This window comes from Neotamlana sargassicola, from assembly GCF_020523965.1.
GTDB classification, from domain to species: Bacteria; Bacteroidota; Bacteroidia; order Flavobacteriales; family Flavobacteriaceae; genus Neotamlana; species Neotamlana sargassicola.
This window is the reverse complement of sequence record NZ_JAJAPX010000001.1, coordinates 230,686-288,356: the sequence shown is the minus strand read 5'-3', so window position 1 is coordinate 288,356 and position 57,671 is coordinate 230,686. Positions and strand designations below refer to the sequence as shown.

Annotated in this window: 40 protein-coding genes and 1 tRNA gene (2 of these 41 only partly in view); 29 read left to right on the top strand and 12 right to left on the bottom strand. The window is 34.7% G+C overall.

The genetic code is table 11. The features are described from left to right. Both LG651_RS01185 and LG651_RS01180 read left to right on the top strand, forming a co-directional pair. A protein-coding gene (locus LG651_RS01185; RefSeq protein ID WP_226694336.1) for an ABC-F family ATP-binding cassette domain-containing protein crosses the window boundary here: on the top strand, positions 1–1,030 show its 3' portion. 602 nt of this gene lie to the left of the window's left edge; the window shows 1,030 of its 1,632 coding nt (coding positions 603–1,632); its start codon lies off the left edge, out of view; it ends in the stop codon at positions 1,028–1,030. A gap of 96 nt (positions 1,031–1,126) precedes the next feature. Continuing rightward, positions 1,127–3,076 carry a YgiQ family radical SAM protein gene (locus LG651_RS01180; RefSeq protein WP_226694335.1) on the top strand — a complete coding sequence of 650 codons (1,950 nt, stop codon included), beginning with the start codon at positions 1,127–1,129 and terminating at the stop codon, positions 3,074–3,076. A 904-nt stretch (positions 3,077–3,980) separates the two neighbouring features. Here LG651_RS01180 and LG651_RS01175 read toward each other — a convergent pair. Both LG651_RS01175 and LG651_RS01170 read right to left on the bottom strand, forming a co-directional pair. After that, positions 3,981–4,199, bottom strand: coding sequence for a hypothetical protein (locus tag LG651_RS01175; protein ID WP_226694334.1), 219 nt, complete (start codon positions 4,197–4,199; stop codon positions 3,981–3,983). Positions 4,200–4,209: 10 nt separating this feature from the next. Then, the gene (locus LG651_RS01170; protein WP_226694333.1) at positions 4,210–4,701 is read right to left on the bottom strand and encodes a DinB family protein; all 492 of its coding nucleotides are present in this window, start codon (positions 4,699–4,701) and stop codon (positions 4,210–4,212) included. Between the two features lie 230 nt (positions 4,702–4,931). On the opposite strand from LG651_RS01170, the gene LG651_RS01165 reads away from it, so the two are divergent. Next, entirely contained in the window at positions 4,932–5,888 is a 957-nt protein-coding gene (locus LG651_RS01165; protein WP_226694332.1) for a helix-turn-helix transcriptional regulator, read from the top strand. A 142-nt stretch (positions 5,889–6,030) separates the two neighbouring features. Continuing rightward, on the top strand, positions 6,031–6,591 hold the full coding sequence (locus LG651_RS01160; protein WP_226694331.1) for a type 1 glutamine amidotransferase domain-containing protein: 561 nt from the start codon (positions 6,031–6,033) through the stop codon (positions 6,589–6,591). Between the two features lie 50 nt (positions 6,592–6,641). On the opposite strand, the gene LG651_RS01155 is transcribed toward LG651_RS01160, so the two are convergent. The 6 genes from LG651_RS01155 to polA all read right to left on the bottom strand — a co-directional run bounded on the left by LG651_RS01155 (position 6,642) and on the right by polA (position 15,933). Next, positions 6,642–7,595 (bottom strand): bile acid:sodium symporter family protein, encoded by a 954-nt coding sequence (locus LG651_RS01155; RefSeq protein ID WP_226694330.1) that lies wholly within the window; start codon positions 7,593–7,595, stop codon positions 6,642–6,644. Positions 7,596–7,678: 83 nt separating this feature from the next. Further along, complete coding sequence (locus tag LG651_RS01150) at positions 7,679–8,539, bottom strand: N-acetylmuramoyl-L-alanine amidase (protein ID WP_226694329.1); 861 nt, start codon at positions 8,537–8,539, stop codon at positions 7,679–7,681. Positions 8,540–8,608: 69 nt separating this feature from the next. After that, on the bottom strand, positions 8,609–11,557 hold the full coding sequence (locus LG651_RS01145) for a DUF3427 domain-containing protein (protein WP_226694328.1): 2,949 nt from the start codon (positions 11,555–11,557) through the stop codon (positions 8,609–8,611). A gap of 181 nt (positions 11,558–11,738) precedes the next feature. Further along, positions 11,739–12,125, bottom strand: a complete 387-nt coding sequence (locus tag LG651_RS01140; RefSeq protein WP_226694327.1) for a (deoxy)nucleoside triphosphate pyrophosphohydrolase — start codon at positions 12,123–12,125, stop codon at positions 11,739–11,741. Between the two features lie 11 nt (positions 12,126–12,136). After that, complete coding sequence (locus LG651_RS01135; RefSeq protein ID WP_226694326.1) at positions 12,137–13,060, bottom strand: DUF4421 family protein; 924 nt, start codon at positions 13,058–13,060, stop codon at positions 12,137–12,139. Between the two features lie 14 nt (positions 13,061–13,074). After that, a complete protein-coding gene (gene polA, locus LG651_RS01130) occupies positions 13,075–15,933 on the bottom strand; it encodes a DNA polymerase I (RefSeq protein ID WP_226694325.1) in 2,859 nt (952 codons plus the stop codon). 101 nt (positions 15,934–16,034) lie between these two features. Here polA and LG651_RS01125 point away from each other — a divergent pair, with 101 nt between their 5' ends. The 4 genes from LG651_RS01125 (at position 16,035) to LG651_RS01110 (ending at position 19,667) form a co-directional block, all read left to right on the top strand. After that, the gene (locus LG651_RS01125) at positions 16,035–17,435 is read left to right on the top strand and encodes an aldehyde dehydrogenase family protein (protein ID WP_226694324.1); all 1,401 of its coding nucleotides are present in this window, start codon (positions 16,035–16,037) and stop codon (positions 17,433–17,435) included. Positions 17,436–17,516: 81 nt separating this feature from the next. Next, entirely contained in the window at positions 17,517–18,743 is a 1,227-nt protein-coding gene (locus LG651_RS01120; protein ID WP_226694323.1) for a metallophosphoesterase, read from the top strand. Between the two features lie 44 nt (positions 18,744–18,787). After that, the gene (locus tag LG651_RS01115) at positions 18,788–19,087 is read left to right on the top strand and encodes a thioredoxin family protein (protein WP_226694322.1); all 300 of its coding nucleotides are present in this window, start codon (positions 18,788–18,790) and stop codon (positions 19,085–19,087) included. A gap of 112 nt (positions 19,088–19,199) precedes the next feature. Next, positions 19,200–19,667, top strand: a complete 468-nt coding sequence (locus tag LG651_RS01110; RefSeq protein WP_226694321.1) for a type II secretion system protein GspG — start codon at positions 19,200–19,202, stop codon at positions 19,665–19,667. 33 nt (positions 19,668–19,700) lie between these two features. Here LG651_RS01110 and LG651_RS01105 read toward each other — a convergent pair whose 3' ends face one another. Both LG651_RS01105 and LG651_RS01100 read right to left on the bottom strand, forming a co-directional pair. After that, a complete protein-coding gene (locus LG651_RS01105) occupies positions 19,701–20,351 on the bottom strand; it encodes a polysaccharide deacetylase family protein (RefSeq protein WP_226694320.1) in 651 nt (216 codons plus the stop codon). Positions 20,352–20,357: 6 nt separating this feature from the next. Further along, on the bottom strand, positions 20,358–23,744 hold the full coding sequence (locus tag LG651_RS01100; protein ID WP_226694319.1) for a glycosyltransferase family 117 protein: 3,387 nt from the start codon (positions 23,742–23,744) through the stop codon (positions 20,358–20,360). Positions 23,745–23,893: 149 nt separating this feature from the next. On the opposite strand from LG651_RS01100, the gene LG651_RS01095 reads away from it, so the two are divergent. The 4 genes from LG651_RS01095 (at position 23,894) to infB (ending at position 28,680) form a co-directional block, all read left to right on the top strand. Continuing rightward, positions 23,894–23,966 (top strand) — tRNA-Gln (locus LG651_RS01095). Between the two features lie 209 nt (positions 23,967–24,175). Then, positions 24,176–24,637 (top strand): ribosome assembly cofactor RimP, encoded by a 462-nt coding sequence (gene rimP / locus LG651_RS01090; RefSeq protein WP_226694318.1) that lies wholly within the window; start codon positions 24,176–24,178, stop codon positions 24,635–24,637. A 7-nt stretch (positions 24,638–24,644) separates the two neighbouring features. Continuing rightward, complete coding sequence (nusA, locus tag LG651_RS01085; protein WP_226694317.1) at positions 24,645–25,877, top strand: transcription termination factor NusA; 1,233 nt, start codon at positions 24,645–24,647, stop codon at positions 25,875–25,877. Positions 25,878–25,908: 31 nt separating this feature from the next. After that, complete coding sequence (gene infB / locus LG651_RS01080) at positions 25,909–28,680, top strand: translation initiation factor IF-2 (protein WP_226694316.1); 2,772 nt, start codon at positions 25,909–25,911, stop codon at positions 28,678–28,680. 325 nt (positions 28,681–29,005) lie between these two features. On the opposite strand, the gene LG651_RS01075 is transcribed toward infB, so the two are convergent. Then, positions 29,006–29,398 carry an SPOR domain-containing protein gene (locus LG651_RS01075; RefSeq protein WP_226694315.1) on the bottom strand — a complete coding sequence of 131 codons (393 nt, stop codon included), beginning with the start codon at positions 29,396–29,398 and terminating at the stop codon, positions 29,006–29,008. Positions 29,399–29,608: 210 nt separating this feature from the next. On the opposite strand from LG651_RS01075, the gene LG651_RS01070 reads away from it, so the two are divergent. The 13 genes from LG651_RS01070 (at position 29,609) to queG (ending at position 51,316) form a co-directional block, all read left to right on the top strand. Further along, on the top strand, positions 29,609–30,904 hold the full coding sequence (locus LG651_RS01070; RefSeq protein ID WP_226694314.1) for a c-type cytochrome: 1,296 nt from the start codon (positions 29,609–29,611) through the stop codon (positions 30,902–30,904). 28 nt (positions 30,905–30,932) lie between these two features. After that, positions 30,933–34,199, top strand: a complete 3,267-nt coding sequence (locus tag LG651_RS01065; protein WP_226694313.1) for a TAT-variant-translocated molybdopterin oxidoreductase — start codon at positions 30,933–30,935, stop codon at positions 34,197–34,199. Positions 34,200–34,228: 29 nt separating this feature from the next. After that, positions 34,229–35,968 (top strand): NrfD/PsrC family molybdoenzyme membrane anchor subunit, encoded by a 1,740-nt coding sequence (gene nrfD / locus LG651_RS01060; protein ID WP_226694312.1) that lies wholly within the window; start codon positions 34,229–34,231, stop codon positions 35,966–35,968. A gap of 9 nt (positions 35,969–35,977) precedes the next feature. Next, complete coding sequence (locus LG651_RS01055) at positions 35,978–36,508, top strand: DUF3341 domain-containing protein (RefSeq protein WP_044632937.1); 531 nt, start codon at positions 35,978–35,980, stop codon at positions 36,506–36,508. Between the two features lie 7 nt (positions 36,509–36,515). Continuing rightward, entirely contained in the window at positions 36,516–37,067 is a 552-nt protein-coding gene (locus LG651_RS01050) for a c-type cytochrome (RefSeq protein ID WP_226694311.1), read from the top strand. Positions 37,068–37,080: 13 nt separating this feature from the next. Beyond that, on the top strand, positions 37,081–38,457 hold the full coding sequence (locus LG651_RS01045) for a quinol:cytochrome C oxidoreductase (protein ID WP_226694310.1): 1,377 nt from the start codon (positions 37,081–37,083) through the stop codon (positions 38,455–38,457). A 29-nt stretch (positions 38,458–38,486) separates the two neighbouring features. Then, on the top strand, positions 38,487–39,554 hold the full coding sequence (locus LG651_RS01040; protein WP_226694309.1) for a cytochrome c oxidase subunit II: 1,068 nt from the start codon (positions 38,487–38,489) through the stop codon (positions 39,552–39,554). Positions 39,555–39,581: 27 nt separating this feature from the next. Beyond that, positions 39,582–41,366, top strand: coding sequence for a cytochrome c oxidase subunit I (locus LG651_RS01035; protein WP_226694308.1), 1,785 nt, complete (start codon positions 39,582–39,584; stop codon positions 41,364–41,366). A gap of 210 nt (positions 41,367–41,576) precedes the next feature. Next, the gene (locus tag LG651_RS01030; RefSeq protein WP_226694307.1) at positions 41,577–46,256 is read left to right on the top strand and encodes a gliding motility-associated C-terminal domain-containing protein; all 4,680 of its coding nucleotides are present in this window, start codon (positions 41,577–41,579) and stop codon (positions 46,254–46,256) included. A gap of 27 nt (positions 46,257–46,283) precedes the next feature. Then, positions 46,284–47,240, top strand: coding sequence for a PorP/SprF family type IX secretion system membrane protein (locus tag LG651_RS01025; protein ID WP_226694306.1), 957 nt, complete (start codon positions 46,284–46,286; stop codon positions 47,238–47,240). 18 nt (positions 47,241–47,258) lie between these two features. Continuing rightward, a complete protein-coding gene (locus tag LG651_RS01020; RefSeq protein WP_226694305.1) occupies positions 47,259–49,142 on the top strand; it encodes an OmpA family protein in 1,884 nt (627 codons plus the stop codon). Positions 49,143–49,327: 185 nt separating this feature from the next. Next, positions 49,328–50,350: a Holliday junction branch migration DNA helicase RuvB gene (gene ruvB, locus LG651_RS01015; protein ID WP_226694304.1), complete on the top strand. Its 1,023-nt coding sequence runs from the start codon at positions 49,328–49,330 to the stop codon at positions 50,348–50,350. Between the two features lie 42 nt (positions 50,351–50,392). Next, entirely contained in the window at positions 50,393–51,316 is a 924-nt protein-coding gene (gene queG, locus LG651_RS01010; protein WP_226694303.1) for a tRNA epoxyqueuosine(34) reductase QueG, read from the top strand. Positions 51,317–51,620: 304 nt separating this feature from the next. Here queG and LG651_RS01005 read toward each other — a convergent pair whose 3' ends face one another. Continuing rightward, positions 51,621–52,646: a LacI family DNA-binding transcriptional regulator gene (locus LG651_RS01005; protein WP_226694302.1), complete on the bottom strand. Its 1,026-nt coding sequence runs from the start codon at positions 52,644–52,646 to the stop codon at positions 51,621–51,623. A 174-nt stretch (positions 52,647–52,820) separates the two neighbouring features. Between LG651_RS01005 and LG651_RS01000 the strand changes: the two genes are divergently transcribed. The 4 genes from LG651_RS01000 to LG651_RS00985 form a co-directional block, all read left to right on the top strand. Continuing rightward, positions 52,821–55,445: a TonB-dependent receptor gene (locus tag LG651_RS01000; protein ID WP_226694301.1), complete on the top strand. Its 2,625-nt coding sequence runs from the start codon at positions 52,821–52,823 to the stop codon at positions 55,443–55,445. 94 nt (positions 55,446–55,539) lie between these two features. Continuing rightward, positions 55,540–55,908, top strand: coding sequence for a glutaredoxin family protein (locus LG651_RS00995; RefSeq protein ID WP_226694300.1), 369 nt, complete (start codon positions 55,540–55,542; stop codon positions 55,906–55,908). Continuing rightward, a complete protein-coding gene (locus tag LG651_RS00990) occupies positions 55,905–57,200 on the top strand; it encodes an MFS transporter (protein ID WP_226694299.1) in 1,296 nt (431 codons plus the stop codon). The genes LG651_RS00995 and LG651_RS00990 overlap by 4 nt, the downstream gene beginning before the upstream one ends. Before the next feature lie 36 nt (positions 57,201–57,236). Beyond that, on the top strand, positions 57,237–57,671 hold the 5' end (the start) of the coding sequence (locus LG651_RS00985; RefSeq protein WP_226694298.1) for a carbohydrate kinase family protein. The gene runs 498 nt beyond the window's last position; the window shows 435 of its 933 coding nt (coding positions 1–435); it begins with the start codon at positions 57,237–57,239; its stop codon lies off the right edge, out of view.

Below are 57,671 nucleotides of genomic sequence, written 5' to 3'. Positions count from 1 at the left end.
GCTAGAAGATTTTTTAGTGAATAAGGCTAAAGCAGTGGTCGTGATTTCGCACGATAGAGCGTTTGTAGATAACATTACAAACCGAACTATTGAAGTAACAATGGGGCGTATTTACGATTACAAAGCAAATTACACCCATTATTTGCAGCTTCGAGAAGACAGAAGAGCGCATCAAATAAAAGCCTACCAAGAGCAACAAAAGTTTATTGCCGATAACCAAGCGTTTATTGAGCGTTTTAAAGGCACCTATTCTAAAACCAATCAGGTGGCATCTCGAGAACGTATGCTAGAAAAACTTGAAATTATTGAAATTGATGAGATTGACACATCGGCGTTAAAGCTGCGTTTTCCGAAAACGCAACGTTCGGGCGATTATCCTGTAACGGTAAAAGATGTATCTAAATCGTTCGATGATCATGTGGTGTTTAAAAATGCAAACATGTCGATTGCTCGTGGCGAAAAAGTGTGTTTTGTTGGTAGAAATGGTGAAGGAAAATCTACGATGATAAAAGCCATTATGGGACAAATTGATGTAGAAGGCACTTGCGCACTTGGTCATAATGTTCAAGTGGGTTATTTTGCGCAAAACCAAGCCGCACTTTTAGATGAAGACTTGACTATTTTTCAAACGGTTGATGAAGTTGCAAAAGGCGATATTCGTACGCAAATAAAAAATATTCTGGGTCGTTTTATGTTTAAAGGCGACGATATCGATAAAAAAGTTGCTGTGCTTTCTGGTGGTGAAAAAACCAGGTTAGCCATGGTGAAGTTATTATTAGAACCTGTAAACCTATTAATTTTGGATGAGCCAACCAATCATCTCGATTTAAAATCGAAAGATGTTTTAAAAGAGGCTTTAAAAGAGTTTGATGGTACTTTAATTTTAGTATCTCACGACCGTGATTTTCTTCAAGGCTTATCAAAAAAAGTGTTCGAATTTAAAAATCAACGGGTTATTGAACATTTTGAAACTATTGATGATTTTCTAGAGCGTAACCGAATAGAAAACATTAAAGCACTCGATTTATAATTTTTCACTAAAATATACTTCTATTGTGTTGCATTTGTGTGGTTTAACAGGTGTGTTTGCAATTAAGTAGTAATTTCTATTTACCTTTGTGCCGTTATGCAAGAAGAATTAAGACTTTCTAGTTGGTTACCTACCACAAACAAAGAGGTGAAAATTCGCGGATGGGAAGAACTCGACGTTATCCTGTTTAGCGGTGATGCTTATGTAGACCATCCAACCTTTGGTCCAGCAGTAATCGGACGTTTGTTAGAGAGTTTCGGACTAAAAGTCGCTATCGTGCCACAACCTAACGTTAACGATAATCTTCAGGATTTTGTCAAGTTGGGTAAACCACGTTTATTCTTCGGTGTTACAGGAGGTTGTATGGATCCTATGATTAGCAACTATAACGCTAATAAAAAACGTCGCGATAAAGATGCCTACACACCAAATGGTGAAATAGGTTTTAGACCAGATTATGCATCTACGGTTTATAGTAAAATTTTAAAAGAAAAATGGCCAGATACACCGGTTTTAATTGGAGGTATTGAAGGCTCTTTACGTCGTGTAACACATTACGATTATTGGAGCGACCAATTAATGCCAACCATTTTAGAAACCTCTAAAGCCGATATGTTGGTGTACGGAATGGGCGAACAACCACTTCGTGAAATTGTCCGTTTACTAGAGCGTGGTGTACCTTTCAATAGCATTAATACTGTTAATCAAACAGCGATTCTTATTAATGATGAAAACGATATTCCTAAAAATAAAAATTGGGAAGATGTTGAAATCGCTTCACACGAAACCTGTTTAAAAGATAAAAAGGCTTACGCATCTAACTTTAAAGTAATAGAGCAAGAGTCCAATAAATTAGCTGCAAGACGTATTTTTCAAAAGGTAGGTAATAAGATGCTGATGATAAATCCGCCTTATCCTACAATGACGGAAGCCGAAATTGATGCCTCTTTCGATTTGCCTTACACGCGTTTACCACACCCAAAATACAATAAGCGTGGACCAATTCCTGCTTACGAGATGATAAAAACGTCTATAAATATTCATCGTGGATGTTTTGGTGGCTGTAGTTTTTGTACCATTTCGGCACACCAAGGAAAATTTATAGCGAGTCGAAGTAAAGAATCTATTTTAAATGAAGTTGATAAAGTGGCGAATATGCCCGATTTTAAAGGCTATTTATCTGATATTGGTGGGCCAAGTGCAAACATGTACCAAATGAAAGGTAAAGTACAATCTATTTGCGATAAATGTGTTGCACCAAGTTGTATTTCGCCAGTAATTTGTAGCAATTTAGATACGTCTCATAAACCGTTAACCGAATTATATCAAGCGGTTGATAGTCATCCGAAGGTGAAAAAATCGTTTATCGGTTCTGGAATTAGACACGATATGTTGGTGCCAGAATTCAATAAAAATGCCGACCCAAAAGAGTTAGACGATTACACAGAAGAAGTGATGACAAAGCACGTTTCTGGTCGACTAAAAGTAGCGCCAGAACATACCAGTGACCCAGTTTTAAAATTAATGCGTAAACCGTCTTTTAGTTACTTCCATAAGTTTAAGGAGCGTTTCGATAAAATCAATATCAAGAATAAACTGAACTTACAGTTAATTCCGTATTTCATTTCAAATCATCCTGCTTGCGAAGTTGAAGATATGGCTAATCTTGCTGCCGAAACTAAAAATATGGGCTTTCAGTTAGAGCAAGTGCAAGGTTTTACGCCAACACCAATGACCGTGGCTACGGTAATTTACTATAGTGGTTATCATCCGTACACACTTCAAAAAGTAAATACACCAAAAACTAGAAAAGAAAAAGACGAACAACATCGTTTTTTCTTTTGGTATAAAGATGAAAACAAAACTTGGATTAAAAACAAGCTTAATAAATTAGGGCGCCAAGATTTACTTGATGTTTTACTTCCTAAAAAGGAAGAAAAATGGCGTAAAAATAAGCCAGGTAAAACCAAAAACACCTTTAATGATGCTGTACCTTTTAATCAACGAAAAAATAAGGTGAAGTATAAGAAGAAGCGTAGAAAGTAAATTTCAAGATTAATTATATTTCTAATTGCTTTATTGTTGTTGCTTTAAATTGGAATTTATAAAATTTAAACTAACAGTTTTCTTCCTAAATAGGACAGATCAAGGGAGATGTAAAGTTTAAGTACACACCCCTGATTCCCCTCTTTATAGAGGGGACACTCAAGCCTTTTATTTTAGGCTTAGTGTATAATTATTAGAATACGCCTTTATATTAAAGTATATATTTTTTTCTGAGCGCTATCAAAATAAAATTAAGCTAACAGTTTCCCTCATAAAAAAGAGGAATTAAAGGAGGTGTAAAGTTTAAGAACACACCCCTGATTCCCCTCTTTTTAGAGGGGACACCCCAGCCTTTAATTTAAGGCTTAGTGTATAATTATTAGAATACACCTTCATATTAAAGTATATATTTTTTCCTTATTGCTATCAAAATAAAATTAAGTTACAGTTTCCTTCCTAAATAGGAGGGATTAAAGGAGGTGTAAAGTTTAAGAACACACCCCTGAATCCCTCTTTTTAGAGGGGACACTCAAGCCTTTTATTTTAGTCTTAGTGTATAATTATTAGAATACGCCTTAATATTAAAGTACATATTTTTCTGAGTGCTATCAAAATAAAATTAAGCTAACAGTTTCCCTCATAAAAAAGAGGAATTAAAGGAGGTGTAAAGTTTAAGTACACACCCCTGATTCCCCTCTTTTTAGAGGGGACACTCCAACCCTATAATTTAAGGCTTGGTGTATAATTATTAGAATACGCCTTCATATTAAAGTATATGTTTTTTCTGAGTGCTATCAAAATAAAATTAAGCTAACAGTTTCCCTCCTAAAAAGGAGGGATTAAGGGAGGTGTATGAGCTAAAAATCATTTTAAATCTAAATTTTAATAAATGGTTAGTTCGCTTTCAAACCAATTCTTCACAATAAAAACCAAAGCTTTTAAATAGTTGTAAAATGGAATTGGGAGCGACGGTTTTTGTTTCAACTCGAAATATATTGTCACAATCTTCCAAGTCGAAATTCCAGTAATCATTTTTAGCAATTAAAGTGTTTAATACAGGTTTTAACTGTTTAATTTCACCTTTTGATGTTATAGATGTTTTAAAAACTAAAACAGAATTCATAAGATTAATTTTAGCGTTCGTAAAAGAAAGGTGGTTCAATATTTAAAGCACGCAAGTACACATAGGCTTGTCCGCGATGATGAATTTCATTATCAATAAAATAAAAAATGGATGACCATACGGTGCCTTCAAATTGCCCAAAACTTTTAATGCTATCTTGAAATTGTTCTGGTTTAATTTGAGCCCAATACGTGTTAATGTCCTCGGTAGATTTATCCCATAATTCTAAAATTTTAGCTTTTTTATTGCCGTGTTCTATGTTTTCAATTAATTGAGCGGTTTTTCCGGTGGCAATTTCTTTGGTTCCGGGAGCAGCAATTCCTAAAAGTTCCATAACCATTTCGGCAAAGGTGCGCATACCTCCAATGGAATAATTAAAGAAATTGTCTTCTGGAAAAGCTTCAATAACACGCCGTGTTAAACTACGGTGTCCTTGCCAATGTGCTAATAATTGTTCTGGTGTAATAATGGATGAAAATGTGTTGTTTACGATGGTTTCCATGATTGTAAATTTTATTGTTTTTGTTATTTGAAATCAAAAGTAAATTGGCTTGGTGACAGCTTTATGTCAGTAGTGGGAAAATAAATTTTCAAAACTTTACTGCTGACAATCACCTGTCATACACCGCCTATATTTTTGCTTGTTACAACTAATGAAATACTATGTTGAAGGATAAATTACATACAAACTTCAACCTGAAAACCTATCTTTGGGATATATGTTACAGCATTATGAGTTTAGACACGGTAAAACGGTTTGATAGAATTGTGGCCATACTTATTCAATTACAATCCAAACGTATTGTAAAAGCCCAGGAGTTGGCCGATAGATTTCAAGTAAGTTTACGCACTATTTATCGCGATATTCGTACGCTTGAAGCTTCGGGAGTGCCAATAGTTAGCGAAGCAGGTGTTGGTTATTCAATAATGGAAGGCTACCGTTTACCGCCTGTTATGTTTACGCGTGAGGAAGCAGGAAGCTTTGTGGCGGCCGAAAAGCTAATGCAAAAGTATGTCGATAAATCGTTAGGTAATTATTACGAATCGGCGATGCTTAAATTAAAATCGGTGCTTCGAGGTAGAGAAAAAGATTGGATTTCGGCATTAGAATCGCAAATAATTGTCGATCCTTCGCATAAATTATTTAACGACGATTTACCAAATGCACTAGAGGTTTTGTTTGAAAGTATTGCAGAAAAGCGTCAAGTCTATTTGAAATATCAGGCTTTAAATAATGAAACGCCAACCGAACGCTATGTCGAGCCTGTTGGCATTTATCAAGAAAGCGGGTTCTGGTATGTTTTAGCATTTTGTCATCTTCGAAATGACTACCGACAATTTCGAACCGATAGAATGCAAGGTATTAAAGCTACACAACAAAGTTTTACAAGAGAACATGTTTCTTTAGACGACTACCGAAGCAAATCGGATAATGTAGAAAAAACTAAAGTGGTTATTCAGGTAGATAAAACGGTGGTGCGGTTTATAAATAACAGCAAATGGCAACATGGTTTTGTGTCGGAAAAAATAAAAGGAAATTTTGTTGAAATGACATTTTTAACCCCTTATGTAGAACATAGCTTTTTACGCTGGTTCGTTGTGTTTTCCGATTATGCTAAAATTATAGAACCCTTAAACTTAAAGACTAAATTAAAAGATGTTTTAGAGAAAGCGATTTCTAATTTATAATAAAAATTGATGTTTGACTCTTTTAATTTTTAATTAACAAATCCTGTTAAGTCTAGGTTAATCCGTTCGTAATATTTGGTTTCGGGGAATATATCCATTAGTTTGAATGGAGAAATATTAACCCTAAAAATCACAAATGAAAATGGAAAATTTAGAGAAAAAAACCGTTGCAATTTTAGCAACCAACGGATTTGAAGAAAGTGAATTAAGTGAACCTAAAAAAGCCCTTGAAGAAGCCGGTGCCGATGTGCATATCGTGTCTTTAGAATCTGGCGAAATTAAAGGTTGGAAAAATGGTAATTGGAGTAATTCTTATAAAGTAGATAAAACTTTAGATGAAGTTTCGCAAAGCAACTACAATGCGTTAATGTTACCGGGCGGACTTATTAACCCTGATTTATTAAGACGAAACGATAAAGCCATTGGTTTTGTAAAATCGTTTTTTGAAAACAAAAAACCAGTTGCAGCAATTTGTCATGCTCCATGGTTGTTGGCTGAAGCCGATGTTTTAAAAGGACGTAAAGTAACCTCGTTTAGTTCTATTAAAACAGATATTGAAAACGCAGGTGCTCATTGGGTAAATCAAGAAGTGGTTGTAGACGAAGGTTTAGTAACCAGTCGTTCTCCAGAAGATTTACCAGCATTTAATAAAAAATTAGTAGAAGAGGTTTACGAAGGTAAGCACGAAATGCAAACTGCATAATATTAATTAAACACTCAAATAAAAAAGCAGGAATTTAGTTCCTGCTTTTTTTATATTTTATTTTTTGCTTTTTTGGCGGCAATAACGCTTATGGTTAAAATTTGAAAAGCGTGAAATAACATTACCGGAAGTAAAATAATGCCTAAAAACGATGCGTTTTGAAACAGTATTTTAGAGAACACGGTACCGTGAACTAAAGATTTTTTTGTTCCGCAAAATTGGGCAGTAATTTTATCTTCTTCATTAAATTGAAGTTGCTTGCTAATAAAACCAATTAAGAAGTAAATTGTAAAAAATAGTAGAACAGCTATTATAAATACACTAGCCAACATTGGTAAGCCTAAACCATTAAAAATGCCATCGGAAAAGGATTTTGAAAAACTTTTATAGATAATAAGTAGTATAACGCTTTTATCGAACAGTGTTAAGTAGTTTTTGTGTTTTATGGCAAAGCTTCCTAAAAACCTGTGCAGAAATAGCCCTAAAATTACTGGTGCTAAGATTTCTAAAAATAAGTTTTTATAAACAGCAACTAAACTGTAATCAGGCGTATTAGAGTTTAGAAATAATCCCATCCAAATGGGTGTAACTAAAACCCCAATTAATCCCGAAATACTAGCGTTAAAAATAGCAGCGGTTATATTGCCTTTGGCGATAGAAACCATAACCACAGACGACGAAACGGTTGATGGTAAAGCGGCTAAAAATAAAAAACCTAACCACAATGTTTTATTGGTTTCATTAACCCAAGGGTAAAAACACAAAACAATTAAAGGGAAAATTAAAAATGTTGTAGCCTGAACTAAAAGATGTAATTTCCAGTTTTTTAAACCAGCCTTTATTTTTTCTGGACTCAATTTAAGTCCGTAAAAAAAGAAAATTAACGAAACACCTATGCTTCCAATAGTGTTTAATGGCAAATCCTTTCCAGCATTAGGAAAAAAATAAGCAAATAAAACCACAATTATTATGGCAATAACAAATTTATCAATCTTAAAATTCATAAAAATTAAGCTTCAGTTATATTCTTAATTAAAGTAAGCGCAAAGCAATAATTATTTTAATTAAATCAGCTTTAATTTAATATTTATTTAAGCGTTAAAATTTCATCTTCAAGTAAAATCAATATTTTTTTATCCTTTTCGGAAAGCGTTTTCGATACATCACTCGGGTTAAAATGAAGCTTAAACGAATAAATAGCGTTTTCAAGATTACTAATATTGTAGCCAATAAATTTTAATGCTTTTTTAGGATTGAAGGCGCTGTCGATAACTACTGAGTCTAGTTTGGTTTCGTCGTACCAAATGCCATAACCACTTTCGGCAAGGGTTTTCCAAGGGAATAAAGCGCTTGGGTCTACTTTACGCCCTGGAGCAATATCGGCATGACCAATTATGTTTTGTTTTGGTATTTTATACTTTTCGGTTAGGTTTTTTAGTAGCCAAGTTAAATTGTTTATTTGTGCGTACGAAAACGGTTCTTCGCCATCATTATCTAATTCAATACCAATAGAAACGCTGTTTAAATCGGTTACATTTCCCCAGGTAGAATTTCCAGCGTGCCAACCGCGAAGTAAATCGTTAAGCATTTGGGTAATGGTGCCATCATCGCAAATTACATAATGCGAACTAACTTGTGTACGTTGTAAAGCAAAAGTTCGGTAGGTTTGTTCACAGCTTTCTTGGTCGGTGTGATGAATTATTATAAAATTAGGCTTCCGTAAACTAAAGTTTTGCGATTCTATAACATTAAAAGCTTGGGTGTTTATAGAATCCGGCTGAATATATCTTAAGCTTTTACCTAAAGTTTTGGCTTGCTTTTTATATGCTTTTTTAGATTCTTGGTATATGTTTTTGGAGCAGCTTAAAATGAGTAAAAGCACTAATGTTATTAATAAGAAAATTAACTTTTTGATGTAATAACTTGCTATAAAAGTTTTGTGTTTCAAGATGAATGTTTTTATAAATATATGTTTTTGAATGATTAATTATTCTGGTGTTTTATGAATTTATTTGCACTATCCTACAGAAAGTTTTGCAGCATCTTTCCAAAGATAGTTTGGCATAGGCTCGTTTAATTCCCAATTTATACTCATGGGTTTTGAACCATAATAGTCTTTTAAATTCCCTTCACCTATGAAAACGTAACCTTTTGTGTTTCCAAATTCATCTTTTGCTTTTTCACGAACAAAAAGTAAGATTCGTTTATTTTCTTCTTGGTGTTTTATATAGGACAGTCCTTTTCCTTTATCGGGTCTTGCAGAGTTTTGCGTTTGCCAATGAAATAGTAATTCATTTACTGCGTAATCATCATACATCGTAGTTGGCGAAAAGTTCTCTTCAGATTTTATAAGGTTGATAAAAAGTAATTCGGTATTTAAGTCTTTATTCAATGCAGTTCCTTCGCGATTAGATGATTTTTTGCTAAAACTACTAAATTTAAATGCAGCTAAAATTTGGTCTCTTGTGTAGCGATTATGTAATTTTAAAGGTTGTTTGTAAGGAAGTTTAATTGGTAGCTCTTTAAAGTCTATTTTATTTATTAAAAACTCTAAAACTTCCTTTATTTCTTCAACTAAAATGGGGTTAGTTCCTATTTGATGTATGCTTTTTTCTAAAGAATCAAAACCACCTTCTTTCTGCCAAACATCATAATGCAACATTAAAAGCATAGTTTTTTCATTGTCATTTAAATTTGAAATGCTTACCATAAAATTCTGTTTTGCAATTTTTAAAATGAAAGAGAAATAGCTTAATGAATTTGTTGACAACCATTTGTTTGAAATGGCTGAAACAATATCTTTTTCGTTTTTCGAATTAAAATTTTCTATTTTTCCTGCTAATTGACATAAACGTTTCCAACTTCCTCTTTTATAAATATATTGAATTGCAATATTATAAAATGTGCTAAAGTTTCCTATTGTTAATGGTAAATGTGTTTCGTTTTGAAATTGTTGTATTCTTTGAATTAGTTTGGTTTTATTTAATGATGTTACAGCTGTTATATTTTTAAGAATTGTTTCTTTTGTCTTTTTTTCTAAAATGATAGAGCAGCCTAAAGGAAGATGAGGAAAATCGTCTTCAACTTCTTTTTTTACAGTAGTATTTGTTTTACCAATTAATGCTCTAAACTTGTGCTCAAAATTATATTCTGGTTTAGAATTACCAACAAAATCTAAAACGGTTAAGCAGTCTTTATCTTCATGAAGTCTCAATCCTCTTCCAAGTTGTTGTAAAAATATGGTTAAACTTTCTGTTGGTCTTAAAAAAAGTACAGTGTCAATTTCAGGAATGTCAATTCCTTCGTTAAACATATCAATAACAAACAGATAATTGATTTCTCTTTTTTCTAACTTTATTCTAATTAAATCTCTTTCTTTGCTATTGTTGCTGGTTAAATAATCGGCTTTAAATCCGGCGAGGCAAAATTTTTCTGCCATATATTTAGCGTGTTCCATGGAAACACAATAACCTAATGCTCTTACTTCACGACTGTCTTTAGTATATTTTTCGAGTGCGTTAATTATTTCACTAACTCTTCTATCGTTTTCAGTGTATAAATTTGTTAATTCACTAGCAACATATTTTCCTCTAGACCATGTAATATTCGTTAAGTCAACACTGTCGGTTATTCCAAAATATTGAAATGGGCAGAGTAACTTTCTATTCATTGCTTCTGGCAATCTTATTTCTGCTGCAATCCTATTATCAAAATCTTCAAGGATATTTTCCCCGTCCATTCTTTCAGGTGTTGCTGTAAGACCAAGTAAAATTTTCGGTTGAAAATAGTCTATTAATTTTCGGTAACTATTCGCTTTTTGATGGTGACATTCATCTATGATAATGAAATCGTAAAAATCCGGATTTAGGTTGTAGTTTTTATATTGATTTTTAACAGATTGTACGGAAGCAAATACGATTTCAAAATTATTTGGAACTAAACCATCAACCCATAATTCGCCAATATTATTATTCTTTAAGATACTTTGAAAAGTAGATAATGATTTTTGTAATATTTCTTTTCTATGAGCCAGAAATAACAACTTTGCAGAAGAATTGTTTTGTCTAAAACGTTTGTAGTCGAATGCTGAAATAACTGTTTTACCTGTGCCTGTTGCGGCTACAACCAGGTTTCTATAGTGATTGTGTGTTTCTCTTTCAACTTCTAACTTTTCTAAAATTTCGTTTTGATAAGGAAAAGGTTTTATGTCAAAAAATGTTGTGTTTATTTCTTGCGGTTTGCTAAACTTACTATACTTGAGTGCACTTTGTAGTTTTTCTTTATGTATAGCATCATCAAAAATTTCAAAATCTTCACTGTGCCAATAGGCATCAAATGTTTTTTGGAATTTATTAATAACGTGATTTACTTCTTTAGTTGTAATTTTTAAGTTCCATTCTAGTCCATCTGTTAATGCAGATCGGGAAAAATTTGAAGATCCAATATATGCAGTATGAAACTCTGAATTTCGATAAAACAAATAAGCTTTAGCGTGTAACCTTTCGTTACTTGTATTGTACGATATTTTTACTTGAGTATTGGGAAGTTTTGATAATAACTGCACCGCCTTATAGTCAGTTGCACCAACATACGTTGTGGTTATAACTTTGAGTTTTCCCCCTCGTTCTGTAAATTCTCGAAGTTCTTTTTCAAGAATTATAATTCCTTTAAATTTTATAAATGAAACTAATAGGTTAATTTGATCTGCGGATAAAATTTCTTTTTTTAGTTCACTTTCCAAGGATAAACCAGAATTCCCACCAGTAAACAACTCGCTATGTGTTAGTCTTGTGTAGGGTGTTATTTCTTTTAGCCTTAAATCTAAATCAGTGTAACTTGAATCTAATTTACTGAATACAGCTTTCAGAATTTTGCCTTCTGCATCAATTAAATCGCAATCGAAATCTTGCTTGTTTATTTCGTCTTTTAATAGTTTTAAAATTTTATTGGCAATCTCAATTTGCAATTCAGGCTTTCCTTTAATGAGTTGGAAAGCATTGTTACAAGCTATTGCTAAATGTGTCGAAAGAACTCTAGAAGCTTCTTCTTTATCAATTTTATTTTTTTTATATAAAATTTTTCATCATCAAGAAGATTTAATTTTTCATTTATAAGTTGTGTAATTAATGCTTCGTAAATTCCTTGATTCATAATGATAAAAATTCTTTTAAAATTGGAATATCGGCTTCAGCCCAATCCAAATCTAATAATTCTTCTTTTTTTGCTAAAACATAGTTAGCATGTTCTTTAAGTATTAAACTTCCGGAATTGTATTTAGCAATAAAAGGAATTAATTTAATTTTAAAATCGGGGTATTCATGTGTTACCGGTGTTAATCGCTGCGTAACATGTATTTCAATATTAAGCTCTTCTTTAATTTCGCGTTTAATACAATCAATTTCTGATTCGTTAGGTTCTATTTTTCCACCTGCAAATTCCCATTTTAATGGTAGCTTCATTTTTTCGCTTCTTTGAAAAGCAAAAACTTTCTCATTTTTTAAAATGATAGCGCAAGTAACTAAAATAGTTTTCATTTTAATCTTATTTACAACCCAAACTCACGCTCAATCGATTCTACGGTGCGTTGTAAAAATTTCGGGGCATTAAAACGATAAGCAAAATAGAGTTGTGCATGGTTTCTATCGTTAATTGTACTTCTTGTAGAGCGGTAGTTTATGTTGTTGCTCTCAAAAGTAAAAGTAGCACCGGCAGCAACACGCTCGTTGGTAAACCCAAATTGTAATCTAAAATTAAATCCGCGGGTAAAATAGGTTTCTTTATTAGTATCGTCTTTCGAGAATCGCATACCAAATTTAGGACTAATAGCGGGTGTTACAAACCAATTTTGGTCTACACACCAGGTGTAATAATAGGCGGGCGATAATGTGAAATCGGAATTATGCTGAACCACTTTATCGCCATCAATAAAATCTGAAATACGATTGTATCTGTAAGTAAAACTTGGAATAAAACTACCTGAACTTTCTCGTTGCCATTCATTAAGCTGAAACAAATGTTTATACGAAAAACGGTCGTTTAATAAATAGCCAGCAGAAAACCTATAGCTTGTAGATTTAAGGTCTGGAAAATCTCTATCTGGATTTTGGAAATCGATGTTTTGAGCATAGAACCCTTTAATTCTGCTAAAATCTGCACCTAAAACCCATTTGCTTAAAAACAGATTAAGTTTGGCTTCTAAAAATTTTGATTTTCTATCGCTTTGCGGTGGCGAAAACCCAAAGCCTAAACCTAAAAATTTATAATTTGCCGATAGTTTTGTTCTTAAATCGTTGGTGGCTTCAATGGTGTAGCGCTCGTTATTTATGTCTTCATTTACCGATAAAATTTCTGTTTGGCGGTTTATAGAAACTTTGGTAATTAAATAGTCGTTTAATTTTACAATATCTTGGGCGTTGGCTTTAGTAAAAAAAAGCAAAGACATTATAAAACAAGCGCTGTAGGTTTTCATAAATGGTTTTATGTTTAGTGAGCCTCTAACCAGTTGTTTCCAGTATCTAATTCAACGTCTAAAGGAACAGCTAATTTATAAGCGTTTTCCATTTCGGTTTTTATTAGGTTTGAAACTTCTTCTAGTTCTGGTTTATAAACGTCGAAAACCAATTCATCGTGTACTTGTAACAGCATTTTAGTTTTATAGTTACCAGCTTCTAATTTATTGTAAATAGCAATCATAGCTAGTTTAATAATGTCGGCGGCACTACCTTGTATTGGTGCGTTAACAGCATTACGTTCTGCAGCGCCACGAACCACACCGTTTCTGGAATTTATATCTTTTAAATAACGGCGACGACCTAAAACGGTTTGTACATAACCATGATCTCTTGCAAAATCTACCTGTTTGCTTATGTAGTTTTTTAACTTTGGGTAGGTTTCGTAATAGGTATCAATTAATTCTTTGGCTTCGCTACGCGATAAATCGGTTTGGTTACTTAAACCAAAAGCTGAAACGCCATAAATAATACCGAAGTTTACGGTTTTTGCGTTGCTACGTTGTTCGCGAGTAACATCTTCAATAGGTACATTAAACACTTTTGCAGCGGTTGAAGCGTGAATATCTTCACCATTTTTAAAAGCTTCAATCATGGTTTCTTCTTCGCTTAAAGCGGCAATAATGCGCAATTCTATTTGGCTATAATCGGCAGCAAGAAGCGTGTAATCTTCGCTTCGCGGAATAAAAGCCTTTCTTACTTGGCGACCGCGTTCGGTACGAATAGGAATGTTTTGTAAGTTGGGGTTGTTACTACTTAAACGACCAGTAGCGGCGACAGTTTGCATATAATCGGTATGTACGCGACCTGTAGCTTCTTCAACTTGTAGTGGTAAAGCATCAACATACGTGCTTTTTAGTTTGCTTAAACCTCTAAAATCGATGATGTTTCTAATAATTTCGTGGTCTTTGGCCAAATAACTTAAAACATCTTCGGCTGTAGAATATTGACCCGTTTTGGTTTTTTTAGGCTTGTCAACCAATTTCATTTTTTCAAATAAAATAATGCCTAATTGTTTTGGTGATGCAATATTAAACTCTTCTCCGGCTGCTTCGTAAATACTTTTTTCAAGTGAAGCGATATCGTTGTTAAGTTGTTCGGCTAATGATGCTAAAAAGTCTTTATCTAAATTAATACCTTCTAATTCCATAGCTGCTAAAACACGCAATAGCGGAATTTCAATATCATCGAACAACGTTTGTGTGTTGGCTTCGCCTAATTCGTTTTGAAAATGTTCTTTTAATTGAAGGGTAATGTCGGCATCTTCAACAGCATATTCGGTTTGTTTTTCTAAAGGAACATCGCGCATGGATAACTGATTTTTCCCTTTTTTACCAATAAGCTCTGTTATAGAAATTGGTGTATAATTCAAATAGGTTTCTGCCAACACATCCATATTATGGCGCATATCTGGGTTAATTAAGTAATGCGCTAACATGGTGTCGAACAATTTGCCTTTAACAGATATGTTGTATTTAGCTAAAACTTTAATATCGTATTTTAAATTCTGACCAATTTTTTCGATGGTTTCACTTTCAAAAAACGGACGCAATTGCTCGATAAGTTCTTGTGCTTCGGTTTTATCTTCTGGAAAAGGTAAGTAAAAGCCTTTACCAACTTCCCAGGAAAATGCAATGCCAACCAATTCCGCAGTTAACGGATTTAAACCCGTAGTTTCGGTATCGAAACACACCGAGGTTTGGTTCATTAAATTTTTAATAAACAGCTTTGTTGCCATTCCAGAAGCTATGCTTTGGTAAAAATGACTTGTGTTGTCGGCAGTTTTTCGGGTGTGAGATTCCGAACTCGTTTCGGTATCAGTGCTATTAACATCGCCACCAAACAAGGAAAATTGACCAGCTCCTGCAGTTGAGGTTGTTTTTTTAGACTTCTCGACTGCGCTCGAAGTGACATTTTGATTTGTTGATGAACTTGAACTTTCAGTTTCTTTTGTAAAGGTTTTTACAAAGTTATCGGTTAAGCGTCTAAACTCTAATTCTTGAAAAATGGCTTTCACAGCTTCAATATCTGGATCGCACATTTCAAAATCTTTTTCATCAAATTCCACCGGAACATCAAGCATAATGGTGGCTAGTTTTTTAGAAAGTAACCCCAATTCTTGGTTGGCTTCAACTTTCTCTTTCATTTTACCTTTAAGCTCATGAATGTTTTCAAACAAACCTTCCATACTACCATAAGCTTTAATAAATTTTTTGGCTGTTTTATCTCCAACACCTGGTAATCCTGGAATATTATCACTGGCATCGCCCATCATTCCTAAATAATCAATTACTTGTAATGGGTTTTCAACTTCAAACTTTTTTTGTACTTCGGGAATGCCCCAAGTTTCGTAACCGCCGCCAAACGATTTTGGGCGATACATAAAAATATTTTCTGAAACTAACTGCGCAAAATCCTTATCGGGTGTAACCATAAAGGTGGTGTAACCTTGTTTTTCGGCTTTTTTACTTAGAGTTCCAATAACGTCGTCGGCTTCAAAACCTTCTTTAACCATAATTGGAATATGCATGGCTTTTAAAATGTTTTGAATATATGGTACTGCCACTTTAATAGCTTCTGGTGTTTCGTCGCGATTAGCTTTGTAAGCCTCGAACATTTCAACTCTATCGGCACTTCCACCTTTATCGAAACATACCGCTAAATGGTCTGGACGCTCGCGTTTAATAACATCTAAAAGCGAGTTCATAAAACCCATAATGGCCGAAGTATCTATACCTTGCGAATTAATTCTAGGATTTTTTATAAAGGCATAATACCCACGGAAAATTAAAGCGTAAGCATCTACTAAAAAAAGGCGTTTTTTATCTGACATTTATTTGAATTTGAAAGTACGTAAAACTACGAAATCTAGAAAAGATTATAAATTAATTGAATTGCAATTTGTATTTTTAAGATAAATAAAATTTATAAGCTTTGAAAAACCCCTATTTACAACTTTTTAATTCACAAAAAGAAAATCAATTTAACATAGGAAATACCAATTATAAACAACGTATAAAAAAACTTAAAACATTAAAGGTTGCCCTTGAGAAAACCTATAAACAAGACATTAGAGAAGCGCTTTACGCCGATTTTAAAAAGCCATATATAGAAACCGATTTAACAGAGCTATATCTTGTTATTAAAGAAATAAAAGTTGCCATTTCTAACCTAAAATCTTGGATGCGTAATAAACATGTAGGTACGCCATTAGCGTTGTTAGGCACAACCTCATGGATTAAATACGAACCTAAAGGTGTTTGTTTAATTATTTCGCCATGGAATTATCCGGTTAATTTAACATTTTGTCCTTTAGTTTCTGCAATTGCGGCAGGAAATACGGTTATTTTAAAACCTTCTGAAATGACGCCAAATACCTCGCGTGTTATGGCAAAAATTGTAAAAGATGTATTTAATGAAAACGAAATTGCTTTGGTTGAAGGCGATGTTGAGGTTTCTAAGCATTTATTAAAATTGCCCTTTAATCATATTTTCTTTACAGGTTCGCCTGCTGTTGGTAAAATTATTATGGAAGCGGCATCAAAACATTTAGCTTCGGTAACTTTAGAACTGGGAGGTAAATCGCCTACAATAGTAGATGAAACAGCTAATGTGCAAACCGCTGTTAAAAGCATAGTTTGGGGTAAATACTTAAATACTGGGCAAACCTGTATAGCTCCAGATTATGTTTTGGTACACGAAAGTAAAAAAGAAGCTTTTATTGAAGCTTTTAAAATGACAATGGATAATTATTACTCAAAAAAACCTGAAAAATCTAAATCCTTTGGGCGCGTTGTAAACGAAAAACATTTTAAACGATTAACCGGTTATATTGAGGCAGCAAAAGAAGACAAAGCTATAATACACAAAGGCGGAAACTACAATGCTAACGATAATTATATTGAACCCACACTAATCTCAAAAATACCAGAAAGGAACCCGTTACTAAACGAAGAAATTTTTGGACCAATACTTCCCATAAAAACCTATAAAAATTTAAATGAAGTTGTTAGTTATATCAATTCAAAAGCGCGTCCTTTAGCGCTTTACATGTATAGCAAAAGTAAAAAAAACACCAACTATGTTATTAAAAATACACGATCTGGTGGTACTTGTATAAATAGTACCGAAATACATTTTACAAATCATGAATTGCCATTTGGCGGCATTAACAATAGCGGAATAGGTAAGTCGCATAGTTATTTTGGGTTTAAAGCCTTCTCTAACGAGCGTGCTGTTTTAAAAAGTTATTGGTCGGCACCATTAAAAGTATTATTTCCACCATACACAAATTTTAAGCAAAAAGTAGTAGACTTTACTATAAAATGGCTTTAAAACCCTTAACATTTAGTTAAATAGAAATACAGCTTTCTGTATTAGGTTTTATTACTGTTATCTTTGCTAAAAAAATTAAGCATGACACGTTGGATTATATTTTTAATTCTATATATACTAGTAACCATTTACGGTTTTCAAGCCCTAAAAACCGTAGTAAAAAATAACTGGATTTACTATGCGTTTTTTGCAGTAGCGTTATTGGTTTTAGGTAATTTTTTATATCAGTTTTTATCAGCTTCAGAAGGTCGTGTTTTAACACCTGCAAAAAGTTATGCTTTTGGTTTTTTGCTTGCTTATTTAGCATTTAACCTTATAATAATTCCTATTATGTTTGGCGAAGATATAATTAGGTTTGTTATTGGTATTTACGACAAATTGTTTGCAACCAAAAGCAATTTTAATTTACCATCCAGACGTAAATTTATAAGCCAGATAGCTTTGGGTTTAGCAGCTATTCCACTAGCTTCTATTTTATACGGTATGTATCGTGGTAAATATCGTTTTCGCGTATTAAATTATACACTGTATTTCGAAGATTTACCAGAAGCCTTCAATGGTTATAAAATAACTCAAATAAGCGATATTCATTCCGGAAGTTTCGATAACAGAGAGAAAATAGAATATGGCGTTAATTTAATTAACGAACAAAATTCTGATGTTATTCTATTCACTGGAGATATGGTGAATAACAAAGCTAGTGAAATGGAGCCCTGGCAAGATCTATTCTCTACATTAAAGGCTAAAGATGGTGTTTTTTCGGTGTTAGGAAATCACGATTATGGCGATTATGTAAACTGGAAAACAAAAGAAGAAAAAGGACAAAACCTAGAAGAATTAAAACAACTTCAAAAAAACATGGGTTTCAATTTATTACTAAACGAAACCAAATTTTTAGAAAAAAATGGCGAACGACTCGCTTTAATTGGTGTAGAAAATTGGGGGAAAGGCTTTAAAAAAGTGGGTGATTTAAACAAAGCCGTACAAAAGGTGCAAGCAAACGATTTTAAAATATTAATGAGCCACGACCCAACACACTGGGAAGAAGAAGTAATAAATGCCGATTATCATTATCATTTAACCCTAAGTGGGCACACACATGGTATGCAATTTGGTATAGAAATACCAGGTTGGATAAAATGGAGTCCTGCCAAATGGAGATATAAACACTGGGCAGGTATTTATCAAGAAAAAGGCCAATATATAAACGTAAACCGTGGCTTTGGTTACTTAGGTTATCCTGGTCGTGTTGGTATTTGGCCAGAAGTAACTGTAATAGAGTTAAAACGCGGTGCAAAACCCGCCTAATTGTGTTATAAATCCTTATATTTGTTCTATTAAAGCATAAATTTATGTCCAAATTTGGTGAACTTATAGATGTTGAAATTCCGGTGCTGCTCTCCTTTTATTCGCAAACCGAAACAGAAGAGGTATCAACAATCCAGCAAAACCTTCACGATGTTGCCTCAACCTTAGGTAACAAGGTAAAAGTTATAAATATTGATGTTGCCAAAAATAAAGATTTAACCGAAGCACTTCGTATTAAAACCCTACCAACGCTAATAATTTACAAGCACGGTGAAATGAAATGGCGCCAAAGTGGCGAGCAACAAACCAGCGCAATAATTAGTAAAATAGAAGAATATATTTAAAGTTTTTTGGGCGTTACACCTCCTAAGGTCGGCGTCAGGCTTTACGTTACAAGTCCTCGCAAGCTCCGGGCTTTCCACTGCAATCCTTAACGCGGGCTATCGTAATTAAAACATGTTAGAATTTATAATAACAACCTTAGCCGAAATTGGGCTTCTTCGCGAAGATTTCAAGCATCAAAAACGCATTCGAGCAAAAGAAAAGCAAGATGGTGTAAAACGACCATTTCAAAAATATGCCTTGCAACCTAGTGTACTTTTATTTTTATGTTGTTTTGTATTGGTTGTAGCAAGTTCACAATTATTTTTTACCTACCAGCGAAAATTTGTTTTTCCTAAAAAAACGAAAAAAGAAATCGCAGAAATGAGTGCGAGAGCCGAATCCTATAAATCACATTTCGGTAAATATCCTGCTACAATAAACGAGCTTATTGCTAATAGCCCCATGAGGCAAAGTTGGAAAACCGATGCTTGGGACAGACCATATCAATATATAGTTACCAACAATGGAAACAAATTTATCATTATTTCAGCTGGTCCCGATGGAAAGTTTAATACCAACGACGATATTGCATCAAAATAAAAGTACTAAAAAGTATTTTCTACTTTACACCATTTAAACAATAGCTTCAAAAGTAAACCCAAGTTTAGCAAAATGTGCTAAAACTTTTGGTAATGCAAATTTCATGTTTTTTTGTGCTTTTATACTATCATGAAACACAATTATGCTTCCACTTTTGGCTTTTGTAATTACGTTGTTTAAGCAGGTTTGCTTACTTATGTTTTTATCCCAATCAAACGAAATAACATCCCACATAATTATTTTATAACCCAAGCTAATAAGTTGTTTACCTTGTTTGTTGGTTATTTTCCCGTATGGCGGACGAAATAAATTCTTAATTCTTGATTCTGAATTCTGAATGTGGGAGTCTATCGTTTTTTGCGCTGTAAGTGTATTTTCTAAATATAATTTTGTTGAGGTTTTCCAGCCTCTTAAATGGTTTTGTGTATGGTTGCCTACTGTGTGACCTTCAGCAAGTATATCTTTTAAAATTTCGGGATGTTTTTTAACATTATCACCAATACAAAAAAAGGTAGCTTTGGCTTGGTATTGTTTTAATGTTTTAAGAACCCAATGAGTTATTTCTGGAGTTGGGCCATCATCAAAAGTTAAATATAAAACCCTTTTAGCTGTAGGTATGTCCCAAATATATTTGGGGAACATTTTTTTTACAACCAAAGGGGTTTTAACAGGTATTATGTTCATGCCTAGTTAGTTTGTTGTATCTATAGGCAGACTATTTGTTGAGTCTAAAGGCAAATCTAATTCGGTTTGTACTTCGTCTTCAGTGATGTCTTCATCACCATAAAAATATTTAAATGCTCTTAAATGGTTGTTAAAAACTTCGCCTTCTTTTTCTGCAAATTCCAAATCGTTTGCAACTAATACATCTAATAAAGATTTGTAGCGTTGTATATCGGTATAAATATCTTCAAACAAGCGCTCTTGCATATCGATTTTTAAACTGCTGTAATAATTTAAGTTTTCTTGATATTTTAAAGCAACTTGTTTGTATAAATCTCTAGCTTTTTCCTGGTTTCCAATCTCGTAATAGGCGCTAATGTAGGGCTCTAATAAGGTATAATAACCGAAATAATTAACGGGCATATTGTTCATAGCAATATCGGCTATTTCTTCGGCCTTTTTTGGCTTGTTCTCGTTAATTAATTGCTCAACCAAACGAGCTAAATTACCACGGTAGGTAATAGAATTTTTACGCGTTTCTGGGTCGTGGTAAATGTTTGGGCTTCCGCTGTTACCCCAATCCCATTTTTTTACCTTTTCGTACATTAAATCGGCATCAACACGTCCCATATCAAACGGATTATTTCTATCAACTTCAGTTTTAATGGGTACTAATTTGTAGCACATACCATCTAGTTGAAGGTAGTCTTTCATCCATAGGTAATCGTCGTCACCAAAACTTCCTCCTGTGAAATAAATAGGGCGGTTCCATTCGTTATTGGCAACAATGTCTAACATAAGCAAGCGGTTTTTGTAAAGAGCTCCGCCTGTTACCTCAATATCAATATAAGGTACAATAGCTTCGGCATCTTTTGCTTTTACAATACCAGATTTTAAAGCATTTATTTTATTAACAGGTATGCGTAAATGTGGTGTTGGCATGTAAGTAGCTGTAAGATCTTGACTTCTTATGTCTGTAACATCATATCCTTTTTGCTCTAAAACATATTTATATTTTGTTCTTGGGTTGTCGCTTTGTACAAAATCTAAAAACTTATTAATATTTAGCGTGTCTTTAATTACATTTTCAATTACAATATAATCGTTGGTGCCATATTGATAGTTTTTATGTTCTAGTTGCGATGGTATTGGGTCGCTTTCGTAAGCCTTTCGTTTCATTTGGTCTATATACCAATCGGTTTGAAATAAACTCGTATTTACAACACGCACATCGGTACGGTAGCCTTCAATTTCTTGGGCGTACCAAAGGGCAAACGTATCGTTATCTCCAATGGTAAATAATATGGCATTTTCTGCACAAGAATCTAGGTACATTTTAGCCATGGCATTGGCGGTGTATTTCTCCGATCTGTCATGGTCGTCCCAGTTATTAGCAGCCATAATGGTTGGTACTAAAACCAAACATGCCACACTAATGGCTGGGGCCAGTAATTTTGAGGTTACTTTTGTTTTTAACGCATCAAAAATGGCATAAACGCCAAAACCTATCCAAAGGGCAAATACGTAAAATGATCCTACAACCGAGTAATCGCGCTCTCGAGGTTCAAACGGACGAACATTAGTGTAAACTTGAATAGCTAAACCAGTAAATAAGAAGAATACTAGCATAACCCAAAAGCGTTTTCTGTCTTTATTAAACAGAAAGAAAAAGCCAATTAAACCTAGAATTAACGGTAATAAATAATAAGTGTTTCTTGCCTTGTTGTTTTTAACATCGCTTGGTAAATTGTCTTGTGAGTAGCCTAAATGCCATTCGTCTATAAATTTTATGCCTGTAATCCAGTTTCCGTGGTTGTCGTAGCGACCTTGCACATCGTCTTGTCTTCCAGAGAAATTCCACATGAAATAGCGCCAGTACATGTAGCCTAATTGATACTCGAAAAGGTAAGCAATGTTACTAGCTATAGATGGCTTTTTAATTTCTATATTACTTTTTTCAGCCTTTAAAAAGTTGTTGTAATCTTCGTAATCTACATTACCTTGAGCAACTTGATTTTTAAATTCACTAATTTGAGCTTTGTATTGGGTAATTTGATTTAAGGCGTAAGCGTTGGCTTGCTCTTCAGGTAAGCCTGCGTTTGATGCCGCTCTATAAAAATCGTTTTGTAAGCCTGGTTTTACTTTAAAATCTAAAAATCCAGAAAACATCATGTAATTCTCGGCATGTTCGGCACTCCACATACGTGGTAAAATAGATGCATGTTTCGAGTTATAATTTTGCTTAGCATTTTTGTAATCGTTTACAATAACATATTCTCCTTTTTCTTCATCTTTTTCATATTTAGGTTTGTCGTCTATGTATGGATTGTTATCATCTAAATAAGCATATTGGTCTGTAAATTGTGGGCCATAAAACAAGTGCGTTTCTGGGTATTGCTCTAAGTTGTAATATGCAAGTAATTCACGAGCACTCGACGGGTTGTTTTCATTAATAACCACATTGGCATTGGCACGAATAGGTAACATTAACCATGTTGAAAAACCAATAATTACAAAGGTTAAACATAGTACGGCAGTGTTTAAATGTACATAACCTTTTTTTCTGGTGAATCGTAATCCATAATTAATTAGTGCTATTAATACAATTAATGCAATTATAGAACCAGAGTTAAACGGAAGCCCAATACTGTTCACAAAAAATATTTCCGACATAGAAAATATTTTTAGAATGTTAGGTGCTAAGAGTTTAAATATGAATAATAAAACGGCAACCGAAACCGCATTAGCAATAATAAAGTTTTTTACAGTAACGGTTTTGTAGTTTTTAAAGTAGTAAATAAGTCCGATAGCTGGAATAGTTAATAATCCCATAAAATGCACACCAAACGATAAACCGATAACAAAAGCAATTAAAACTAACCAACGGTTGCCACGAGGGGTATCCATATCTTGTTCCCAGCGAAGTCCTAACCAAAATAATGCCGACATAATTAGAGTTGCCATCGCATAAACCTCAGTTTCAACGGCGTTAAACCAAAACGAATCGGTAAAAGTAAAAGCTAAACTACCTACTAAACCGCTTCCTAAAATGGCGATGGCTTTAGGTTGGGTAATTTCGGTGTTGGTTTCAACAAGTTTTTTTAGCAATAAAGTAATGGTCCAAAACATAAAAAGAATGGTGAATGCACTCGATACGGCACTCATCATATTCATCATCCAACCTACAAGTTCGTTATTACCAAAAGTAAATATAGAGAAAAAAGCACCCATCATTTGAAAAAGTGGCGCTCCAGGTGGGTGACCAACTTGTAGTTTCGATGAGGTTAAAATATACTCGCCAGCATCCCAAAAACTTACCGTAGGTTCAACTGTTAAACTATATGTAATTAAAGCGATTAAAAAAGAGAACCAGCCTAAAATTGTGTTCCATTTTTTAAAGTTGAATTGTGCCATTTTTATGTGTTTAATTGCTTTGGCGAATTTAACAATAAATACGTTACAGCAAATATTTTTAAGTAAACGTTAAGTTTTAACTATTATTTTTTTAAAAAAAACTTGTAAAAATAAAACTTTGTTTTAAATTTGCACCCTCATTACACGAATGGCCTATGGTGTAACTGGCAACACGTTGGTTTTTGGTACCAAAGAGTCTAGGTTCGAGCCCTAGTGGGCCAACAAATACAGCCTTAATTATTTCAATAATTAAGGCTTTTTTGTGTTTTAAAACTAGTATTAGTTGGTTTTACTATTTTGAAAATAAATAATTTGTTCAGGGTTTTGTTTTAAAATCCTTTAAAAATCAATAAAATATTATATATTTGCAGCGTTGAAAGGCGAAAAAACTAAATGAGGGGACGGAAAGTCCCCTCTTTTTATACTAAAAAATGTTGCGAACAAAAGCTTTAGAACTACTAGAAGGCGCGTTGCAAGAACGTACCGATTTATTTTTAATTGATTTTACTATAAATACCGAAAATCATATTAAAGTGATTATCGATGGTGATAACGGTGTTTTAGTAGAAGATTGTATTTTTGTAAGCAGAGCCATTGAGCATAATTTAGATCGCGAAGAAGAAGATTTCTCGCTCGAAGTTATGTCGGCAGGCGCCACTGCGCCGTTAGTGCATAACCGTCAGTATAAAAAAAATCAAGGCCGAACGCTAAAAGTAAAAACGGCTTCAAACGAAATTGAAGGCGAGCTTACCGAGGCTAACGATACCGAAATAACCTTAAACTGGAAAGTGCGTGAGCCAAAACCAGTAGGTAAAGGTAAAGTGACAGTAAAAAAGGAAGCAAAAATTCCTTATCAAGATATTAAAGAAGCAAAAGTTATGATAAAATTTTAATTGAGTTATGGAGAATGTCGCGTTAATAGAATCTTTTTCAGAATTTAAAGATGATAAGCTAATTGACAGAGTTACGTTAATGGCAATTTTAGAGGACGTGTTTAGAAGCGCCCTTAAAAAGAAATATGGAGACGATGATAATTTCGATATCATTGTAAACCCGGATAAAGGCGATTTAGAAATTTGGAGAAATAGAATTGTTGTAGCCGATGATGAAGTTGAAGACGAAAATCAAGAAATATCATTAACCGAAGCGCGTAAAATTGAACCAGATTTTGAAGTTGGTGAAGATGTGTCTGAAGAAGTAAAGTTAATCGATTTAGGTCGTCGTGCTATTTTAGCATTACGTCAAAACTTAATTTCTAAAATTCACGAACACGATAACACTATTATCTATAAGCAATTTAAAGATTTAATAGGAGAAATTTATACAGCAGAAGTACATCATATTCGTCACAGAGCAGTTATTTTGTTAGATGATGAAGGTAACGAAATTGTACTTCCAAAAGATAAACAAATCCCATCGGATTTCTTTAGAAAAGGAGATAACGTAAGAGGTGTAATTGAAGCCGTAGAGCTTAAAGGTGCAAAACCAGCAATTATTATGTCTAGAACATCACCTTTATTTTTAGAGAAATTGTTCGAGCAAGAAATACCTGAAGTTTTCGACGGTTTAATTACCATTAAAAATGTGGTTAGAATTCCTGGCGAAAAAGCAAAAGTAGCAGTAGATTCTTATGATGATAGAATCGATCCTGTAGGTGCTTGTGTAGGTATGAAAGGGTCTCGTATTCACGGTATTGTACGTGAATTAGGAAACGAAAATATCGATGTAATTAATTACACTAATAACCTGCAATTATTTATTACTAGAGCTTTAAGTCCTGCGCGCGTAACATCTATTAAATTAGATGAAGAAAACAAACGTGCCGAGGTCATTTTAAAACCAGAAGAAGTAAGTAAAGCTATCGGTCGAGGCGGACACAATATTCGTTTGGCTGGTCAATTAACTGGTTTCGAAATTGATGTGTTTAGAGAAGGTGCAGAAGAAGACGTAGAACTAACCGAATTTTCAGATGAAATTGAAGGTTGGATTATTGAAGAGTTTAGTAAAGCTGGATTAGATACCGCAAAAAGCATTTTAGAGCAAGAGGTAAACGATTTAGTGAAACGAACAGATTTAGAAGAAGAAACTATTATCGACGTTATTAGAATTTTAAGAGAAGAATTCGAAGAATAACATATATATTTGAGTATTTTAAAGGCAATTTATGGCTGAAACAATAAGATTAAATAAAGTATTACGCGAACTTAACATTTCTCTAGATCGTGCTGTGGAGTTTTTAGACTCTAAAGGTGTCGATATTGAGAAGCGTCCCACTACAAAAATTTCGGAAGAAACATATAAGATTCTTTCCGATGAATTTGAAACCGACGCTAGCAAAAAAGTAAAGTCGCAAGAAGTAAGTGAAGCAAAGCTAAAAGAGAAGGAAGATTTACGTATTAAACGTGAAAAAGAACTCGAAGCTAAGCAAAAAGCCCAAGATGAAGCCCGCGAAGCTCAAGAAAAAGCGCGTCAAGAAGCGCAAAAAAATGAGGTTGTTAAAGCAGCAAAAACGCTTACTGGACCAAAGCAAGTTGGTAAAATAGATTTAGAGCCTAAAAAGGTTGATAAAAAACCTGAACCACAAGCGCCTAAAGCTGAAGCACCAAAACCAGAGGAAACCGCTAAAAAAGCACCAGAAACACCTAAAGTTGAGGCTGCAAAAGAGGTTAAGCCAGACGTTAAAACAGAAGCGCCTGCAAATCCTAAAGAAGCCGAGGCTCCAAAAGCAGAAGCGCCTAAAACAGATATTTCGGTTTCTGGTGGTCGTGTTAAAACGCAATACCAAAAACTTACGGGTCCTAAAATCGCAGGAGATAAAATAGATTTATCGCAATTCAATAAGCCAAAAAAGAAAAAAGACGATAAAAAAACCGATGCCAAAGATGGTGCCGGAGCTCAAAATAAAAGAAAACGCCGTAGAATTAGTAAAACTGGTGGCGGTGCGCCGAACGATAATAGAGGCGGAAATAATAATAACAGAAACGATCGCTTTAAAGGTAAGGGACGAGGCAGAACTGTAGTTAAAGAAGAGCCTAGCGAAGAAGATGTTAAAAAACAAGTACGCGAAACGCTTGAAAAACTCCAAGGGAAATCTAATAAAGGTCGTGGTGCAAAATATCGTAGAGATAAACGTGACCAACATAGAGATCAAACCGAAAGAGAATTACAAGCAGAAGCAGCAGAAAGTAAAACACTTAAAGTTACAGAGTTTGTTACAGCTAGTGAGGTAGCAACCATGATGGATGTTGGAGTAACTCAAATTATTTCGGCGTGTATGTCCTTAGGAATGATGGTTACTATGAACCAACGTTTAGATGCTGAAACTTTATCTATAGTTGCAGATGAGTTTGGTTATAAAGTAGAATTTGTAACTGCCGATATCGAAGAAGCAATCGAAGAGGTTGAAGATAAACCGGAAGATTTAAAATCGCGTGCGCCAATTGTAACTGTAATGGGGCATGTCGATCATGGTAAAACATCGCTTTTAGATTACATTCGTGAAGAAAATGTAATTGCAGGCGAATCTGGTGGGATTACACAGCATATTGGTGCTTACGGTGTTCAGTTAGAAAATGGACAAAAAATAGCATTCCTTGATACACCTGGTCACGAGGCCTTTACCGCTATGCGTGCTCGTGGTGCTCAAGTAACAGATATAGCTATTATTGTTGCTGCTGCAGACGATGATATTATGCCGCAAACAAAAGAAGCCATTGCACATGCTCAAGCAGCTGGAGTTCCAATTGTTTTCGCTATAAACAAAATTGATAAGCCAGATGCTAACCCAGATAAAATTAAAGAAGGTTTAGCTAATATGAATCTTTTAGTTGAAGATTGGGGTGGTAAAATTCAATCACACGATATTTCAGCTAAATTTGGTACTGGTGTTAACGAATTACTTGAAAAAGTTTTACTTGAAGCCGAATTGTTAGAGTTAACAGCTAATCCTAATAAATCAGCTACAGGTACTGTTGTTGAAGCATATTTAGATAAAGGTCGTGGTTATGTGTCTACTATTTTAGTACAAGCCGGTACGTTACGAATTGGAGATTATGTGTTGGCTGGTCAACATAGTGGTAAAGTAAAAGCCATGCATGATGAACGTGGACACGATGTTGCAGAGGCAGGTCCATCAACTCCAGTTTCTATACTTGGTTTAGATGGTGCGCCACAAGCAGGTGATAAGTTTAATGTATTTGAAGACGAACGTGAAGCGAAACAAATTGCAACAAAACGTGCGCAGTTACAACGTGAGCAATCGGTTAGAACACAACGCCATATTACACTTGATGAAATTGGACGTCGTATTGCATTAGGAGACTTCCAAGAGTTAAATATTATCCTTAAAGGTGATGTGGATGGTTCTGTTGAAGCGTTAACAGATTCGTTCCAAAAACTATCTACCGAAGAAATTCATGTAAATATTATACATAAAGGAGTAGGTGCCATTACAGAAAGTGATGTGTTGTTAGCAACAGCTTCCGATGCTATTATTATAGGGTTTAATGTGCGTCCTGTTGGAAATGCAAGAAGTATTGCAGATAAGGAAGAAATTGACATCAGAACATACTCCATTATTTATGATGCTATAAACGATCTTAAAGATGCGATGGAAGGTATGCTTTCTCCAGAACTTAAAGAAGAAGTTACAGGTACGGCAGAAATTAGAGAAATTTTCAAAGTGTCTAAAATAGGAAGTATTGCCGGATGTATGGTTACAAATGGTAAAATACTTAGAAGCTCTGGCGTAAGATTAATTCGTGATGGTGTAGTCGTTCATACTGGAGAATTGGCTTCATTAAAACGATTTAAAGATGATGTAAAAGAAGTTTCAAAAGGATACGATTGTGGTATGCAGATTAAAGGCTACAACGATATTAAAGAAGGAGACATTATTGAAGCTTTCCACGAAGTTGAGGTTAAAAAGAAATTGTAATCTTTTCGCAACTAGTATAAAAATAAAAAATCAATCATTTTGGTTTTACAAAGGTCGGAAGTATATTCCGGCCTTTTTTTGTATGTAAGTTTTAAAAAATGCTTTTAGCCTTTAAAGAGCATGAGTTTCTCCTCTAAAAAGAGGGGAGTAAGGGGTGTGTCATGATTATGGAATTAGTTTCCTGTATTTAACAATGTCAAATAAAAATCACGTATGTATAAAAGTAAAAACAACACAATGTATTGTTAGAATTTAAACCAAAAAAAAGCAACCAAGATAAAATCTCAATTGCTTTATAATTTTCGATAAACGGTTTTACAGTGTTTTAACCTTTCTTAGGTTTAAAAATAAAAGCGCTAGGAAATGTTTTTTTAATCGATTTTAAAGCGCGGTCGGCTTCTAATCTTGTTCTAAAATTTCCAGCCCAAACCTTAAAATTAGGTGCTTCAAATTGTAATGTTGGATGCCAAGACCCATATACCTCGCTAAATTCCTTTTGTGCGGTTTGAGCACCATTCCGGTTTCCAGAATATACTTGTATTTTGTAGCGTTCAGAATCGGTTTCGTTCGTGTTAATTTCTTTTTTAAGCGCTAAAAGCTCTTTAATTTTTGGGTCTTCATTTATGGTGATAGTACCGTTTTGAGCAAATAAATTACCCTTACTAAACGCTAAAATGCTAAGAGTGAATAAAATCACTTTTGGGTTTAATACTTTCATTACTAAATAGGTTTATACAAATGTATACGTTATAAATTAAATTACAGATTATATTTTATTTAGACTCGCTCTAAATTAATAATTAACACATAACGAACATTTCTAAAATCGACTTTAAGTGTTACTTTTGCGAGAGATTTTAATTGATTTATTCTTTTTCAGTATAAGAAAAAATCATACCAAAGTTTAGAAGTTAATTCAACCAATAATATGAAACAGGTGATTCACCGAAAATTAAGTAAAAACATTCTTCGTTCTAGCTTAATTATTTTATTAGCGTTTACAACTGCTCTTTCAGCGCAAGAAGGAGATCCAGCAAAAGGAAAATCATTATTCAATGCCAACTGTGCAGCTTGTCATCAACTTGATAAGAAAATGACTGGTCCAGCTCTACGTAAAGTTGAGCAACGATTATCGGATGAGCAAGGCTTGGATAGGGAATGGATTCATGCTTGGGTTCGTAATAGTTCTGGGGTTATTAAGTCTGGAGATTCTTATGCAAATAAGATTTATAACGAATACGGCGGTGCTGCAATGACTGCCTTTCCTCAATTGTCAGATGACGATATAAATAACATTTTAGCGTACACTGCCGAAGAAAAAGCTGCGCCAGCACAAAATGCGGCTGTTGCGGTTTCTGCCGCGTCAGATGGCGGTTCTACAAATGGTGTTACGAACGAAATTATTTTAGGAGCTTTAGCGGTATTATTTATTTTACTTGCTTTAGGGCTTTATTTAGTGAATAAAACCTTGCGTCGTTTCGCGGTTGCTCAAGATATTGAGTTGCCAGAAACAGCTAAAAGAACACCACTTTGGAAAGCGTTTGTTCAAAATCAGTTTTTAATGATTGTTGTAGCAATTTTCTTTTTACTGTCTAGCGCGTATTTTGTTTATGGTTACTTGTCTCAAGTAGGCGTAGATCAGGGTTATCAACCTGTACAGCCTATTCATTTTTCACATAAAATTCACGCTGGTGATAATGGTATCGATTGTAAGTATTGTCATTCTTCGGCGAGAGTTAGTAAAACTTCTGGTATACCATCATTAAATGTCTGTATGAACTGTCACAAGTCAATTTATGAATATAATGGAGAAACTTCTCCTGAGTATTCTAAAGAATTTTACGATGGTGAAATTCAAAAGCTTTACGCTGCTGCGGGATGGAGTGACGCTGATCAAAAATATACAGGAGAATCAAAACCGGTAAAATGGGTTCGTATTCATAATTTACCAGATTTCGCATATTTTAATCATTCGCAGCACGTAACTGTTGCTGGAGTAGAATGTCAAACTTGTCATGGTCCAGTTGAAGAAATGGAAATTATGTATCAACATGCTCCATTAACAATGGGATGGTGTATAAACTGTCACCGTGAAACTAACGTTGCGGTTAAAGATAATGCTTACTACGAAAAAATTCACGAAGAATTATCGAAGAAGTATGGAGTAGATGAGTTGACGGCTGCTCAAATGGGTGGTTTAGAGTGTGGTAAATGTCATTATTAATTAACAAGAAGTAATTCAACTATATAATATGTCATCAAACAAGAAATACTGGAAAAGTGTTGAAGAGCTAAACGAGAATAGCTCTATTGTTGAGACGCTAAAACAAAACGAGTTTGTAGAGGAAATTCCTACCGATGAATTTTTAGGTGATAAAGAAACATTAGAGGCGACTTCTACGACACGACGCGATTTCTTAAAGTATATTGGTTTTAGTACAGCCGCAGCTTCATTGGCAGCGTGTGAGGGACCAGTAAAAAAATCTATTCCTTATGTTGTGCAACCAACGGAAATTATTCCTGGTGTAGCTAACTATTATGCAACGACTATTGCAGATGGGTTTGATTTTGCGAGTGTTTTAGTGAAAACGCGTGAAGGTCGTCCAATTAAAATTGAAAATAATGCCCTTGCTGGTAGTAATGGAAATGCTAATGCAAGAGTTAACGCTTCGGTTTTAGGTTTGTACGATAGTTTACGTGTTCAAACACCTAAACAAGGTGATAAAGCTATTTCTTGGGGAACATTTGATGCCGAAATAACTAAGAAATTAAAAGATATAGCTAAGGCTAATAAAAAGATTGTTTTATTAACACAAACTTATGCTAGTCCTTCTACAGACGCTTTAATTTCAAAATTTAAAGAAAAATACGGGAATGTATCTCATGTAGTTTACGACGCCATTTCGGAGTCAGCTGCGTTAGATGCTTACCAAGCGAAATATGGAGAACGCGGTTTAGCCGATTACGATTTCTCTAAAGCCATGACTATAGTTTCTGTTGGTGCAGATTTTTTAGGTGATTGGCAAGGTGGTGGATTTGATTCTGGCTATGCTAAAAACAGAGTGCCAGATCATGGTAAAATGTCACGTCACATTCAAATCGAAGCTAATATGTCATTATCTGGTGCTAATGCCGATAAGCGTATTCCTGCAACACCTACCGAACAAAAATTAGCTTTAGCAAAATTATACAGCTTAATAGTTGGTGGTTCAGTTTCTGGAGATTTACCAGAGCATATTGATGCTGCTGTTAAAAATGCAGCTGCCGAACTTAAGGCTGCAGCTGGTAAAGCTGTGGTTGTAACTGGTTTACAAGATGTGAATGCTCAAACTTTGGTTTTAGAAATAAATCAAGTGTTAGGTAGTAAAGCATTTAAACCAAGTACCCCAATTAAAACAAGACAAGGTAGTAATGCTGAGGTAGCAGAATTAGTAGCCGATATGAAGGCTGGTAAAGTTGCTGCAATTATTATGAGTGGTGTAAATCCTATTTATACCCTTCCAAATGCTTCAGATTTTGCTGAAGGTTTAAATAAAACAGAACTTTCTGTGGCGTTTTCGTTAAAAGAAGACGAAACATCTTCTTTAGTTAACTTTATTGGTGCTGCACCTCATTATTTAGAATCTTGGGGTGATGTTGAGCTTAAAAAAGGACATTATGCCTTAATGCAGCCAACTATTCGACCATTATTTGATACTAGACAATTTCAGGACACTTTATTAAAGTGGACAGAAACGGAAGGATCTTATCACGATTTTATCAAGTCTACTTGGAATACTAGTATACTTGGAGGCTCATCATTTAATCAGGCTTTGCATGATGGTGTGTTTATAACTTCTGTTTATGCTGCTAACGGTGAATCATCTAAAACAGTTACTACAACCGAATCTACTTTAAAAGATAAAAAAGATAGAACTTGGGTTGGAGGTGTTATACACGGTGCAGCTGTTGGTTTAGGGATTAAAGATGAAGATAAAGACGAATACCTTTCAACAACAAAAACTTCTACAGTTTCTACGGGAAGTGCTACTATAAACGGAGTTAATATAGTAAGTGGTGTAGCCGCTGCTAAAGCTTTAGCATCTTCTGCCAAATCTAATGGGTTAGAATTAGTTTTATATTCTAAAACTGGCATGGGTGATGGACAGCAAGCTAATAACCCATGGTTGCAAGAGTTTCCGGACCCGATTTCTCGTGTATCTTGGGATAACTACTTAACAGTTTCTAAAAGTGACGCTGAAAAATTAGGGTTAGAAAATGTACATGTAGCTACTGGTGCTTTAGATGGTAGTTATGCCGATGTTACTGTTAACGGAACTACCGTAAAAAATGTGCCGGTTTTAATACAACCTGGTCAAGCTAAAGGTTCTGTTGGTATTTCATTTGGTTATGGTCGTAAATTAGGGCTTAAAGACGAAATGAAAACTGGTGTTAATGCTTACGAGCTTTACGCTAATTTTGAAACTGTACAGGATGTTACCGTAAAAGCGGCATCAGGAATGCACGAGTTTGCTTGTGTCCAGTTACACAATACTCTAATGGGGCGTGGTGATATTTTAAAGGAAACCACTCTTGAAATATTTAATACAAAAGATAAATCGCATTGGAATCCAATACCAGTTGTATCTTTAAATCATGAGGAAACGCCTGTAACATCTCCAGAAGTTGATTTATGGGATGAGTTCGATCGTTCTATTGGGCATCATTTTAATTTGTCAATCGATTTAAATGCATGTACTGGATGTGGTGCTTGTGTTATCGCTTGTCATGCAGAAAACAACGTTCCTGTTGTTGGTAAAGAAGAAGTACGTCGTAGCCGTGATATGCATTGGTTGCGTATAGATAGATATTATTCTTCAGATGATACATTTGAAGGTGATAATGAAAAGAAAGATGGTTTCTCTGGTTTATTTGGAGATAATGGATCATTAGGTGGATTTGGTGAGATGGAACATCCAGCCGATAATCCTCAGGTATCTTTTCAACCTGTAATGTGTCAGCATTGTAACCATGCGCCTTGTGAAACGGTTTGTCCTGTAGCGGCAACATCGCATGGTCGTCAAGGGCAAAACCACATGGCTTATAACCGTTGTGTTGGTACACGTTATTGTGCAAACAACTGTCCTTATAAAGTACGTCGTTTTAACTGGTTCTTGTACAACGGTAATGATGAGTTCGATTATCATATGAACGATGATTTAGGACGTATGGTATTAAACCCAGATGTTGTTGTTCGTTCTCGTGGTGTTATGGAAAAATGTTCTATGTGTATTCAAATGACACAAAAAACTATTCTTGACGCCAAACGTGATGGTCGTGTAATAAAAGACGGTGAATTCCAAACGGCATGTTCTGCAGCTTGTAGTAGTGGAGCTATGATATTTGGAGATATTAACGACAAGGAAAGTAAAGTTGCAAAACTTAAAGAAGATAACCGTATGTATCACTTATTAGAGCATGTGGGTACTAAACCAAATGTTCAGTATCAAACTAAAGTGAGAAATACAAAGGAAGCATAAATCTAAATTAAAGAATCAATTATATAATTATGGCGTCTCATTACGAAGCACCTATTAGAAGACCTCTAGTAACAGGCGAAAAATCATACCACGATGTAACTGTGGATGTTGCTAAGCCTGTTGAGGGAAGAGCAAATAAACAATGGTGGATTGTTTTTGGAATTTCACTTGTAGCCTTCCTTTGGGGTATTGGATGTATTTTATATACCATATCAACAGGTATTGGAACTTGGGGTTTAAATAAAACCGTAGGTTGGGCCTGGGATATTACAAACTTCGTTTGGTGGGTAGGTATTGGTCACGCAGGAACACTTATTTCTGCAGTACTTTTATTATTCCGTCAAAAATGGAGAATGGCAATTAACCGTTCTGCAGAAGCAATGACGATTTTCTCGGTTGTGCAGGCAGGTTTGTTTCCTATTATTCACATGGGTCGACCATGGTTAGGGTATTGGGTATTGCCTATACCAAATCAATTTGGTTCGTTATGGGTTAACTTTAACTCGCCATTACTTTGGGATGTATTTGCGATTTCAACATATTTATCGGTATCATTAGTTTTCTGGTGGACTGGTTTATTACCTGATTTTGCTATGTTACGTGATAGAGCAATTAAACCTTTCCAAAAGAAAATTTATGCTTTATTAAGTTTTGGGTGGTCTGGACGTGCTAAAGATTGGCAACGTTTTGAAGAAGTATCTTTGGTACTAGCTGGTTTAGCAACTCCGCTTGTACTTTCTGTACATACCATTGTATCGTTTGACTTTGCTACATCGGTTATACCAGGATGGCATACTACAATATTCCCACCTTATTTCGTTGCTGGTGCGGTATTCTCTGGATTTGCTATGGTAAACACGCTTCTTATCATTATGAGAAAAGTGTGTAACCTAGAAGATTATATTACTGTACAGCACATTGAGTTAATGAACTTAGTAATTATGATTACGGGTTCTATTGTTGGTGTGGCTTATATTACTGAGTTATTTATTGCTTGGTATTCAGGTGTAGAATACGAACAATATGCATTCTTAAACAGAGCAACTGGTCCTTACGCTTGGGCTTACTGGATGATGATGTCTTGTAACGTGTTCTCTCCGCAGTTTATGTGGTTCAAAAAGTTAAGAACAAGTATTATGTTCTCGTTTATCATTTCAATTGTGGTTAACATAGGAATGTGGTTTGAACGTTTCGTAATTATCGTAACATCATTACACCGTGATTATTTACCATCTTCATGGACAATGTTCTCACCAACTTTTGTTGATATTGGTATTTTTATTGGAACAATAGGTTTCTTCTTTGTATTATTCTTATTGTACTCAAGAACGTTTCCGGTTATAGCACAGGCAGAAGTAAAGACGATTTTAAAATCTTCAGGACAAAAATATAAGAACCTTAGAGAAGCTGGTAAAAGCTTAGTCGGTACAGGTGCTGACGCTAGAACATCAAACCTTGATGGAACTGTTGAAGTTAAAACCGAAGTAGCCGAGGTATCAGAAGAAGAAAAAGCAGAACGTGTATCAAGTCTTTTAGGAACTATTGGTTCTTTTGATGCTGCAACACAAACTGCCGACGATTTAAAGAAAATAAGTGGTGTTGGACCTAAAATGGAAGAAGTTTTAAATAGCATTGGTATTTATACCTTCCTTCAAGTTAGTAAAATGACCAAGAATGAATACGACTTGTTAGACAGTATTACAGGTTCTTTCCCAGGAAGAGCGGAACGTGATGATTGGTCTGGTCAAGCTAAAAACTTAATAAACTAAACATAGTCAATGGAAGCTTCAAAAGTTATTCACGCTATTTATAACGATGACGATGTATTAATGTCTGCAGTTAAAAAGGTACGCGCAGAGAAACATCACATAGAAGAAATATATACACCATTTCCAGTTCATGGGCTAGACAAGGCTATGGGATTAGAAGGTACAAGAATTGCAATTTGTGCGTTTTTATACGGTTTGGTGGGTTTAACCGTGGCAATTACGATGATGAATTTTATCATGATTGAAGATTGGCCACAAAATATTGGTGGTAAACCAAGTTTTAGCTATATAGAAAACATGCCGGCTTTCGTACCAATTATGTTCGAGCTTACCGTGTTTTTTGCAGCGCATTTAATGGTAATTACTTTTTACTTACGCAGTAGAATGTGGCCATTTAAAAAAGCCGAAAACCCTGACCCAAGAACTACTGACGATCATTTTTTAATGGAAATTGGTGTTCATGGTAACGAAGATGCTTTAGAAACTTTATTAAAAGAAACTGGAGCGGTAGAAATTAAATTAGTTGATAAAGCCCATTAATATAAATATGAAAAGCTTAATTAAAATAATAGTATTGGCAGTTGCTTTTGTAGCTGTATCATGTAAAAAAGATTCTGCGCCTAACTACCAGTTTATGCCTAATATGTATGAATCTGCAGGTTACGAAACTTATGGTGAAGCTGCCTTTAAAAATGGAGTTGAAGCGCAATTACCTGCCGAAGGTTCTATAGCGAGAGGTTTTGTTCCTTTCGATATAGAAAATACAACCGATGGTTACAATTTAGCAAAGGCTACTTTAAATAGTCCTTTAGATTCAACTCAAGTAGATTTAGAAAGAGGTAAGGCATTATATAATATTTATTGTGGTATTTGCCATGGTACCAAAGGAGATGGTCAAGGAAATCTTGTTAAAAGAGAAAAAATCCTTGGTATTCCTAGTTATGATGATGCTGGTAGAGCCATTAACGCAGGTAGTATTTATCATACAATTTACTATGGTAAAAATGCTATGGGTTCTTATGCAAACCAATTAAATGAAGAAGAGCGTTGGCAAGTTGTTAGCTACGTTTTAAAACTTAAATCAGATTTAGAAAAGTAAGATAAGTTTAGATATGTACACATTTTCAAGTAAATTAAAGATATTTTCTATCGTTCTAATTATTTTAGGTGCGATAGGTGTTGGAATTGGTTTTTCCACGTCTCATAAATCTTTTGAAGAAGTTGAAACCTTACTTGCAGAAGAATCACATCACGGTGGTCACGGTGAAGCTGATACACATCATGCACCAGCACACGATGCACATGCCAATGACGCGACTCACGATGATGCACACGGTGAGCATCACGCTGAAGCTGAACATGGGCATGTAGATGAGCATACTAAACATATTGAGCATGTTCAGCATCAAATAGCAAATCGTCCTTGGTCTGCTTTATATGTTGCGGCTTTTTTCTTTATGATGATCGCTTTAGGTTGTTTAGCATTTTACGCTATTCAAATCGCATCTCAAGCAGGTTGGTCACCAGTATTGTTTAGGGTTATGGAAGCTATTACTGCATATTTATTACCTGGTGCTATAATAGTTTTAGTTATTGCTGCGGCATCACACTTTATTGGTCATAATAATATATTTATCTGGATGGATCCGGAAGTTGTAGCTCACGATAAACTAATACAAGGGAAATCTGGATGGTTAAATATTTGGGGTTTCATTATTAGAGGAATAATTTTTATAGCAGGTTGGAGTTTATACCGTCATTTTGCGCGTAAGTTTTCAATTGCTCAAGATACGGCCGAAGATAAAAGCAACTTTAAAAAATCTTTCCGAATTGCAGCTGGATTTTTAGTATTCTTTATTTATACAGAATCTATGATGTCTTGGGACTGGATTATGAGTGTTGATCCGCACTGGTTCTCTACTTTATTCGGTTGGTATGTATTCGCTAGTATGTTTGTTAGTGGTATTACTGCTATTGCTTTAGTAACCTTATATTTAAAATCTAGAGGATATTTAGAATTTGTAAATGCGAACCATTTACATGATGTAGCTAAGTTTATGTTTGCTATTAGTATTTTCTGGACTTATTTATGGTTTTCACAGTTTATGCTTATTTGGTACTCAAACATACCAGAAGAAGTAACATACTTTATTTCGCGTTTTAACGATTACCAATTACCATTCTTAGGCATGGTGGTTTTAAACTTTGTTTTCCCAATATTAATGTTAATGAATGCAGATTATAAGCGTATGCCTTGGTTTGTCGTTATGACAGGTATTGTTATATTGTTTGGGCACTACATCGACATTTTCAACATGATTATGCCTGCAACAGTGGGAGACAGATGGTCTATTGGAATTCCTGAAATTGGAGCTATTTTGCTTTTCGCTGGATTATTTATATATGTAGTATTTACAGCATTAACAAAAGCGCCTTTGCTTGCTAAAGGGTATCCACTTATAAAAGAAAGTGAAGAGTTTCATTATTAATTAAGATATAAATAAAGACGAACGGAACAATGACTGCTTTATTAACAATTATAATTTTAGTATTTATATTAATTGCCATTTGGCAAATGGTAAAGATTTTCGATTTAGCTCAAGCAAAAAACGAAAATTCTCAAATAGCTACCGATAAGGACAATACACTTAACGGGTATTTAATGATGGGCTTTTTAGCTTTTATTTATATCATCACGATAGTTTGTGTTGTTAAATGGGGCGATTTACCATTATTATCTAATTCAGCATCGGCACACGGTCCTACTATCGATAATTTAATGGCTATTTCTTTAGTTATTATATTTTTAGTTCAAATTATAACACAATTTTTATTACACTATTTTGCTTTTAAATATAAAGGTGAAAAAGGAAGAACAGCGCTGTTTTTTGCTGATAACAATAAGTTAGAAGCAATTTGGACTATTATTCCTGTGATTGTGTTAGCTGGTTTAATTATTTATGGATTAAATACTTGGATTAACATTATGGGTGTTGATGAAAGTGATGATCCAATAGTTGTAGAGTTATATGCACAACAATTTAACTGGAAAGCTAGATATGCTGGTGCAGATAATACTTTGGGTAAGGCAAATGTACGTTTAATTGATATCGATAAGGCAAATATATTAGGTTTAGATGAAGCTGATCCTAATGCACAAGATGATATTATCACTACCGAATTACATTTACCTGTTGGTAAGCCAGTATTATTTAAAATGCGTTCTCAAGATGTATTGCATTCTGCTTACATGCCTCACTTTAGAGCTCAAATGAACTGTGTTCCTGGTATGATTACACAATTTGGTTTTACACCAACTGTAACTACAGAAGAAATGCGACAAACTCCGGAAATAATAGAAAAGGTTCAGAATATTAATAATATTAGAGTTGAAAAAAGTGAAGCTTTAATTGCTAAAGGTGAAGATGCTTTAGAACGTTACGAGTTTGATTATTTATTACTTTGTAATAAAATTTGTGGTACTTCTCATTACAACATGCAAATGAAAATAATTGTTGAAACTCAAGAGGAATATGACGCTTGGATTAAAGAACAAAAGGAATTTAAAAACTCTCTAATTAACTAATAACTAGATTTAACAAGATATAAGATTATGTCAGCACACGCAGATACTCACGAAGAACACGGACATCATCATAAAGAAACCTTTATAACTAAATACATTTTTAGTTTAGATCATAAAATGATTGCAAAACAGTATTTAATTACTGGTACAATCATGGGTATCATAGGTATTATGATGTCTATTATGTTTCGTATGCAAATTGCATGGCCAGAGCAACCAAATGTTTTATTTGAGGCTTTATTAGGAAAATGGGCACCAGATGGTGTTATGGATGCAGATATATATTTAGCTTTAGTAACAATTCATGGTACCATTATGGTATTCTTTGTATTAACGGCTGGTTTAAGCGGTACTTTTAGTAACTTATTAATACCATTACAAATCGGTGCGCGTGATATGGCATCAGGTTTCTTAAACATGGTGTCTTATTGGTTATTCTTTTTATCAAGTGTAATTATGGTACTGTCGTTATTTGTTGAAGCTGGACCAGCAGCAGCAGGTTGGACAATTTATCCTCCGTTAAGTGCATTACCAATGGCCCAAGGTGGTTCAGGTGCAGGTATGACACTATGGTTAGTATCAATGGCTATATTTATTGCATCGTCCTTATTAGGATCGCTTAACTATGTAGTTACTGTTTTAAATTTACGTACAAAAGGTATGTCTATGACAAGATTACCTTTAACTATATGGGCGTTCTTTATTACGGCTGTAATAGGTATTATTTCGTTCCCTGTTTTATTATCTGCGGCATTATTACTAATAATGGATAGAAGTTTTGGTACATCTTTCTTCTTATCAGATATATTTATTCAAGGTGAAGTATTACACTACCAAGGAGGTTCTCCTGTTTTATTTGAACACTTATTTTGGTTCTTAGGTCACCCAGAAGTTTACATTGTATTATTACCAGCATTAGGTATAACCTCAGAAATTATTGCAACAAACTCGCGTAAACCAATTTTTGGTTATCGTGCGATGATTGCATCAATCCTTGCTATTGCGTTTTTATCAACAATTGTTTGGGGTCACCATATGTTCGTATCAGGAATGAATCCTTTCTTAGGTTCAGTATTTACTTTTACAACATTATTAATTGCAATACCATCTGCGGTAAAAGCATTTAACTATATAACGACCTTATGGAAAGGTAATTTACAAATGAATCCGGCCATGTTATTTTCTATTGGTTTGGTGTCAACGTTTATTACTGGAGGTTTAACTGGTATAATTTTAGGTGATTCTGCTTTAGATATTAACGTTCACGATACGTATTTTGTAGTAGCTCACTTCCATTTAGTAATGGGTATATCTGCATTATATGGTATGTTTGCAGGTATTTACCACTGGTATCCAAAAATGTTTGGACGTATGTTGAATAAAAATTTAGGTTATATTCATTTTTGGGTAACGGCAATTTGTGCTTATGGCGTGTTTTTTCCAATGCATTTTATAGGAATGGCAGGTTTACCACGTCGTTATTATACGAATAGTAATTTTCCATTATTCGATGATTTAGCTGATGTAAATGTTGTTATAACCTTATTTGCAATTGTTGGGGGAGCATTTCAATTAGTATTCCTTTACAATTTCTTTTCTAGTATTTTCTACGGTAAAAAAGCAGAAAAAAATCCATGGAAATCAAATACATTAGAATGGACAACTCCTGTAGAGCATGTTCATGGTAACTGGCCTGGAGAGATTCCACATGTTCATCGTTGGGCATACGATTATAGTAAGCCTGGGCATGATGTAGATTTTGTTCCTCAAAATGTACCGCTAAAAGACGGAGAAGAAGAGTTACAACACTAACTTTTTCTTATATTTATATGAACCCGCTATTTATAGCGGGTTTTTTCGTTTAAAGACTTTTTTTTAGGTTGAAATGTAAATTTTTAAAAATAAATCGATGAAATGTAAATAAAATCAGTTAAATTGCAACGCTGAATGTGTTAACCCGTTGTTTTTTTAACATAATTAACATTTGTTTGGCATTTAACAATTAACAAATTAACCAAATCTATGAAAACAAAATCCCTTGTAAGGCTTCCGAGTTTAATCGGATCCTTTTTCGTGGTTTTTCTTTGGATGACATTTTCTTTAAATGCTCAATGTCCAACAGTAACAAATCCGGCACCACCTGCTATATGCGATGCATCTGGTTATACCTTTTCCGATTTACGTACAGATTATGTTACCGATGGCGGAAATGGCATTGTATGGTATGATTCAGATACCGGTGGAAATTTAATAAATAACAATCAATTAGTGCAGGAAGGTACTTATTATGCTGATGATAATTCAGGTAGTTGCGGTACGCGTCAATCTATTGTAGTAAATTTCCAAGTAAACGCTTCAGGCGGAAATTTTGATCAAATTTATTGTAGTAATGAAAATGCAACAGTTCAAAATTATATTGATGATGTTTTAAGTTCAGAAATTCCATCAGGGGGAAGCGTAGAGGTTTATAACGATCCTGAATTAACGGATCAAGCTAACACCTCCGATAGTTTACCTAGTGGTGCTAAAAGTTATTATATTGTTTTTGTAGATAATAGTGGGTGTAAAAGCCAAATTGAGGTAGGGCAAGTAGGTGTATTTGATTCCCCAGCAAATCCGGCACCTGCGAATCCCCAAACATTTTGTTCAGATACAAACCCTACAATTGCCGATTTAAACCCCGGTACGAGTGAAACTAATTATAGTTGGTATGCTAATGTTGATGGTTTAGGAGAACCAATTCCTCCAGCTCTTTCCAATGCAACAGTATTAATTGATGGTAATACATATTATATTCAAATTAATAGTTTCTTTTGTACAAGTGACGCTGTAGGTGTGATGGTTGAAATTTATGATCCTGTAGATGCAGGTTCATCTAGTACTTTAGAGTATTGTAGCGATAATTTACCGCCTGCTTTTGATTTATATGATGAATTAGGAGGTTCGCCTGAAACTAGTGGAACATGGTCTGGACCTTTAACAACATCAAATGGGTATCAAGGTACAGTCGATATTAGTTCGTTAACAACAGCTGGAAATTATGTTTTTACATATACGGTTTTAAGTAATAACGATTGTCCTGATGCTACTGCAACGGTTACAATTACAATAAACGAAACACGTTCTGCAGGAAATGCTTCAGCTGCAAATCCTGAATCTTTTTGCGAATCTAATTTACCAACAAGTTTCGACTTGTTTACATTATTAGAAAATCATGACTTAGGAGGAAGCTGGACGCAAGGAACTTTAATAACAGACCCTGTTGTTACCTCACCAATTGATTTAACTGGTTTTACTAGCGGTACATATAACTTTACCTATTTTCAAAATGTGGCTCCAAATCCTTGCCCAGAAGAGTTAACAACGGTACAAGTAATTATTTTAGACAATCCAGATGCTGGTGCCGCAATTAATCAAGTGTTTTGTGAAAATGAATTGTCTGCAAATTCACCTTTTAACTTATTTGATGCTTTAGATGGATCGCAAGATCACGATTCTGGTACTTGGACCGATGCTTCAGATAATACCATTTCAAATAATTTAGACATTACGACCTTAACAGTAGCAGGAAGTCCGTATACTTTTAATTACACCATAGATAACGGTACGTGTTCAGATACGGAACCAATAACCATTACGGTTGAAGAAGCTCCAGAATCTGGTACAGCAAATGCACCAGCTGAATTCTGTGAAGGGGCTGCACCAACAAGCTATAATTTATTCGATTTATTAGAAAACGAAGACCAAACAGGTTCATGGAGCGACGATAGTAATTCAGGAGTTTTAACAGGGAATACTGTTGATTTATCAGGATTAACACCATCAACTTATAATTTCACCTATAATGTCGATGCTATAGGTAGCTGCGACGATGTAGATGTAACCGTTAGTATTGTAATTAATCCATTACCTAATGCTGGAATACCAACACCGGGCATCTTTTGTGAAAACGATTTAGCAAGTAATTCACCATTAGATTTATTCGATCAGTTATCGGGTGAAGATGCAGGTGGAACCTGGAGCGACGATGATGCTTCGGGCGCGTTAAGCGGAAGTGATTTAGATTTAACGGCATTAATGATTGGGACTTATAATTTTACTTATACAGTAACAAATTCATTTTCTTGTACAGATAGTAGCACAGTGGCTATAACCATAGAAGAAGCTCCAGAATCTGGTACAGCAAATGCGCCAGCTCAATTCTGTGAAGGGGCCGCACCAACAAGCTATAATTTATTCGATTTATTAGAAAACGAAGACCAAACAGGTTCATGGAGCGACGATAGTAATTCAGGAGTTTTAACAGGGAACACTGTTGATTTATCAGGTTTAACACCATCAACTTATAATTTCACATATAATGTTGATGCTATAGGTAGCTGCGACGATGTAGATGTAACCGTTAGTATTGTAATTAATCCATTACCTAACGCTGGAACACCAACACCAGGCATTTTTTGTGAGAACGATTTAGCAAGTAATTCACCATTAGATTTATTCGATCAGTTAGCAGGTGAAGATGCAGGTGGAACTTGGAGCGACGATGATGCTTCGGGCGCGTTAAGCGGAAGTGATTTAGATTTAACGGCATTAATGATTGGGACTTATAATTTTACTTATACAGTAACAAATTCATTTTCTTGTACCGATAGTAGCACAGTGGCTATAACCATAGAAGAAGCTCCAGAATCTGGTACAGCAAATGCACCCGCCGAATTTTGTTTAGCCGCAATTACTGCTGGACAAACATATAATCTCTTTGATTTATTAGAGGATGAAGATCAAACAGGGACTTGGAGCGACGATGACGCTACAGGAGCCTTAACAGGGAATACGATAGCTTTAGATGCATTAAGCGCAGGTTCTTATAATTTTACATTCGATGTTGATGCAATAGGAAGTTGTGATGATGTTAACGTTACAGTTAGTATTGTAATTAATGAAACTGCGGCGCCAACTGCAAATGGAACACAAACCTTTTGTGATAGCGCAACTGTAGCCGATTTAGTAGCAACAGGAAACGGTATTCAATGGTATATTAATAATACTGGAGGAACTGCCTTAAGTGCAACTTTTAATTTAACAAGCGGACAAACTTATTACGCGTCGCAAACCGATGCAATTACAGGTTGTGAGTCCGCAGCAAGAACAGCAGTTACAGTAACCATTTATAGTTCTCCAAATGCTGGAGCACCAAATACAGCTTCAATTATTTCTTGTAATAATAATAGTAATATTGATTTATTTACAGGATTAGATGGCTCGCAAGATGCTGGAGGAACATGGAATAACGACGATAATGTTGGTTCGCTTTCTGGTAGTATTTTTGATGCATCAGGAATTGATGGAGGCGTTTACGAGTTTACATATTCCGTTGCAGCTACAGCACCGTGTTCTAGCGATAGCGTGACAATTCAAGTAACCGTTGAAGAGCCTTTAAACGCCGGAACAGATGGCACACCTTTAGATTTGTGTAGTAACAACGGTACAGTAGATTTATTTAGTGAGCTTGGTGGAACGCCAGAAACTGGAGGAATCTGGACACCTGCCTTAGCAAGTGGAACTGGAGTTTTCGACCCATTGGTTGATGCTCCTGGAACTTATACGTATTCTTTATCTAATGTCTGTGGTACCGCATCAAGTAGTATTGATGTTTCGGTTACTTTAGCTCCAAATGCAGGTTCAGACAATTCTATAACGCTATGTACATCTGATGACGCAGTCGATTTATTCGATTTATTAGGTGTCGATGCTCAAAGCGGTGGATCTTGGTCTCCTGCCTTAACAAGCGGAACTGGTGTTTTCGATCCAGCTGTCGATGCGGCCAATGTTTATACTTATACCGTATTAGCTACATCACCTTGTTCGCCAGATTCGGAAGCAAGTATTACAGTAACAGTTAATGAAACACCAACCCCAACAACAGATAATAGTACGCCAGAATTTTGTGCAGTTAACAATCCAATAGTGTCAGATTTAGATGATTTAATCACTTCAACGGGAACAATTCAATGGTATGAAGATGCTGCGTTAACAATAGCGTTAACCGGTACGGAAGCTTTAATTGATGGTGAAGATTATTATGCAACACAAACGAATAGCACCGGATGTGAGTCTGCTCAAGCGGTACAAATTGATGTTGTAATTAATGATGCTGAAACGCCAAGTTTAACCAACCCTAATGAAGAATATTGCTTAAACGATGGGCCAACCATTAGCACATTAACCAATAATTTAACTTACGATTCTAGTATTTATGGTGTTTTATGGTACGATGCCGAAATTGGCGGTTCTACCATACCAAGTATTACGGAAATAAGTAATTCAACATATTATGCAACCTTTGTAGATTTAAATACAGGTTGTGAAAGTAGTGTACGTTTGGCAGTTTCCCCAAATACGACAGCATGTGGAAAAGTTGAATTACCAGATGGTTTCTCTCCAAATGGAGACGGCGTTAACGATACGTTCGAGGTAGATAATTTAGCCATTTTATATCCAAATTTCGAAATTGAAATTTATAACCGAAACGGAAATATAGTTTATAAAGGGAATGCAAGTACACCAAGATTTGATGGTACTCCAAACCAATCACGAGTGGTTGTAAATGGCGATTTGCCAGTTGGTGTATACTTCTACATTTTTAAATATAATGATGGTGAACACGCCCCACAACAAGGACGCTTATACTTAAGCAGATAATTTATAGATAAAGCAAAATTTAATACAATGAAACATTTAAATATATATCATAAAATAGTTGCTTTGTTAGGTTTGACGTTCTTGTCATTACAAAGTAACGCACAACAAGATCCGCAGTTTACGCAATACATGTATAACATGAGTGTTATTAACCCTGCTTATGCTACGGCCGACGAAGGGATTTTAAACCTTGGCGGATTGTATAGAACTCAATGGGTTGGTATGGAAGGCGCTCCAAAAACAGGAACCTTCTTTGCGCATACACCAATAAACGAAAAAATTGAAATGGGTATTTCGTTTACAAACGACAATATTGGAGATGTTGTTACCGAAAATAATATTTATGCCGATTTTGCCTATGTTTTACCTGTAGGTTTCGAAAGTAAAATTTCATTTGGTTTAAAAGCTGGTGTAACACTTTTCGATACTAATTTTAGCGATTTCGAATTACAATCTGGTAACTCAAGTACTGATACAGCTTTCGATGAAAACATAAGTAAAGCCTTTCCTAACCTTGGTGTTGGAGCCTTCTTTTTTGGCGACAATTATTACTTAGGGCTATCGGCACCTAATTTATTTGCAACCAAACATCTTGAAGAAGATAGTGGTATAAAGGCAACAGGTGTAGAAAATGTGCATTATTTCTTTACTGGTGGTTACGTTTTCGATTTAAATCGTGATTTAAAATTAAAACCTGCATTTATGGCAAGAGCTGTAAAAGGAGCACCCCTAGCTGTCGATGTTACAGCAAACGTTTTAATTCATGAAAAACTGGAAGCCGGTATAGGTTACCGTTTAGGTGATGCCGTTAGTGGGTTAGTGAGTTTTAGGATTACGCCAGAACTTCGTATAGGTTATGCTTACGATTATACAACGTCAAACTTAGGTGAGTTTAATTCAGGATCGCATGAAATTATGGTGTTATTCGATGTTGATTTATTCGGATTTAAAGGCGGATACGATCGCTCACCAAGATTCTTCTAATTTTTAATAATAGGAAACATGAAAAAACACATTTACATATTTGCAAGCCTTTTATTAGTTAGTGGAATGGCTTTTGCACAAAAAGGAAATACAAAACGCGCCGATAAACTTTTTGAATTACGTGCATTTACTGATGCAGCAGAATTATACGAAACAAAAAACCGTACCCAAAGTGTACTTCAAAATTTGGCAGATAGTTATTATTATAACAGCAGTCTTCAAAAGGCTGTAAAAACTTATAGAGAATTGTTTTTAGAGTATGGCGATTCTATCGATATCGATTACCATTTTCGTTACGGTCAAGCTTTAAAAGGTGTTAAAAATTATAAAGATGCCGATAAGCATTTAACTATGTACTACAGAAAACCTGTAAATACAAATGCATTTATTCAATCTTTAGAAAAAACAACACCACACGTTTTTAATTTAGAACAAATTGTTAACGAGGGTTCTAGTAGCGATTTTGGTTTAACATTTTATGGAGATAATCAAGTGGCTTTTGCTTCAGCAAGAAATACAGATAATCCGGCTTATGTTTGGAACAATTTACCGTATTTAGATTTATATAATGGAAAATTAACAGACGATAATAAGCTTGTTGATATAAAACCATTTTCTGAAGCTATTAATACGAGTTCGCACGAAAGTAATGCTATTTTTACTCAAGATGGTAAAACCATGTACTTTAATAGAACTAACGAAACACGTACAAAAACTGGCGATGTAAAAATTGCGCATATTAAAATTTATAAAGCCGAATTGGTTGATGGAGCCTGGACAAATGTTACGGCATTACCATTTACCTCAGATGCTTATAGTACCGAGCATCCTGCATTAACAAAAGACGATAAAACCTTATATTTTGCAAGTGATATGCCAGGAACTCTTGGAAGTTTCGATATATACAAGGTAGCTATAAACGACGATGGAACTTATGGTGAGCCTATAAACCTTGGGCCTACTATTAATACGGTACACCGCGAACAATTTCCATTTTTAAGTGAATTTAACGTGCTATATTTTTCTTCTATTGGTCACGAAGGTTATGGTGGTTTAGATGTGTTTAGAAGTAATATGGTAAATGGCGATTTTGATAAGCCAGTAAACCTAGGAAGTTCAATAAACAGTAATTTAGACGATTTTGCTTATGTGGTTCGCGAAAAAGATAATATGGGTTATGTATCATCAAATCGTGGTGGTTTCGATAGAATGTTTGGTTTTGCTCGAGAAGTAAATCCGTTAACTATTTATCAAGTGGAAGGTGTTGTAAAAGATAAAAATAGTAGTGAATTATTAACCGGTTCTTTAGTTACATTATTCGATGAGTCTGACACTGTAATTCAAGACGCTATTGTTGGCGATGATGCTTATTATATCTTTAAAATCGAACCTAATAAAAAATATAAAATTCGAGGTACAAGAAAAGCTTATATTCCTCAAGATGTTGAGTTTTCAACCGATAGTAAAGGGAAAGTACAACACAATATTTACTTAAATTTAGAATCTTTTGCCGATGCAGAAACACGAATTAAGGAAAAAGAAAGAGGTGTTCAAGTGGAGTTAGAAGAAATTTATTTCGATTTCGATAAATGGGATATCCGTGAAGATGCAGCACAAGTATTAAACGTGTTAGTAGATATAATGAAAAAATATCCAAGCATGGAGGTTGAAGTTTCTGCACATACCGATGTTCGTGGACCAGATGAGTACAACTTAAATTTATCGAAACGTCGTGCCGCTTCTACATTGGAGTATTTGGTTAGCCAAGGCATTGATCGTGATCGTTTAAAAAGTATAGGCTACGGCGAAACCCAACCACTTAATAAATGTGTAAAAGAAGGTATTTGTAGCGACGATGAATACAATGAAAACCGTCGTTGTGAGTTCACAATTTTAAAATAACTAGAAGTTTTTAAGTAGCTTTATTTTAGCAAGAGCATTAAGCCTTTCTTCTCGATTGCTATCGAGATTGAAAGGCTTTTTGTTTATATTTGTTTAACTATTGAACTTCTTGTCATTTCAAGAAATCGCAGTTTTGCGATTAGAAATTTTATTACTAACAAAGTTCTAGTTTACACGGTAATTTTATGAACGAAAACCTAGACCCAACAAGCCAAAACTTTTCTCCTGAAGAAATTGATGTAGAAAAAAAATTGCGTCCGCTAGCATTTAACGATTTTACCGGGCAAGATCAAGTCTTGGAAAATTTACAAGTATTTGTGCAGGCAGCCAATTTACGTGGTGAAGCGCTCGATCACACATTATTTCACGGACCTCCAGGACTTGGTAAAACTACTTTAGCACACATATTGGCAAACGAACTTAGTGTAGGTATTAAAGTTACCTCAGGACCGGTTTTAGATAAACCAGGAGACTTGGCTGGTTTATTAACTAATTTAGATGAAAGAGATGTTTTATTTATTGATGAAATTCATCGTTTAAGCCCCATTGTTGAAGAATATTTGTATTCCGCAATGGAGGATTATAAAATTGATATTATGATTGAAACTGGCCCTAATGCCAGAACCGTACAAATCAATTTAAATCCCTTTACTTTAGTTGGTGCCACCACGCGATCTGGTTTGCTAACATCGCCAATGCGTGCACGTTTTGGCATACAAAGTAGATTACAATATTATAAAACCGATTTACTTACCACAATTGTACAGCGTAGTGCGAGTATATTAAGTGTTCCTATTTCTATGGAAGCTGCTATTGAAATTGCTGGCAGAAGTAGAGGAACACCGCGTATAGCTAATGCTTTGCTGCGTCGAGTTCGTGATTTTGCACAAATAAAGGGTAACGGATCTATAGATATTGAAATTGCTAAATTTGCATTAAAGGCATTAAATGTTGATGCGCATGGTTTAGATGAAATGGATAATAAAATACTAACTACAATTATAGATAAATTTAAAGGAGGACCTGTAGGTATTACAACTTTAGCAACAGCAGTAAGCGAAAGTTCTGAGACCATTGAAGAGGTATACGAACCCTTTTTAATACAGCAAGGTTTTATAATGCGCACACCACGAGGGCGTGAAGTTACCGAATTAGCTTACAAACATTTAGGGAAAGTTAAAGGTAATATTCAAGGCGGGTTGTTTTAACACCAAGTGTCATTCTGAACTTGTTTCAGAATCTCATAATTTATGAATCTTAAATCAAAATATTCACAACTCATAAAATCCGAAGCCAAACGTCTCGGTTTTATGTCTTGTGGTATTAGTAAAACCCAATTTTTAGAAGAAGAAGCGCCTCGATTAGAAAAATGGTTAAAGCAAAACATGAACGGCGAAATGCGTTACATGGAAAACCATTTTGATAAACGTTTAGATCCTACAAAACTGGTTGAAGATTCAAAAAGTGTGGTGTCGCTTCTATTGAATTATTATCCTTCAGAAATACAAAATAGCGATTCTTTTAAGCTGTCGAAATATGCTTATGGAACCGACTATCACTTTGTTATAAAAGACAAATTAAAGGCGTTACTTCATTTTATTCAAGATGAAATAGGAGAGGTTTCTGGACGTGCTTTTGTAGATTCTGCGCCAGTGCTCGATAAAGCTTGGGCAGCCAAATCGGGTTTAGGTTGGGTTGGTAAAAACAGTAATTTACTATCGCAAAAAGTGGGTTCGTTCTTTTTTATAGCGGAATTAATTATTGATTTAGAATTAGAATATGATTTACCAACAACAGACCATTGTGGAACATGTACAGCTTGTATAGATGCTTGCCCAACCGAAGCCATTGTGGAGCCTTATGTTGTAGATGGTAGTAAATGTATTTCTTACTTAACCATTGAGTTAAAAGAAAATATGCCCACAGAGTTTAAAGGAAAAATGGATAATTGGATGTTTGGTTGCGATGTATGTCAAGATGTTTGCCCTTGGAATCGATTTTCTAAACCACATAGTGAGCCGCTATTTAATCCGCACCCCGAATTACTTTCTATGAGTAAAAAGGATTGGGAAGACATTACCGAAGAAACTTTTAGGAAAGTTTTTAAAAACTCAGCTGTTAAGCGAACAAAATATTCTGGGCTAACTAGAAATATAAAGTTTTTAAAGTCTTAAATTATTAATTTTAAAGATACTTTTAAGCCTGCGTTCCAAGATTATTTTATCGGTAAGGAATTTCTAGAGCACGTTTATATTTTAAAATGTAAATCTTAAATTTAATAGTTAAACACCAATATTTAAAAGCCATTTCTTTTCTAATTTTATGTAACGAATTTGTTTTCATAGGCCTCATTTTAAAGCAAATACATGAGATTTTACTTTAAATTTACAATTTGTTAACATTGAATTTACGTTGTAAGTTGATCTAAGTGACTAGTTTGGTTTGGTTAAGACTTTTATTTATAGGGTTTTATGTGCTTTATTTTGTGGAATCGCGTTTTACTAAAGCCGTTTCTAAGGTTACGGTTTTTGGTGTAAATGCTGTGTTTTTCTTTTTAGCTTTAATTTCTTTAAAAAGTTGTTTAAATGCACTTTTTCCCATATCATAACCTGGTTGATCAATAGTAGTTAAACTTGGCGAAATTACCGACGACATAAACCAGTTACTAAAACCTACAATGCTAATATCTTCTGGTATTTTTACACCTCGTTTGCTAAATTCTGTCATGGCTCCAATAGCCACTAAATCGGTATTAATAAAAATGCCGTCAACATCATTATGGTCTTCTAAAAGTTGTTTGGCGTTTTTTTGGCCTTCTTCAAAACTCATATCACCACATTCGCATATATAAACCAACGATGGGTCGTATGTAAAACCATTATCAATCAAAGCTTTTTTATAACCTAAAAATCTATCAATAGAGTTTTGCGGTAAAAGCGCACCTCTAAAATGGGCAATGCGTTTACAACCCGTATCAATTAAATGTTGCGTAGCCATATAAGCCGCTTTTCGGTCGTCTATAATTACTTTCGAGCATTGAACCACTTTGGCAATTTTATCGAACATAACCAAAGGTTTGTCTTGCGCAATAATGGCGTTTATATGAGAAAAATCGGCGGTTCCATTAGCCAATGAAATTATGATGCCATCAACACGCTGACTTATTAATAAATCTAATTGTTTTTTTTCGAGTTCGTACGATTCGTTAGATTGTAAAATAATTACCAAATAGCCTTTTTTTTCGGCTTGAGCCACAATACCCCTTATAACATTCGAAAAAAAATGATGCACAATTACAGGAATAATTAAACCAATGGTTTTCGATTCTTTGGTTCTTAAATTTACGGCAAAGGTATTAGGCTTATAGTTTAAAGTTTTGGCAAGCTCCTTTACCATGGCTCTGGTTTTTTTACTTACGTCGGGATAGCCTTTTAATGCTTTTGATACTGTAGTTACAGATAAATTTAGTTGCTCTGCGATGTCCTTTAAAGTCGCTTGTTTCATTTAGTAATTTGTTGTTTTGTAATTTAAATTTAGTATTTATTTTTTAAATCGAAAACGTTTTCGGTATTTTCGAAAACGTTTTCGATTGTTAAAATGATATTTTTTGTGTTATTAAAATATAAATTTGACAAAAACAAGCTTGAAATATTGTTGAATAACTAAAAAAACTAAAGAATGAGAACAATTAAACTAAACGGAATTTTGATTTTTGCGATGCTGTTGTCGGTTGGCAGTTTAATGGCACAATCAATTTCTGGAAATGTAAAAGATGAAGCTGGAGTGCCACTTCCAGGTGTTAATGTAATTTTAGAAGGAACTACAAAAGGTTCGGTAACCGATTTTGATGGAAATTATACCATTTCTGGTTTAGAAAATGGAAATTATACGCTATCTGCTACTTTTATAGGTTATGCATCTTTTTCAAAAAGTGTAACCCTTAGTGGTAGTGATATTACAGTAAATATAATTATGGCTGAAGATGCCCAATCTTTAGACCAAGTAGTTGTAACAGGTGTTGTAAACCCTAAATCTAAAATTGAATCGAGTGTATCGGTTTCTTCAATGGATGTAGAGCTAATAGAACAAGCTTCACCAAGAAGTGCTGGAGAACTTTTTAGAAATGTGCCTGGTATTCGTGCAGAATCGTCGGGCGGTGAAGGTAATGCCAACTTTAATGTGCGTGGTGTGCCTATTTCTTCAGGTGGTTCTCGTTATTTTCAAATTCAAGAAGATGGCTTGCCATTAAATTTATTTGGAGATACTTCTTTTGGTAATGCCGATAACTTTTTAAGAATTGATACAAACATAGGTAGAGTTGAAGCTATTCGTGGTGGTTCGGCATCTACGCAAACCTCAAATGGTCCAGCAGGTATTATTAACATGATTAGTAAAACTGGTGCCACAGAAGGTGGTTCGGTAGGAACAACCTTTGGTTTAGATTACCAAACAAGCCGATTAGATTTTGAGTATGGAACGCCACTTGGTAACGGTTTGTCTTATCACATTGGTGGATTTGTTAGAGCGGGTGAAGGGCCAAGAGAAATTGGATACCAAGGTAATAAAGGTGGACAGTTTAAAGCGAACTTAACAAAACGTTTTGAAAGCGGTTATGTGCGTGCTTATGTAAAATTATTAAACGACAAATCGGTAATGTATTTACCAATGCCAATGTTGTTAGAGGGTAGTAACGACGATCCAACATTTTCTAATTTACCTGGTTTCGATATAACATCAGATGCAGTACACTCGACACATTTACAACAAAGTGCAGGAACATCACCATTTAGTGGCGAAAATCATGTAAACGATGTGCGCAATGGTAACAACCCAGTGTCTAAAGCTTTAGGTGCAGAATTCTCTTTTAGCTTACCAAACGATTGGAAGTTAATGGGTAAAGCAAGATATTCTAATAACAGTGGTGAGTGGGTATCTCCTTTTACAGCGGCTATTGGTACGGTTTCAGAAATGGAAACTTTAGCTAGAGATGCGGTTGGAGCAACTGGTAACTTAGTGTATGCCGATGGTGACAGAGAAGTATTTAATCCATCAAACGGATTAGCACAAGTAATCCACATGTTTGATGTTACTGTAGACGATTTAAGTAACTTCTTTGGAGATGTTAAAGTAACTAAGAAAATTGGAGATAATGTAGGTGTTACGGCTGGTTTATTTACAGCTACTCAAAACACTAAAATAGGATGGCAATGGAGTTCATTTTTATCAGAAGTTAAAGGCGGTGGTGATGCTCGATTAGCCGATTTTGATGGCTTTTCAAGAAACGGACAATTCTCTTATGGTACGCCAATTTGGGGTAACTGTTGTCAACGTAAATACAACACAGTACATAATGTAAACTCACCTTATGTTGGTGTAGATGCAGACATCACCGAAAAGTTAAATTTTGATGGTAGTGTACGTTTCGAAAATGTAAATGTAAACGGAAACATTCAAGCAGGACCAACAAGTCAAGGAAATTATGATTATGATGGTAACGGAACTATTGAAGGTATTGAGCAAGTGGTGCCAGTAATTACTGGAAATGCAGGACAGGTAATTGATGATAGCTACAATTTTGTATCGTACTCTTTAGGTCTTAATTATAAGTTTAATGACGATATGGCTGTGTTTGGTAGATATAGTTCTGGTGCTTCTGGTAGAGCAGCCGATAGAAATAACTATGGTCTTAATGGAAAAGCTGATGTACAGTTTGACGAAGTTTCTCAATTAGAAGTTGGTTTCAAGAAAAGATTAAACAACGGTGTAGTTAACGTTACTGCTTTTAGAAGTAATACCGATGAAGGTTTAAGTAACGAGTTAAACCGTTCGGTAGGAAATCCTTTTAAGGCTATGGGTGTTGAAGCTGAAACCGCTTTAGCATTTACAGATAACTTATCATTTAATGGGTCATTTACTTGGACTAAAGCAGAAATTGATGGTGGCGATAACAAAGGAAATACTCCAAGAAGACAAGCCGATTTAGTGTATAACTTATCACCTGCTTATAACTTTGGTGAAGAGAGTCAACACAGTGTAGCGTTAAGTGTTTTAGGTACTACAAAATCTTATGCTCAAGATGATAACGATTTAGTTATGCCAGGTTATGCATACTTCAATTTAATTGGTAGAGCTGGTTTAACTAAAGGCTTATCCTTAGTGTTAAGCGTAAATAACTTATTCGATACCGTAGGTATTACAGAAGTTGAAGGTAATGGAGATGGAGCATTCGGAGATGCACGTTTAGTAAGAGCACGTTCTATTAGCGGACGTTCAACAACCTTATCACTTCAGTATAAATTCTAAAAAGTGGTTTGATTTTTAGTGATTGTTTGGAGCTGGAAATTAATTTAACTTAAATTGTTTTCAGCTCTTTTTTTTCTAACTAAATAACAACATTATGCAATTTATTTTTAAAGTGTTTTTTATCGGACTGTTTTCGTATCTGTCATCATCAGCACAGGTCGATAACAATCAATTAGCAAAAGCTAAAAACAACAAAATAATTGTGTATGGAAGCGATAGTTGTCATTATTGCGTAGATACCAAAGCATTTTTAAAGAAAAATAATGTTGAGTTTCGGTATTTTGATGTCGATGTAAATATAACAATGCAACGCGAAATGCTTTTAAAAATGGAAAAATCAGGATTGTCTGTAGATGAATTATCGTTACCTGTTGTAGATTTACAAGGACAGCTAATAATGAATGATGTAGCAGATTTTGAAGGCTTTTTAAAGCAACTAATTTCTAAAAACAAAACAAAATGAAACTAGTAAAACCAAAATTATCGTTTTGGCAAATATTAAACATGAATGTTGGTTTTTTTGGCATTCAATATAGTTTTGGTTTGCAACAAAGTGCGGTTACACCCATTTATGATTTTTTAGGAGCGAGTCCAGATCAAATTCCAATTTTGCATTTAGCAGGTCCTGTTACGGGCTTGGTAGTACAACCATTAATTGGAGCCTTAAGCGATAAAACTTGGAGTCCTAAATTTGGGCGTAGAAAACCATTTTTTTTAATAGGAGCGATTTTATGTAGTTTAACGTTGTTGGCCTTTCCTTATAGTAGTTCGTTATGGATGGCAGCTGGTTTGTTATGGATTTTAGACGCAGGAAATAATACTGCCATGGAGCCTTACAGAGCATTAATTGCGGATAATTTAGATGAAGTACAACAACCACTTGGGTTTCAAATGCAAAGTTTTTTTACGGGTTTAGGGCAGGTTTTAGCCAATGTGTCGCTGTTTGTTTTTCCATTAATATTTATTGGTAAAACGGGATCATTGCCAACTTGGGTGTATGCATCTTTTTTCTTGGGAGCGTTTTGTTCTATAGCTTCTATTTTATGGAGTATAAGTAAAACCAAAGAAATTCCGCCAACCGAAGAAGAACTTATAAAAATCAGGGAAAAAAAGTCTGTTTTCGAGCCAATTCTAGAAATATTTTCGGCTATAAAAGATATGCCTAAAGTAATGTGGCAGTTGGCTTTAGTGTATTTGTTTCAGTGGTATGCATTGTTTTGTTATTGGCAAAATTCATCAAAAAGTGTGGCGCTTTCAGTGTGGAACGCAACTCCAGAAAATACTGAAGCTTATAGTGAAGCTGTAGGATGGACGGGTTTAGTAAATGGTTGGTATAACGTAGTTACTTTTTTAGTGGCTTTTGCATTGGTTGGTTTTGCAAAAAAGTTTAGTGCTAAAAAAGTACATGCTTTTTGCTTAATTATTGCTGCGTTAGGGTTTTTAGCCTTTCCGCACATAGAAAACAAAAACCTACTGTTTTTTGCCATTACTGGTTTTGGTATTGGTTGGGCAAGTATGATGGGGATTCCTTACTTAATGGTAGTTGCAGATATTCCAAAAGAGCGATATGGTGTTTACATGGGTATTATAAATATGATGATTGTAATACCAATGATTCTTCAAACGCTTTCTTTCGGCTTTATTCTTAAAAACTTCCTAAACAACGACCCTAGAAACGCAATAACTTTTGCTGGAGTATTACTTGTAATAAGCGCTTTGTGTACGCTTTTTATAAAAAGTAAAAAGGTAGGTTAAAATTAGATAAACAGAATTTTACAGATATAATTTTCAATGGAAAATAATAATATAGATATTTTGTGTGTTGGCGAAGTTTTGGTCGATTTTATTGGGCATCAACCTGGTGTTTTAATAAACGAAACTAGAGACTATCATCGATACCTTGGCGGATCGCCAACTAATGTTGCTATGAATATGGCGCGATTAGGTTTAAATGCTGCTTTAGTGGCTACGGTTGGTCAAGATGGATTTGGTGAGTATATTTTTAAGCGATTAAATGAAGTTGGTGTTAATATTGATTTTATTAAACAATTGGGAAGAAATGCGACAAGTGTTATTTTTGTATCCCGATCGGAAGGTACGCCAGATTTCTTGCCATTTCGAGATACCGATTATAAAATAACAGAAGATCAAATAACTTCAGAAACCCTTCAAAAAACAAAAATATATCATACAACTTGTTTTGCGCTAAGTAAAAAACCAGCGCAA

What these genes read in the sequence shown, in the direction of transcription:
- LG651_RS01160 (WP_226694331.1), top strand. Translation starts at nt 6,031, where the DNA reads ATGGAAAATTTAGAGAAAAAAACCGTTGCAATTTTAGCAACCAACGGA.
- LG651_RS01175 (WP_226694334.1), bottom strand. Translation starts at nt 4,199, where the DNA reads ATGAATTCTGTTTTAGTTTTTAAAACATCTATAACATCAAAAGGTGAA.
- nrfD (WP_226694312.1), top strand. Translation starts at nt 34,229, where the DNA reads ATGGCGTCTCATTACGAAGCACCTATTAGAAGACCTCTAGTAACAGGC.
- infB (WP_226694316.1), top strand. Translation starts at nt 25,909, where the DNA reads ATGGCTGAAACAATAAGATTAAATAAAGTATTACGCGAACTTAACATT.
- LG651_RS01155 (WP_226694330.1), bottom strand. Translation starts at nt 7,595, where the DNA reads ATGAATTTTAAGATTGATAAATTTGTTATTGCCATAATAATTGTGGTT.
- LG651_RS01105 (WP_226694320.1), bottom strand. Translation starts at nt 20,351, where the DNA reads ATGAACATAATACCTGTTAAAACCCCTTTGGTTGTAAAAAAAATGTTC.
- LG651_RS01100 (WP_226694319.1), bottom strand. Translation starts at nt 23,744, where the DNA reads ATGGCACAATTCAACTTTAAAAAATGGAACACAATTTTAGGCTGGTTC.
- LG651_RS01075 (WP_226694315.1), bottom strand. Translation starts at nt 29,398, where the DNA reads ATGAAAGTATTAAACCCAAAAGTGATTTTATTCACTCTTAGCATTTTA.
- LG651_RS01040 (WP_226694309.1), top strand. Translation starts at nt 38,487, where the DNA reads ATGACTGCTTTATTAACAATTATAATTTTAGTATTTATATTAATTGCC.
- LG651_RS01000 (WP_226694301.1), top strand. Translation starts at nt 52,821, where the DNA reads ATGAGAACAATTAAACTAAACGGAATTTTGATTTTTGCGATGCTGTTG.
- LG651_RS01055 (WP_044632937.1), top strand. Translation starts at nt 35,978, where the DNA reads ATGGAAGCTTCAAAAGTTATTCACGCTATTTATAACGATGACGATGTA.
- LG651_RS01165 (WP_226694332.1), top strand. Translation starts at nt 4,932, where the DNA reads ATGAGTTTAGACACGGTAAAACGGTTTGATAGAATTGTGGCCATACTT.
- LG651_RS01065 (WP_226694313.1), top strand. Translation starts at nt 30,933, where the DNA reads ATGTCATCAAACAAGAAATACTGGAAAAGTGTTGAAGAGCTAAACGAG.
- LG651_RS01110 (WP_226694321.1), top strand. Translation starts at nt 19,200, where the DNA reads ATGTTAGAATTTATAATAACAACCTTAGCCGAAATTGGGCTTCTTCGC.
- LG651_RS01135 (WP_226694326.1), bottom strand. Translation starts at nt 13,060, where the DNA reads ATGAAAACCTACAGCGCTTGTTTTATAATGTCTTTGCTTTTTTTTACT.
- LG651_RS01115 (WP_226694322.1), top strand. Translation starts at nt 18,788, where the DNA reads ATGTCCAAATTTGGTGAACTTATAGATGTTGAAATTCCGGTGCTGCTC.
- ruvB (WP_226694304.1), top strand. Translation starts at nt 49,328, where the DNA reads ATGAACGAAAACCTAGACCCAACAAGCCAAAACTTTTCTCCTGAAGAA.
- LG651_RS00995 (WP_226694300.1), top strand. Translation starts at nt 55,540, where the DNA reads ATGCAATTTATTTTTAAAGTGTTTTTTATCGGACTGTTTTCGTATCTG.
- LG651_RS01025 (WP_226694306.1), top strand. Translation starts at nt 46,284, where the DNA reads ATGAAACATTTAAATATATATCATAAAATAGTTGCTTTGTTAGGTTTG.
- polA (WP_226694325.1), bottom strand. Translation starts at nt 15,933, where the DNA reads ATGTCAGATAAAAAACGCCTTTTTTTAGTAGATGCTTACGCTTTAATT.
- LG651_RS01035 (WP_226694308.1), top strand. Translation starts at nt 39,582, where the DNA reads ATGTCAGCACACGCAGATACTCACGAAGAACACGGACATCATCATAAA.
- LG651_RS01170 (WP_226694333.1), bottom strand. Translation starts at nt 4,701, where the DNA reads ATGGAAACCATCGTAAACAACACATTTTCATCCATTATTACACCAGAA.
- rimP (WP_226694318.1), top strand. Translation starts at nt 24,176, where the DNA reads ATGTTGCGAACAAAAGCTTTAGAACTACTAGAAGGCGCGTTGCAAGAA.
- LG651_RS01020 (WP_226694305.1), top strand. Translation starts at nt 47,259, where the DNA reads ATGAAAAAACACATTTACATATTTGCAAGCCTTTTATTAGTTAGTGGA.
- LG651_RS01180 (WP_226694335.1), top strand. Translation starts at nt 1,127, where the DNA reads ATGCAAGAAGAATTAAGACTTTCTAGTTGGTTACCTACCACAAACAAA.
- LG651_RS01120 (WP_226694323.1), top strand. Translation starts at nt 17,517, where the DNA reads ATGACACGTTGGATTATATTTTTAATTCTATATATACTAGTAACCATT.
- LG651_RS01050 (WP_226694311.1), top strand. Translation starts at nt 36,516, where the DNA reads ATGAAAAGCTTAATTAAAATAATAGTATTGGCAGTTGCTTTTGTAGCT.
- LG651_RS00990 (WP_226694299.1), top strand. Translation starts at nt 55,905, where the DNA reads ATGAAACTAGTAAAACCAAAATTATCGTTTTGGCAAATATTAAACATG.
- queG (WP_226694303.1), top strand. Translation starts at nt 50,393, where the DNA reads ATGAATCTTAAATCAAAATATTCACAACTCATAAAATCCGAAGCCAAA.
- LG651_RS01030 (WP_226694307.1), top strand. Translation starts at nt 41,577, where the DNA reads ATGAAAACAAAATCCCTTGTAAGGCTTCCGAGTTTAATCGGATCCTTT.
- nusA (WP_226694317.1), top strand. Translation starts at nt 24,645, where the DNA reads ATGGAGAATGTCGCGTTAATAGAATCTTTTTCAGAATTTAAAGATGAT.
- LG651_RS01045 (WP_226694310.1), top strand. Translation starts at nt 37,081, where the DNA reads ATGTACACATTTTCAAGTAAATTAAAGATATTTTCTATCGTTCTAATT.
- LG651_RS01070 (WP_226694314.1), top strand. Translation starts at nt 29,609, where the DNA reads ATGAAACAGGTGATTCACCGAAAATTAAGTAAAAACATTCTTCGTTCT.
- LG651_RS01005 (WP_226694302.1), bottom strand. Translation starts at nt 52,646, where the DNA reads ATGAAACAAGCGACTTTAAAGGACATCGCAGAGCAACTAAATTTATCT.
- LG651_RS01140 (WP_226694327.1), bottom strand. Translation starts at nt 12,125, where the DNA reads ATGAAAACTATTTTAGTTACTTGCGCTATCATTTTAAAAAATGAGAAA.